The organism is Pseudomonas caspiana (assembly GCF_002158995.1).
Taxonomy (GTDB): Bacteria; Pseudomonadota; Gammaproteobacteria; order Pseudomonadales; family Pseudomonadaceae; genus Aquipseudomonas; species Aquipseudomonas caspiana.
The window spans coordinates 1-44,808 of record NZ_LOHF01000035.1; the positions used below are offsets into that span (position 1 = coordinate 1).

38 protein-coding genes and 1 pseudogene are annotated in these 44,808 nt (G+C 56.7%); 33 read left to right on the forward strand and 6 right to left on the reverse strand.

Translation table 11 applies throughout. The annotated features are described in order from the left end of the window. Positions 1–161 precede the first annotated feature (161 nt). From AUC60_RS25615 to AUC60_RS25630, 4 genes are all read left to right on the forward strand, one after another. Complete coding sequence (locus tag AUC60_RS25615) at positions 162–623, forward strand: acyl-CoA thioesterase (protein WP_087274120.1); 462 nt, start codon at positions 162–164, stop codon at positions 621–623. A gap of 29 nt (positions 624–652) precedes the next feature. Further along, a complete protein-coding gene (locus AUC60_RS25620) occupies positions 653–1,612 on the forward strand; it encodes a tRNA dihydrouridine synthase (protein WP_087274122.1) in 960 nt (319 codons plus the stop codon). Positions 1,613–1,724: 112 nt separating this feature from the next. Beyond that, a complete protein-coding gene (locus tag AUC60_RS25625; protein WP_087274124.1) occupies positions 1,725–2,168 on the forward strand; it encodes an Hsp20 family protein in 444 nt (147 codons plus the stop codon). A 349-nt stretch (positions 2,169–2,517) separates the two neighbouring features. Next, complete coding sequence (locus tag AUC60_RS25630) at positions 2,518–5,355, forward strand: hypothetical protein (protein ID WP_087274126.1); 2,838 nt, start codon at positions 2,518–2,520, stop codon at positions 5,353–5,355. Positions 5,356–5,459: 104 nt separating this feature from the next. Here the strand turns inward: AUC60_RS25630 and AUC60_RS25635 are convergent. Both AUC60_RS25635 and AUC60_RS25640 read right to left on the reverse strand, forming a co-directional pair. Then, positions 5,460–7,565 (reverse strand): annotated as a pseudogene (locus AUC60_RS25635) (putative bifunctional diguanylate cyclase/phosphodiesterase); the annotation flags it as partial. Positions 7,566–7,676: 111 nt separating this feature from the next. Next, a complete protein-coding gene (locus tag AUC60_RS25640; RefSeq protein WP_087274130.1) occupies positions 7,677–8,555 on the reverse strand; it encodes a LysR family transcriptional regulator in 879 nt (292 codons plus the stop codon). 149 nt (positions 8,556–8,704) lie between these two features. Between AUC60_RS25640 and leuC the strand changes: the two genes are divergently transcribed. The 10 genes from leuC to AUC60_RS25690 all read left to right on the forward strand — a co-directional run bounded on the left by leuC (position 8,705) and on the right by AUC60_RS25690 (position 19,455). Continuing rightward, the gene (gene leuC, locus AUC60_RS25645) at positions 8,705–10,129 is read left to right on the forward strand and encodes a 3-isopropylmalate dehydratase large subunit (protein WP_087274132.1); all 1,425 of its coding nucleotides are present in this window, start codon (positions 8,705–8,707) and stop codon (positions 10,127–10,129) included. Between the two features lie 10 nt (positions 10,130–10,139). Continuing rightward, the gene (leuD, locus tag AUC60_RS25650; RefSeq protein WP_087274135.1) at positions 10,140–10,781 is read left to right on the forward strand and encodes a 3-isopropylmalate dehydratase small subunit; all 642 of its coding nucleotides are present in this window, start codon (positions 10,140–10,142) and stop codon (positions 10,779–10,781) included. 107 nt (positions 10,782–10,888) lie between these two features. Then, the gene (locus tag AUC60_RS25655) at positions 10,889–11,653 is read left to right on the forward strand and encodes a class I SAM-dependent methyltransferase (RefSeq protein WP_087274185.1); all 765 of its coding nucleotides are present in this window, start codon (positions 10,889–10,891) and stop codon (positions 11,651–11,653) included. Positions 11,654–11,718: 65 nt separating this feature from the next. After that, positions 11,719–12,801, forward strand: coding sequence for a 3-isopropylmalate dehydrogenase (gene leuB / locus AUC60_RS25660; RefSeq protein ID WP_087274137.1), 1,083 nt, complete (start codon positions 11,719–11,721; stop codon positions 12,799–12,801). A 68-nt stretch (positions 12,802–12,869) separates the two neighbouring features. Next, positions 12,870–13,982, forward strand: coding sequence for an aspartate-semialdehyde dehydrogenase (asd, locus tag AUC60_RS25665; protein ID WP_027900872.1), 1,113 nt, complete (start codon positions 12,870–12,872; stop codon positions 13,980–13,982). A 304-nt stretch (positions 13,983–14,286) separates the two neighbouring features. Further along, complete coding sequence (locus tag AUC60_RS25670) at positions 14,287–15,279, forward strand: 2-dehydro-3-deoxygalactonokinase (protein ID WP_087274139.1); 993 nt, start codon at positions 14,287–14,289, stop codon at positions 15,277–15,279. A 1-nt stretch (position 15,280) separates the two neighbouring features. After that, the gene (locus AUC60_RS25675) at positions 15,281–15,910 is read left to right on the forward strand and encodes a 2-dehydro-3-deoxy-6-phosphogalactonate aldolase (RefSeq protein ID WP_087274141.1); all 630 of its coding nucleotides are present in this window, start codon (positions 15,281–15,283) and stop codon (positions 15,908–15,910) included. Between the two features lie 47 nt (positions 15,911–15,957). Then, positions 15,958–17,106 (forward strand): galactonate dehydratase, encoded by a 1,149-nt coding sequence (gene dgoD, locus AUC60_RS25680; RefSeq protein ID WP_087274143.1) that lies wholly within the window; start codon positions 15,958–15,960, stop codon positions 17,104–17,106. 151 nt (positions 17,107–17,257) lie between these two features. Further along, positions 17,258–18,568 (forward strand): MFS transporter, encoded by a 1,311-nt coding sequence (locus AUC60_RS25685; RefSeq protein WP_087274145.1) that lies wholly within the window; start codon positions 17,258–17,260, stop codon positions 18,566–18,568. A 77-nt stretch (positions 18,569–18,645) separates the two neighbouring features. Beyond that, complete coding sequence (locus AUC60_RS25690) at positions 18,646–19,455, forward strand: IclR family transcriptional regulator (RefSeq protein ID WP_087274147.1); 810 nt, start codon at positions 18,646–18,648, stop codon at positions 19,453–19,455. A gap of 117 nt (positions 19,456–19,572) precedes the next feature. Here the strand turns inward: AUC60_RS25690 and AUC60_RS25695 are convergent, their stop codons facing one another. Further along, positions 19,573–20,625, reverse strand: coding sequence for an NAD(P)-dependent alcohol dehydrogenase (locus AUC60_RS25695; protein ID WP_087274149.1), 1,053 nt, complete (start codon positions 20,623–20,625; stop codon positions 19,573–19,575). Positions 20,626–20,803: 178 nt separating this feature from the next. Here AUC60_RS25695 and AUC60_RS25700 point away from each other — a divergent pair, with 178 nt between their 5' ends. Then, positions 20,804–21,709: an AraC family transcriptional regulator gene (locus AUC60_RS25700; RefSeq protein ID WP_087274151.1), complete on the forward strand. Its 906-nt coding sequence runs from the start codon at positions 20,804–20,806 to the stop codon at positions 21,707–21,709. A 160-nt stretch (positions 21,710–21,869) separates the two neighbouring features. Here the strand turns inward: AUC60_RS25700 and AUC60_RS25705 are convergent, their stop codons facing one another. Continuing rightward, positions 21,870–23,525, reverse strand: coding sequence for an electron transfer flavoprotein-ubiquinone oxidoreductase (locus tag AUC60_RS25705; RefSeq protein WP_087274153.1), 1,656 nt, complete (start codon positions 23,523–23,525; stop codon positions 21,870–21,872). A 526-nt stretch (positions 23,526–24,051) separates the two neighbouring features. On the opposite strand from AUC60_RS25705, the gene AUC60_RS25710 reads away from it, so the two are divergent. The 9 genes from AUC60_RS25710 (at position 24,052) to AUC60_RS25750 (ending at position 31,316) form a co-directional block, all read left to right on the forward strand. Next, entirely contained in the window at positions 24,052–24,801 is a 750-nt protein-coding gene (locus tag AUC60_RS25710) for an electron transfer flavoprotein subunit beta/FixA family protein (RefSeq protein ID WP_087274155.1), read from the forward strand. 2 nt (positions 24,802–24,803) lie between these two features. After that, entirely contained in the window at positions 24,804–25,733 is a 930-nt protein-coding gene (locus tag AUC60_RS25715; RefSeq protein ID WP_087274157.1) for an electron transfer flavoprotein subunit alpha/FixB family protein, read from the forward strand. 159 nt (positions 25,734–25,892) lie between these two features. After that, positions 25,893–26,717, forward strand: coding sequence for a substrate-binding periplasmic protein (locus AUC60_RS25720; protein ID WP_087274159.1), 825 nt, complete (start codon positions 25,893–25,895; stop codon positions 26,715–26,717). A gap of 58 nt (positions 26,718–26,775) precedes the next feature. Then, on the forward strand, positions 26,776–27,126 hold the full coding sequence (locus tag AUC60_RS25725; RefSeq protein WP_087274186.1) for a DUF4398 domain-containing protein: 351 nt from the start codon (positions 26,776–26,778) through the stop codon (positions 27,124–27,126). Beyond that, the gene (locus tag AUC60_RS25730) at positions 27,123–27,938 is read left to right on the forward strand and encodes an OmpA family protein (protein ID WP_087274161.1); all 816 of its coding nucleotides are present in this window, start codon (positions 27,123–27,125) and stop codon (positions 27,936–27,938) included. The genes AUC60_RS25725 and AUC60_RS25730 overlap by 4 nt, the downstream gene beginning before the upstream one ends. A 215-nt stretch (positions 27,939–28,153) precedes the next feature. Further along, positions 28,154–29,593: an aminotransferase-like domain-containing protein gene (locus AUC60_RS25735; protein ID WP_087274163.1), complete on the forward strand. Its 1,440-nt coding sequence runs from the start codon at positions 28,154–28,156 to the stop codon at positions 29,591–29,593. 146 nt (positions 29,594–29,739) lie between these two features. Next, entirely contained in the window at positions 29,740–30,324 is a 585-nt protein-coding gene (locus tag AUC60_RS25740) for a translation initiation factor 2 (RefSeq protein ID WP_420800761.1), read from the forward strand. A 128-nt stretch (positions 30,325–30,452) separates the two neighbouring features. Continuing rightward, the gene (locus tag AUC60_RS25745; protein WP_238599644.1) at positions 30,453–30,653 is read left to right on the forward strand and encodes a proteinase inhibitor; all 201 of its coding nucleotides are present in this window, start codon (positions 30,453–30,455) and stop codon (positions 30,651–30,653) included. Between the two features lie 57 nt (positions 30,654–30,710). After that, on the forward strand, positions 30,711–31,316 hold the full coding sequence (locus AUC60_RS25750) for an START domain-containing protein (RefSeq protein ID WP_087274169.1): 606 nt from the start codon (positions 30,711–30,713) through the stop codon (positions 31,314–31,316). A 196-nt stretch (positions 31,317–31,512) separates the two neighbouring features. Here the strand turns inward: AUC60_RS25750 and gltA are convergent, their stop codons facing one another. Next, the gene (gene gltA, locus AUC60_RS25755) at positions 31,513–32,802 is read right to left on the reverse strand and encodes a citrate synthase (RefSeq protein ID WP_027900891.1); all 1,290 of its coding nucleotides are present in this window, start codon (positions 32,800–32,802) and stop codon (positions 31,513–31,515) included. Positions 32,803–33,163: 361 nt separating this feature from the next. On the opposite strand from gltA, the gene sdhC reads away from it, so the two are divergent. From sdhC to sucD, 9 genes are all read left to right on the forward strand, one after another. Beyond that, positions 33,164–33,538, forward strand: coding sequence for a succinate dehydrogenase, cytochrome b556 subunit (gene sdhC / locus AUC60_RS25760; protein ID WP_087274171.1), 375 nt, complete (start codon positions 33,164–33,166; stop codon positions 33,536–33,538). Next, entirely contained in the window at positions 33,532–33,900 is a 369-nt protein-coding gene (sdhD, locus tag AUC60_RS25765) for a succinate dehydrogenase, hydrophobic membrane anchor protein (RefSeq protein ID WP_087274173.1), read from the forward strand. The genes sdhC and sdhD overlap by 7 nt, the downstream gene beginning before the upstream one ends. A 3-nt stretch (positions 33,901–33,903) precedes the next feature. Next, positions 33,904–35,676: a succinate dehydrogenase flavoprotein subunit gene (gene sdhA, locus AUC60_RS25770; RefSeq protein WP_087274175.1), complete on the forward strand. Its 1,773-nt coding sequence runs from the start codon at positions 33,904–33,906 to the stop codon at positions 35,674–35,676. A gap of 11 nt (positions 35,677–35,687) precedes the next feature. Continuing rightward, the gene (locus AUC60_RS25775) at positions 35,688–36,392 is read left to right on the forward strand and encodes a succinate dehydrogenase iron-sulfur subunit (RefSeq protein ID WP_027900895.1); all 705 of its coding nucleotides are present in this window, start codon (positions 35,688–35,690) and stop codon (positions 36,390–36,392) included. A 260-nt stretch (positions 36,393–36,652) separates the two neighbouring features. After that, complete coding sequence (locus AUC60_RS25780; protein ID WP_087274177.1) at positions 36,653–39,484, forward strand: 2-oxoglutarate dehydrogenase E1 component; 2,832 nt, start codon at positions 36,653–36,655, stop codon at positions 39,482–39,484. 41 nt (positions 39,485–39,525) lie between these two features. Then, complete coding sequence (gene odhB, locus AUC60_RS25785; RefSeq protein ID WP_087274179.1) at positions 39,526–40,764, forward strand: 2-oxoglutarate dehydrogenase complex dihydrolipoyllysine-residue succinyltransferase; 1,239 nt, start codon at positions 39,526–39,528, stop codon at positions 40,762–40,764. Between the two features lie 173 nt (positions 40,765–40,937). Beyond that, the gene (lpdA, locus tag AUC60_RS25790) at positions 40,938–42,374 is read left to right on the forward strand and encodes a dihydrolipoyl dehydrogenase (protein ID WP_087274181.1); all 1,437 of its coding nucleotides are present in this window, start codon (positions 40,938–40,940) and stop codon (positions 42,372–42,374) included. A gap of 187 nt (positions 42,375–42,561) precedes the next feature. Next, entirely contained in the window at positions 42,562–43,728 is a 1,167-nt protein-coding gene (gene sucC, locus AUC60_RS25795) for an ADP-forming succinate--CoA ligase subunit beta (protein ID WP_032629164.1), read from the forward strand. Beyond that, entirely contained in the window at positions 43,728–44,612 is an 885-nt protein-coding gene (sucD, locus tag AUC60_RS25800; RefSeq protein ID WP_087274183.1) for a succinate--CoA ligase subunit alpha, read from the forward strand. Before sucC ends, sucD begins: the two co-directional genes overlap by 1 nt. On the opposite strand, the gene AUC60_RS28225 is transcribed toward sucD, so the two are convergent. Then, on the reverse strand, positions 44,602–44,808 hold a 207-nt coding region (locus AUC60_RS28225), incomplete at its 5' end, for a hypothetical protein (protein ID WP_238599643.1). The genes sucD and AUC60_RS28225 overlap by 11 nt on opposite strands.

Consider the following 44,808-nt stretch of genomic DNA (forward strand, 5'->3'; position numbering starts at 1 on the left):
TCGCGGCCTCGCGGTGCTCGTGCGCTCCTACAGATTCGGCGTTTACCGCGAGATGGTGGATGTCGAGGCGCGCCTATAGGTCACTAGCAGTTGACCCACCTCTCATTAGCCGCTTTGGTTACACTCATCAGCCAATACAAACCAGCAACGCAGGAGCAAGCATGGTCTGGGATCTGACAACGCCTTTTGTGATCGACCTCAATGTCGCGGCCGATGATATTGACGGGCTGGGGCATGCCAATAACGCAGTGTATGTGACGTGGCTGGAGCGTTGCGCCTGGCGCCATTCCCAGCAGTTGGGGCTGGATCTGAGTGAGTATCGTCGGCTGGATCGGGCGATGGCGGTGGTTCGGCATGAGATCGACTACCTGGCCAGCACCTATCAGGACGATGAGTTGCAGTTGGCCACCTGGATTGTCGACTGGGACAAACGCCTGAAAATGACTCGACGTTTTCAGCTCAGACGCCCGAGTGACGGGGTGACGTTGTTGCGTGCCCAGACCACTTTTGTCTGCATCGAGCTGTCCAGTGGCAAGCCTAAACGCATGCCCGCAGAGTTCATCGAGGGGTATGGCGTCGCCATGGCTCATCCTCTGGTTTCCAATCCCGCCAGCGCGCCGTAAACTGCCGGACTTTTTTCGAGTGTGACCCCATGCAAATTGCTCTGGCGCCCATGGAGGGGCTGGTTGACGACATCCTGCGCGATGCCCTGACAAAAGTCGGCGGGATCGACTGGTGCGTGACCGAATTCATTCGGGTGTCCGAGCGTTTAATGCCGGCTCATTACTTCTACAAGTACGCTTCCGAGTTTCACAAAGGTGCGAAAACTGATGCCGGAACGCCGTTGCGCCTGCAGTTGCTGGGCTCCGATCCGGTCTGTCTGGCGGAGAACGCCGCGTTTGCCTGTGAGCTGGGCGCGCCAGTGCTGGATCTGAACTTCGGTTGCCCGGCCAAAACCGTCAACCGTTCCCGCGGCGGCGCGATTCTGCTCAAAGAACCTGAGCTGCTGTACTCCATCGTCAATCAGGTGCGCAGCGCGGTGCCCAAACACATTCCAGTCACCGCCAAAATGCGCCTGGGGTACGAAAACACTGACGGCGCGCTGGATTGTGCGCGTGCGCTGGCTGACGGCGGGGCGGAGCAGATCGTCGTACATGCCCGCACCAAGGTCGACGGCTATAAGCCGCCTGCCCACTGGGAATGGATTGCGCGGATTCAGGAAGTGGTCAAGGTGCCGGTAGTTGCCAACGGAGAAATCTGGACCGTCGATGACTGGCGCCGCTGCCGGGAAATTTGTGGCGCTCGGGACATCATGATCGGACGCGGGCTGGTGGCACGTCCCGACCTGGCCCGGCAGATTGCCGCCGCGCAGAAAGGCGAAGAAGTTGTGCCGATGACCTGGGCCGAAATGCAGCCCATGTTGCGGACATTCTGGTTGCAGTGTCTGGACAAAATGACCCTGATTCAGGCACCTGGCCGTCTCAAACAATGGCTGGTGCTGCTGACCAAAAGCTACCCGGAGGCAACGCAGATGTTTGATGCGTTGCGCCGTGAAACCGACTGCCAGCGCATCAGTGTTTTGCTGGGTGTCGGTGCCGACGAACGGTCATAAAAAATTTGAAAATTAACTCTTGAAAAGCTTTTGGCCGACCCTAGCTTAGGGGTTACGCGATGCCGAATTCGGGTCGCGGATTAAACCACTCGCTGTTTACAGGAGATTTATCATGACTACTGCATTTTCTCTGGCCCCTCTGTTCCGTAGCTCTGTGGGCTTTGATCGTTTCAACGACCTGTTCGAGGCTGCTGCCCGCAATGAATCCGCTGGCGGCTACCCTCCTTACAACGTCGAGAAGCACGCGGATGACCAATACCGCATCGTGATCGCGGCCGCAGGCTTCGTTGAAGAAGACCTTGAGCTCCAGGTCGAAAAGGGCGTGCTGACTGTTTCGGGCGGCAAGCGTGAAAATACTGCTGAGGGCGTGACCTACCTGCATCAGGGTATTGCTCAGCGGGCTTTCAAATTGTCGTTCCGGTTGGCTGATCACATCGAAGTGCAGAACGCTGGCTTGTCCAACGGCTTGCTGAATATTGATCTGCTGCGTCTGGTGCCTGAAGAGGCCAAAGCCAAACGCATTCCGATCAATAGTCAGAAAGTTCTGAACAGCTGATTGTTCACCTGCCAGCAAAAGAAGGCGCCTTTATGGCGCCTTCTTTCATTTAGACCGCCACGATAAAAAAACGGGCCTTAAGTAATCGCCGTTACTGTAAAACGTTAATGTTTTTGGAGTAAGCCGCGCACGGGTTATTGCAAGCGTTCACAAGGCAGTATGGACATGTTTTCAGACTCTCTTTTTCTGAGGGTGTCTACTGTCATCTTTACCAGTCCCGCTGGTCCGCCGTTGTTTGACGTTGCGGCGGTGTGGTGCTGTTATCAATACACGCTGATGGTGGGTAATTAAACGATTGATAATGGTTGGTCGAGTGCCAGGGCGTGGCGTGCGACTCAGGGAGGATGTCATGATTTATGCTGCGGATGAAACAAGAACTCCAGAACTTCTGTTGAAAGACATGAGTATCACCGACGCAAACGGGGACCGTATTAATGAATACACGATAAAACTTAATACATTAGGTGACAGGGACATGTCCGTGTTGCTCCCCTCTACACGAATGGATGTTAACCAAGGGAGAGCTGCTGAATATTATAATTTTTTCGACGGCGATGAGATTGATGTGTTTTGGCGTGGGGTTAACGCCAGTGGCGAGGAGGTGAGTTGGTCCCAGGCGATCAAGGTTCTTAATCGCGATCCTTCCAATGCATATGAGTTTTATGTGCCGTCCGGCAAGGTGAAACCCCTCGTCGGCAGTACTGCCCAACTGTCCTACCGCGTTACCCAAGGGCCGAATTCGCCAGCGCCTGGCAAAACTTTTAATGCCCCCCTGTTAGAGATTGCTATTACAGGCTTGATTCTGCCTGCTCCTCAGGTGGAGGGGGTTGTGGGTGATACGCTTGACCCGGTCAAGTTCAAAGGGGTTGTCGGCAATCGGTATGCAACAGTACTCGTTGATTATCCGGGCATGGCGCGGGGGGATATTGTTGAGGTCTACCGTAATGGACTGGCCGTTGAGGATATTCCGATCAGCGACAGTAATGTGATGCGTCGGCCGTTGAAGTTTGAGTGGAAAGAATCAGAGCTCAGTGGTGCCAGTAGTGATGTCATTACTATTTACTACGTGGTTTATCGAGGGCAACCGGAAGAGGCCTATACCTCGAATGCAATCACGCTTCGTATTGGCGTCAGTCTTGCCGCATTACCTCCCTTTATTACAGAAGTGACCGCTGGACGACTTGAACCCGGTTCTTACATTGATAAAGTGTTCGTGCATATTCCCCCAGAGGCGACGTTGGTCAACGACATCGTTACACTTTACTGGGTCGGCGCGGGAGAGGCCGGGAGCCTTCGGGATCGCGCGTTAGTTACGACTCGTAATGACAGCGGCGATCTAAAGTTTGATATCTACGAAGATGTTATCGCCCCCAACAGACGACGCCTTGTCAAAGTCTATTACACCCTCAGTCGGTTGGTGAATGGCCGCACGGTTGTACTGCGGTCACCTGACCTGATGTTTTTTGTTGGAACTGAGCAAGAGCAAGCTGATTTCGCCACCTCTGGCGGGCTGGGGCCAATTGAGGTCACGGGGGCTTCAAATGGAGTGCTTGATACACCAGCAGGGACGGAAGCGAAAATCGTGGTGCCCTTTGCGGCCACGTACGTTAACGACGAAGTCAGTGTCTACTGGCGTGTCAAAGGCGAGCAGGATAGCCAACTGCTGGGCACTCAAGCCGTGACGGCGGAAAACGTCGACTCGGATCTGGTTTTCACGGCCCCGGCCAGCCTGGTGGGCGGCTCGCTCAACAAGAGCATCGAGTTGTTCTACGTCATCAAGCGTCTGGGAGATCCCGACCCGATCTACATTGAGTCTCCCTATAAAGTGATCAGGGTAGGGCCATTGACGGGCGATCAATTGTTGCCTCCAGCGGTCGATGGTGTCGCCGACGATGGCACGCTCGATCCTATGCATGTCCTGAATGGGGCCAAAGTAGTCGTCCCGGCTTATCCGGGCATGGCGATTGGCGACAAGATTGTGGTGACCTGGGACGGAGGTCCAGGGCCGGGTACGGCGAGGCTGGCCGTTGTCACCGTTTCCAGGTTAGGACCTTTGACGGTAGACGTCCCGGCTGTCGCGGTTGCTTACTCGGTGGATTACTCGGTACTGGTGTCTTATGAAGTCACACGCGTTGGGCAGACGGCGCCACTCTATTCGCCCAGTCGAGTGATAGAGGTGTTCGGTTTTTATGATGAAGAGCTGACAAGACCTCGGATCGTTCAAGCCCCAAACGGAGTGCTGGACCTGTCGACTGCAACCGATCCTGTGACCGTCATTATTGATAAGTGGCCGTTGATCGCTGCCGGGCAGCGTATGTGGTTAAGGCTGGAAGGGGTCGCCGCAGACAATAGCTCCCTGGTCATCACCGTTGCAATTGCGAAAAGTTTGAGTGATGCCGATGTGCAGAAAGCAGTCAGTTTCGCGATTGCGAAAAGTGAATTCGCCAACTTGAAAAACGGCGGCCGCTTGAAGGTCAATTTCAAGGTAGCGTGGGATGGCGACGTCGACGAAAGTGAAGCTCGGCTATTTCCATTCTTCGAAGTCGAAATCAGGCAGCCTGGTATCAAGCCTGGCGAGGCATTGAGTATCGACGCCCGGGATATGAACCTCGGCGGCTATTTTGTTGTTATCAATGCGGCATACCTTGCCAATCCCCCAAGCAAGTCCTCAGCGATACGGACGGCGACGGGCGGGCGCCCCCCTTATCACTATTCGTCGAGCAATCCGGCCGTTGCGCAAGTCGATAGCGCCACCGGTAAAGTGAATGCCCGTGGCAATGGTATCGCGGTGATTGTGGCAATGGATCAGAATGGCGCAACAGTGAGCTATCGAGTCCTTGTTACAGGCGTGTATGCGCTTGAGCAGGTGCCGATGATGTTTCATACCTATGGCGTATGCCGTAAGAGTGCGGAAACTAAAGGCTTGCGAATTCCGACCTTGCAAGAATGGCAGACCATGAAGCGAATGAGTGGCGGGCAGATGAATTTGCCGTATGTTGAGGAGCAAGGGCAGACGCGTTACAAAAGGGTGTGGACCCAGGATGTGGTGCTCTTTCATCGTATTTCGTTTTATCCCGACGAAGACAGAACCGTAAAGTTGATAGACACCAGCATTATAATTCCGGGCTCGGACGCCCCCATCCTTAACGCCGGAGAAACTGCGCACGGTTTCGGAATCAGGAGCTGAAGCTGCACGCGACCTCGCCGCGCATGCTTTTGATGCGCAAGATTCAAGGCTAGGCGCATCTCGCTCATCCGCGGACGAAAGAGGGCGCCTGTTGGCGCCTTCTTTCATTCCAACAGGTTGAGCTGGCTGCTGACGAAAAGGCTTTCTGGTTGCTTCAAGCGTCTCTCGAATGCACTCAGGGTCAAGGGCTCACTGAATAAGTAGCCTTGATAAAGACTGCACCCTAGTTGTTCAAGAAACTCCAATTGCAAAGGCTGCTCAACGCCCTCGGCAATCACCGTCAGGTTCAAACTCTGCGCCATGGCCACAATCGCACGAATAATTTCTGCGTCGTTAGGGTCGGTGGTCGCATCGCGGATAAAGGACTGGTCGATTTTCAAAGCGTCGACTGGCAGCCGTTTCAAGTAGGTCAGGGATGAATAACCGGTGCCGAAGTCATCCATGGCAAAGCTCACGCCGAGTTTTTTCAGCTCATGCATTTTGGCGATGGTTTCGTCCAGATTCTGAATAACGATGCCTTCGGTGATTTCCAGCTTGAGCAGGTTGCTCGGCAGGCTATTCATGCGCAGGCAGCGTTTGACCCGATCAACGAAGTCGTTTTGTCTGAACTGACGGGGGCTGATGTTGACGCACAGACTGAAGTGCTGCAGGTCGACCAGCTTGTCACGCAGCAGTTTGCTCGCCGCCCGACAGGCTTCCTCAAGAATCCAGGCGCCGACCTCGAGGATCATTCCGCTTTCTTCCAGAATCTGAATGAACTGGTTGGGGGGCAGGTTTCCGGTTTCCGGGTGCTCCCAGCGCAATAACGCTTCTGCACCAATGATCCGGTTGAGGCGCGTGTCCACTTGCGGTTGATAACACAGGCTGAACTCACCTCGGGGCAATGCCAGGCGCAGGTCATTCTCCATGCGCAGACGTTCGATGGCTGCTTTTTGCATGGAGTCATGGAAAAGCTGGGTGGCGTTGCGGCCAGAGTCTTTTGCCCGGTACAGCGCGATGTCGGCGCGTTTAAGCAAATCAGCACTGGTCAGACCGTGATCGGGTATCAGTGCGATACCGATGCTCGGTGTAATTTGCAGGCGTTGGTTGTCCAGAAACATCGGCTGGGTGAGCAGGGCGCGGAGCATGTCGGCCAGCTCCAGTACCTGATCAGTGACGTCGTCGCGGCTACCTTCCAGGCCGCTGATGAGCACTACAAACTCGTCGCCCCCCAAGCGGGCGACGGTGTCTTCCATTCGTACGCTGGCTTCAAGCCGCGCGGTGACGATTTTCAGCACGCTATCGCCCACCGGGTGGCCGAGTGAATCGTTGATGTGCTTGAAGTGATCCAGGTCCATAAACAGCAGGGCGCCACGCAAGCTATGGCGTTGTAGCAGGATTATTTGCTGGCTCAGGCGATCCATGAGCAATGCCCGGTTGGGCAGGTTGGTCAGAGAGTCGTGATAGGCCAGATGCTGGACCTGCTCTTGCGCGCTTTTCAATTCGCTGATGTCCCGAGCGTTCATCAGCAGGCATTCAGTGTCGTTGAGGGTAATGGTTTCGATCGACACTTCGGCGGTGACATGTGTCCCGTCCTTGTGGCAGCCGGTCATTTCCCGGTGATGCACCCGGCCATTTTCTTCCAGGTCGCGAAGGAGCTGCTGGCGTTGGTTGATGTCCGACCAGATCCCGAGTTCGGCGACCGTATGTCCGATGACTTCCTCGGGAGTAAACCCCAGCAAACGGCAAAAACCGCCATTTACCTCCAGATAACGGCCGCTTGCGCGCTCTGTGATGGTAATTGCGTCAGGACTTGCGTGGAACGCCTTGGCGAACTTCTCTTCGCTGGTTTTGAGGGCGCGCTCAGCCCGCAAGTGTGCGCTGTTGTCCATGAACGTACTAAGTAAATAGAGCTGCTGCTCCAGTTCGACTTTCAACGCGCTGAAGGTGCCTTCGACCATTCGGCCATCGCGGGCCCGCAACTTTACATCCAGCCTGACAGGCTCAGCTTGTGTCACAACCCGCCTGACCAGGCTGTTGCGTTGTTCGGAGTCGTCCCATAGCGCCAGGTCGACTCCCGTCCGGCCAATGGCTTCGGCAGCGGGCCAGCCCAGAAGTGTTTCAAACTGACGATTGACCTCGCAGATGATCCCGCTATCGATGTGGGACAAAATCACGACGTTAGGGCTGAGGTTGTAGAGCGTTGCAAAACGCTTTTCCGATTCGCTCAGCGGCGCCGCGGTGCCGGACGACTCAAGGGTGATGCTGTCTGCGGGTATTGGCATGGGATCACGCGCCTGTAGTGATAAAGGCAGTAATACGATCTTCAGCGGTTTCAACTTTCAAGATTGACTGGCCTGTGCATCAAGTAACGCCATGAACGCTCGGGCCGCATTAGACAACGTACGCTCCGTATGAAGTATGTAGCCTAGCTGACGACTGAGCTGTATGCCCGGCAATGGAATGCGCGCCACCTGTTCATCCAGCATAGTGCGTGGCAGCACGCTCCACGCGAGGCCGATGGAAACCATCATTTTGATGGTTTCCAGATAGTTGGTACTCATGGCGATATCGGGCTTGAGTCCCTGCGCTTCACACAATCCGCTGACGATGTGGTGGGTGAACGTGTTGTTGCCGGGGAACACTGCCGGGTAGCCGACGATGTCCTGCAGACTCACCGGGCCGCTGTTGGCGAGCGGATGTTCCGGCGCTGCGACGAAGTCCAGCGGGTCGTCCCAGACCGGTACGGCCTTGACCAGCGAGTGAGGATCAGGGGCCAGGGTGATAACGGCCAGCTCGGCACGGCCATGAAGAATTTCTTCGTAGGCAACTTCCGAATCCAGAAACTGGATGTCCAGCGCCACTTCAGGAAAACGACGGGTGAACTCCCGTAGCAGGGGCGGCAGACGGTGCAGGCCGATGTGATGGCTGGTGGCTAACGTCAGACGGCCGGTCACTTCACCGGTCAGATTGGTCAGTGCCCGGCGGGTGTCATCCAGCACATTTAGAATCTGGTAGGCCCTTGGCAGCAAGGCTCTGCCAGCTTCGGTCAGGCTCACTTCCCGGCCTAGTCGATCAAACAGCCGCACATTCAACTGCTGCTCCAGGCCAGCGATACGCTTGCTGATCGCAGGTTGGGTCAGATGCAAGCGCTCCCCGGCCCCGGAAAAGCTGCCGGTTTCGGCAATGGCGATAAAAGCATTGAGGTTAGCCAGGTCCATTTCAGATTCCAGTTGGTTATCCAAAGCATAAAAATTATGAATTTGAGTTATTTAAGCATATTCCATAGCATTGCCTCACAAGCCAAAGGGTCATCGGTCGATCACCCAGGGCATAGAAAGATAGAAACACGCTGATGAGGAACCATCCGATGGCCGGCAAAACGTTGTACGACAAGCTCTGGGATTCCCACGAAGTAAAGAAGCGTGACGACGGTTCGTCGCTGATTTACATCGACCGCCACATCATCCATGAAGTGACTTCGCCGCAGGCGTTTGAAGGATTGCGTCTGGCTGGTCGTAAACCGTGGCGCATCGACGCCAACATTGCGACCCCGGACCACAACGTGCCGACTACTCCGGAACGTAAAGGTGGTATCGAGGCTATCGCTGACCAGGTATCGCGTCTGCAAGTGCAGACCCTCGACGACAACTGCGACGAGTACGGCATTACCGAATTCAAAATGAACGACGTGCGTCAGGGCATCGTTCACGTCATCAGCCCGGAGCAGGGTGCAACCTTGCCGGGCATGACCGTGGTGTGTGGTGATTCGCATACCTCCACTCATGGCGCATTTGGTGCGCTGGCTCATGGCATCGGCACCTCGGAGGTTGAGCACGTGCTCGCCACCCAGTGCCTGGTGGCCAAGAAAATGAAGAACATGCTGGTCTCCGTCGAAGGCAAATTGCCGGTTGGCGTGACGGCTAAAGACATCGTGTTAGCGGTAATCGGCAAAATCGGCACCGCTGGCGGTAATGGCCATGCGATGGAATTTGCGGGCAGCGCGATCCGCGATCTGTCGGTTGAAGGTCGTATGACCATTTGCAACATGTCCATTGAGGCAGGCGCTCGCGTCGGTCTGGTGGCTACGGATGAAAAGACTATTGCCTACGTGAAGGGACGTCCTTTCGCACCTAAAGGCGAGCAGTGGGATTTGGCAGTAGAGGCTTGGAAAGATCTGGTTTCCGATGCTGATGCGCACTTCGACACCGTGGTCAAACTCGATGCCGCGCAAATCAAGCCGCAAGTCAGTTGGGGCACTTCTCCGGAAATGGTCCTGGCCGTTGATCAGAACGTGCCTGATCCGGCTCAGGAAGCTGATCTGGTCAAGCGCGGCTCTATCGAGCGTGCCTTGAAGTACATGGGCCTCAAAGCCAATCAGGCGATCACCGATATCCAGCTGGATCGCGTGTTTATTGGTTCTTGCACCAACTCGCGGATCGAAGATTTGCGCGCTGCGGCTGAAATCGCCAAAGGCCGCAAAGTCGCTTCCACCATCAAGCAGGCGATCGTTGTGCCGGGCTCGGGGCTGGTCAAGGCGCAGGCTGAAAGCGAAGGTCTGGACAAGATCTTTCTCGAGGCCGGTTTCGAATGGCGTGAGCCAGGTTGCTCGATGTGTCTGGCGATGAACCCGGACCGCCTGGAAAGTGGCGAGCATTGCGCCTCCACTTCCAACCGTAACTTCGAAGGTCGCCAGGGTGCGGGTGGTCGTACTCACCTGGTCAGCCCGGCAATGGCCGCAGCAGCGGCGGTCAACGGTCGTTTCATTGATGTTCGCGAACTGATTCAGCACTAAGGAGCCCAGCATGAAAGCCTTTACTCAGCACACCGGCCTTGTCGCTCCTCTGGATCGTGCCAACGTCGATACCGACCAGATCATTCCCAAGCAGTTTCTCAAGTCGATCAAACGCACGGGCTTTGGCCCGAACCTGTTCGATGAGTGGCGTTATCTGGACGTTGGCCAGCCGTATCAGGACAACTCCAAGCGCCCGTTGAATCCGGATTTCGTCCTCAACGACGCACGTTATCAAGGCGCCAGCGTGTTGCTGGCCCGGGAAAACTTCGGCTGCGGCTCAAGCCGTGAGCACGCGCCGTGGGCACTGGATGAATACGGTTTCTGCGCGATTATCGCGCCCAGCTATGCCGACATCTTTTTCAACAACAGCTTCAAGAACGGCTTGCTGCCGATCATTCTTGACGAGGCTGAGGTTGACGAGCTGTTCAAGCAGGTTGAAGCCTGCGAAGGCTACCAGTTGACCATCGACCTGGCTGCTCAGACAGTGACCCGTCCTGACGGCAAGGTGCTGAGCTTTGAAGTCGACGACTTCCGCAAGCATTGCCTGCTTGAAGGTCTGGACGACATCGGCCTGACGCTGGTGGATAGCGAGGCAATTGCCGGTTTTGAAGCCAAACACAGAGCCAGCCAGCCGTGGTTGTTTCGCGGTTGAGATGAGATTTTTGCTGGTGTGATGACTGTGGGAGCTGGGCTTGGTCTGGGCGGCTCCCACAAGGTTCAGCGCAACAGGATTATTTGCGATTTACCAAAAAGGACACCCTGATGAGCTCAGCCCACACTCAAGTCGTACAACGTCAATTCGGTGAACAGGCCGCGGCCTATCTGAGCAGTGCCGTGCACGCCCAGGGTACCGAGTTTGCGCTGCTACAGGCCGAAGTGGCGGGGCGCAGTGATGCTCGGGTTCTGGACCTGGGATGCGGCGCGGGACATGTGAGTTTCAATGTCGCGTCGTCGGTGGGCGAAGTGGTAGCGTACGACCTTTCGCAGCAGATGCTCGATGTGGTGGCGGCTGCAGCGCAGGAGCGAGGGCTGACCAACGTCAGCACCGTGTGCGGCGCGGCGGAAAGTCTGCCGTTTGAGGATGGCGAGTTCGACTTTGTATTCAGTCGCTATTCGGCCCACCACTGGAGCGATCTGGCGCCGGCCTTGCGTGAAGTGCGCAGAGTCCTGAAGCCGGGAGGCGTCGCCGCCTTTATTGACGTAATGTCGCCGGGCAGTCCGTTGCTGGATACCTACCTGCAAAGCGTTGAAGTGCTACGTGACACCAGTCATGTGCGCGACTATTCCGCGGCCGAGTGGTTGCGTCAGGTCAGTGAAGCTGGCCTGTTCACCCGTAGTCACAGCCGTCAGCGTCTGCACCTGGAGTACACCTCCTGGGTAGAACGCATGCGTACCCCGCAAGCCTTTCGGGTCGCGATTCGGGAGTTGCAGCAGGCGATGGGCGCAGAAGTGCGCGAGTATTTCGAGATTTCCGCTGACGGTTCGTTCAGCACCGATGTTCTGGTGCTGTGGGCCGAACGCTAGTTCTTTCCGTTCAGTAGACGAAGAGGCGCTGACCGACAGTGCCGTTACAAAAAATTGAGGATGTTATGAGCAAGCAGATTCTGATTCTCCCAGGTGACGGTATTGGTCCGGAAATCATGACCGAAGCGGTCAAGGTGCTGGAACTGGCCAACGAGAAGTATCAACTGGGCTTTGAACTCAGCCACGACGTGATCGGCGGCGCAGCCATCGACAAGCATGGCGTGCCACTGGCCGACGAAACCCTGGATCGTGCCCGCGCTGCTGATGCGGTATTGCTGGGCGCAGTGGGCGGCCCGAAATGGGACACCATCGAGCGCGATATCCGCCCTGAGCGCGGTCTGCTGAAAATCCGTGCGCAACTGGGCCTGTTCGGCAACCTGCGTCCGGCGATCCTGTATCCGCAACTGGCCGATGCCTCTAGCCTCAAGCCTGAAATCGTTGCCGGTCTGGACATCCTCATCGTTCGTGAACTGACCGGCGGCATCTACTTCGGTGCCCCGCGTGGCAGCCAGACGCTGGAAAACGGCGAGCGTCAGGCTTACGACACGCTGCCGTACAGCGAAAGCGAAATCCGCCGCATCGCTCGAGTCGGTTTCGACATGGCGCGCGTGCGTGGCAAGAAACTGTGCTCGGTGGACAAGGCCAACGTTCTGGCTTCCAGCCAGTTGTGGCGTGAAGTGGTCGAGGAAGTGGCCAAGGATTACCCGGACGTCGAACTGAGCCACATGTACGTCGACAACGCCGCCATGCAACTGGTGCGTGCGCCGAAGCAGTTTGACGTGATCGTGACCGACAATATGTTTGGCGACATCCTTTCCGACGAAGCGTCGATGCTCACAGGCTCCATCGGCATGCTGCCTTCGGCCTCGCTGGATGCCAATAACAAGGGCATGTACGAGCCTTGTCATGGTTCGGCACCTGATATCGCGGGCAAAGGCATTGCCAACCCATTGGCGACTATCCTTTCGGTCTCGATGATGCTGCGTTACAGCTTCAATCTGACCGACGCGGCAGACGCCATTGAAAAGGCTGTCAGCCTGGTTCTTGATCAGGGCTTGCGCACGGGCGACATCTGGTCGGCCGGTAACGCGAAAGTCGGTACGCAGGAAATGGGCGACGCTGTAGTCGCCGCGCTGCGCAATCTGTAATATCTGCGGCCCGTTGCAAATTCGAACCCGAATGCAACGGCCCACTTTTTGTAAAAGGTGTAGTTGCGATGAAACGTGTAGGTCTGATCGGTTGGCGTGGAATGGTCGGTTCCGTGCTCATGCAGCGGATGCTGGAAGAGCAGGATTTTGACCTGATCGAGCCGGTGTTTTTTACCACCTCCAACGTGGGCGGCCAAGGCCCCTCCGTGGGCAAGGACGTGGCTCCGCTCAAGGATGCCTATAGCATCGATGAGTTGAAAACCCTCGACGTGATTCTGACCTGCCAGGGCGGCGACTACACCAATGAGGTGTTCCCGAAGCTGCGCGAAGCCGGTTGGCAGGGTTACTGGATCGACGCCGCTTCCAGCCTGCGTATGCAGGATGACGCGGTCATCGTTCTGGATCCGGTTAACCGCAAGGTCATTGACCAGCAACTGGATGCGGGCACCAAGAACTACATTGGTGGTAACTGCACCGTCAGCCTGATGCTAATGGGTCTGGGCGGTCTGTTCGAAGCCGGTCTGGTGGAGTGGATGAATGCCATGACCTATCAGGCCGCCTCTGGTGCGGGCGCGCAGAACATGCGCGAACTGATCAAGCAAATGGGCGCGACCCACGCGGCTGTTGCCGACGATCTGGCCAACCCTGCCAGCGCGATTCTGGACATCGACCGCAAAGTCGCTGAAGCCATGCGCAGCGATGCCTACCCAACGGAAAACTTCGGTGTGCCGTTGGCTGGTAGCCTGATTCCGTGGATCGACAAAGAACTGCCGAACGGCCAGAGCCGTGAAGAGTGGAAAGGCCAGGCCGAGACCAACAAGATTCTGGGTCGCTTCAAGAGCCCGATTCCGGTCGACGGTATCTGCGTACGGATCGGTTCGATGCGTTGCCACAGCCAGGCACTGACCATCAAGCTTAATAAGGACGTGCCAATCGCCGACATCGAAGGTTTGATCAGCCAGCACAACCCTTGGGTGAAACTGGTGCCAAACCATCGCGAAGCGAGCATTCAGGAGCTGAGCCCGACGTCTGTGACCGGCACCATGAGCATTCCGGTGGGCCGTCTGCGCAAGTTGAACATGGGCTCGCAGTATCTGGGCGCCTTCACCGTTGGTGACCAACTGCTTTGGGGCGCGGCTGAACCGCTGCGTCGCATGCTGCGGATTCTGCTGGAGCGTTGATCGCCCGGTTGTAGCGCCGACATGAAAAACCGCCTTTTGGGGCGGTTTTTTTATGGGTGAAGATTTTTGATTGTCATGCATTCCCTTGTGGGAGCTGAACTTGCTCGCGATAAGGGCACCGCGCATCGCAGGTCGAGCTCGTCCAGGCTTATCGCGAGCAAGCTCGGCTCCCGCATAAGGTCTGAATAGTCTGGAGCATCGTTTATCCCAAAATATGGGATGCAAATTTACATATTGAGATATTTCCCCTTTAAGGTTTATAGTCCCCCTCGCACTCACTGCTCAAAAAATAATAGGTGAAGCGATGCAAGCGCATTTGATCGCGCTCGATTGGGGGACAACCTCACTTCGTGCTTATCGACTCGGCGACCACGGCCGGGTTCTGGAACAGCGCTCGCTGAGCGCAGGCATCATGCAGTTGCCGAGTACGCCGCGAATGATTGCCGGTGAACTCTGCAGCGACGGTTTCGAACTGGCCTTCGACGAGGCGTGCGGCGACTGGCTCGATGCAGAACCCAAATTGCCCGTCATTGCCTGCGGCATGGTAGGCAGCGCCCAAGGCTGGCGCGAAGCGGTCTATCGGGAAACCCCGGCCAGCGTGTCCGGCCTCAGCTCTGCCTTGCAAACCGTACGCAGCCTGCGCGGTGTCGATGTCCACATTATTCCCGGCGTACTTCAGCGTTCGGTCCTGCCCAATGTCATGCGCGGTGAAGAAACCCAAGTGCTGGGCGTTCTGGCAGGGCTGTCTGCCACCGAAGCCCTCAAACCCCTGCTGATTGGTTTACCCGGCAGTCACTCGAAATGGGTTCAGGCCGCCGATGGCTGCATCCTGCATTTCGATACGTTCATGACCGGCGAAGTCTTCGCTGCGTTGAGCAACCACACGATTCTCGGCCGCACCATGCAGCGCAGCGATGTCTTCGATCAGTCGGCATTCGATCTGGGTGTTGCGGTCGCCTTGTCAGCCGACGGCGCAGCGGGACCGCTGTCGACGATTTTCAGTTGCCGCACGCTGGGCCTGACCGGTCAGCTCAGTGCCGATGCACAGCCCGACTACCTGTCAGGTCTGTTGATTGGTCATGAATTAGCGACCCTGGCTGCCATGCAGCGTGACCTCCATTCCGAATTGCCCGCCGTCATTCTTCTGGGCGGCGAGCAACTGTGTCTGCGTTACGGGCGAGCTCTGCACGCCTGCGGTTTTCTCCATGTGACGGTGGCAGAACAGGCCACCGAGCGCGGTCTATGGCAAGTGGCACTCAAAGCCGGCTTGCTCGCCAACATTCCATTAGAGGTCTGACATGCTCAAGCAAGCACTGCTCGAAAACGGCTTGATCGCCATTCTGCGCGGCCTGCGCCCGGCGGAAGCGCCTGCCATCGGTGATGTGTTGTACCAGGCGGGTTTCCGGGTCATCGAAGTGCCACTCAACTCGCCGCAGCCCTACGACAGCATTCGTCTGTTGCGCCAAAGCCTGCCTGCCGATTGCCTGATCGGTGCAGGCACCGTGATGACCCCCGAACAGGTCAATCTGGTCAAGGAGGCGGGCGGACAGGTCATCGTCATGCCGCACAGCGATGCCAAGGTGCTGCGTGCTGCGAAAGAGGCGGGATTGTTCCTGTCACCTGGCGTGGCGACGCCCAACGAGGCCTTCGCTGCCTTGGCTGAAGGCGCCGACGTGCTCAAGCTGTTTCCCGCTGAGCAAATGAGCCCGGCGGTCGTTAAAGCATGGCTGGCAGTGTTGCCGATTGGCACCGCGCTGGTTCCGGTCGGTGGCATTACGCCGGACAACATGAAGGCCTTTCTGGACGCAGGCGTCAAAGGTTTCGGCCTCGGCTCCGGCTTGTTCAAACCGGGCATGAGCGTGGCCGATGTCGACGAGCGGGCCCATGCCTATGTTGCCGCCTGGAAACAGTTGACCGAACGTTTCTGAGTAACCAGAGCGCTTCAGGCGCCACTTCAAATAAGAGAATCGCACACATGAAAATCACCAAACTCACAACTTTTATCGTCCCGCCGCGCTGGTGCTTCCTCAAGGTCGAAACCGACCAGGGCATTACCGGTTGGGGCGAGCCAGTAGTTGAAGGCCGCGCCCACACGGTGGCAGCTGCTGTCGAAGAGCTGTCTGATTACTTGATCGGTAAAGACCCGCGCAACATCGAAGACATCTGGACCGTGCTCTACCGTGGCGGCTTTTATCGTGGCGGCGCGGTGCACATGAGTGCGTTAGCCGGTATCGATCAGGCATTGTGGGATATCAAGGGCAAGCATCTGGGTGTGTCGGTCAGTGATCTGCTCGGCGGCCAGGTGCGTGACAAGATCCGTGTCTATTCGTGGATCGGCGGTGACCGTCCGGCTGACACGGCGCGTGCTGCAAAAGAAGCGGTGGAGCGAGGTTTCACTGCAGTGAAGATGAACGGCACTGAGGAGCTGCAGTTCCTCGACACTTTCGACAAGGTCGATCTGGCGCTGGCCAACGTTGCCGCGGTGCGTGACGCAGTTGGGCCGAACGTTGGCATCGGCGTCGACTTCCATGGCCGGGTGCACAAGCCCATGGCCAAAGTGCTGATGAAAGAACTGGACCCGTACAAGCTGATGTTCATCGAAGAACCAGTGCTCAGCGAGAACTACGAGGCGTTGAAAGAGTTGGCTCCGCTGACCAGTACGCCAATTGCCCTGGGCGAACGGCTCTTCTCGCGCTGGGATTTCAAGCGGGTACTGAGTGAAGGCTACGTCGATATCATCCAGCCGGATGCGTCGCATGCCGGTGGTATCACTGAAACCCGCAAGATCGCCAACATGGCTGAGGCCTACGATGTGGCACTGGCGCTGCATTGCCCGTTGGGGCCGATTGCACTTGCCGCGTGCCTGCAACTGGATGCTGTCTGCTACAACGCATTCATTCAGGAGCAGAGCCTGGGCATTCACTACAACGAGAGCAATGACCTGCTGGATTACATCAAGAATCCCGAGGTATTCGATTACGAAAAAGGCATGGTGAAAATCCCCAACGGGCCAGGCCTGGGCATCGAAATCAACGAAGAGTACGTCAAGGAGCGCGCGGCTATTGGTCATCGCTGGCGCAACCCGATCTGGCGTCATGCCGATGGCAGCTTTGCGGAGTGGTGATTTTTCGGGCTGATGCCTGAGCCTCGTAGGAGCTGCCAAAGGTTGCGAAAGCGATGGGCCTGAACCACCTCAATTCGCAGCCTTCGGCAGCTCCTACAAAATTTCACCCTGTTCGTAGCGACCTCAATAAAGACAAAAAGAGGCACCTCACATGCAAACCCGCACTCTCGAAGGGGCGGCGTCTTTAGCGACGCCTACCCGCAAGCGTTATTTCATCATGGTCCTGTTGTTCATCACCGTCGTGATCAACTATCTGGACCGCAGCAACCTGTCCATCGCTGCGCCAGCACTGACCAGCGAACTGGGGATCGACCCGGTCCATGTCGGGTTGATTTTCTCGGCATTCGGCTGGACTTATGCCGCCATGCAACTGCCCGGTGGCTGGCTGGTGGATCGCGTACCGCCGCGGATTCTGTACACCGCCGCGCTGGCGCTGTGGTCCATCGCGACCATCATGCTCGGCTTCGCTGCCAGTTTCATCGCGCTGTTTGTTTTGCGCATGGCCGTGGGCGCGCTCGAAGCTCCTGCGTATCCGATCAACAGTCGTGTGGTTACCACATGGTTCCCTGAGCGTGAGCGGGCCACGGCCATCGGTTTCTACACGTCCGGACAGTTTGTCGGCCTGGCATTTCTGACGCCGGTGCTGGCCTGGCTGCAAGCGCACTACGGCTGGCATATGGTGTTCGTCAGCACCGGCGCGGTGGGCGTGCTCTGGGCAGTGATCTGGTACATGGTCTATCGCGAGCCTCGTGATTTCAAAGGCGTTAACGAGGCAGAAATCGAGTTGATTCGCGAGGGCGGCGGGCTGGTGGATATCCAGGCTGACACGGCCAAGGAAAAACGTCCGTTCAGTTGGGCGGATCTGGGCATCGTGCTCACCAAGCGCAAGCTCTGGGGGATTTACCTGGGGCAGTTCTGCCTGAACTCGACGCTGTGGTTCTTCCTGACCTGGTTCCCGACCTATCTGGTTAAATACCGCGGCATGGATTTCATCAAGTCCGGCCTTTTGGCGTCGCTGCCATTTCTTGCGGCGTTCGTCGGTGTGCTGTGCTCGGGGTTCTTCTCCGACTGGCTGATCCGTCGTGGTTACACCGTTGGTTTTGCGCGCAAATTGCCGATCATCGCGGGGCTGCTGATTTCCACTTCGATCATTGGCGCGAACTTCGTAGATTCGACCCCGCTGGTTATCGCATTTCTGGCGTTGGCGTTTTTCGGTAATGGTCTGGCGTCCATCACCTGGTCGCTGGTGTCGACCCTGGCTCCGGCGCGTCTGCTGGGCCTGACGGGCGGGACCTTCAACTTCATCGGCAACCTGTCGGCGATTGCTACGCCTATCGTGATTGGCTTTCTGGTCTCGGGAGATTCGTTTGCGCCTGCTATCACTTACATTGCCGCGCTGGCACTGATTGGTGCGCTTTCCTACATCCTGTTGGTGGGCAAGGTCGAGCGTATCGAGCTGTAATCGCAGGTCTCGCCGGTAGCATGGAGATGGGCTGGCGGCGATAATGCCGCCAGTTTTTTGATGGGGTAAAGCCTGATATGTCGCAAGCGCTCGACGACACAGCAAGCAGCACTGCCAAGGATCCTGCTCCGACGGGTACGCAAACCCTGTTGCGCGGACTCGGCGTGGTTCAGGCCGTTGCCGACGGTGCGCGGGACCTGAAAGAGATTGCCCGCCGAATTGGTACGACGCGCAGCACCACGCACCGGCTGGTCAGTTGCCTGGTGGAGGAGCGTTACTTGCGGGTAGTGCCGCAGGTCGGCTATCTGCTGGGGCCAAAGCTGATCGAACTGGGCTTTCAGGCGCGGGAAGAAGTGCCCTTGGCGATGCTCGCCCGGCCGTATCTGGATGAGCTTTCACAGTTGACCGGTGACACCGTCCACCTCGCAATTCGTGATGGCGATGAAGTGCTTTATCTGCACAAGAATCCTGGGCGTAACGGTCCGGAAATGCGCTCGCGAGTCGGCCATCGTATGCCGCTGGCGCGTACCGGGATTGGCAAGGCGTTGCTGCTGGACAGTCCGGAAAGCGAGTGGCAGCGTTTGTATCAGATCAGTCTGCCGGAAGTGGCGCGCAACCCTTTATGGCCCGCCCACGAGGAGCAATCCTGGGAGCAGGTGCGTCAACGGATGCATGAATACGTGCAAGGCGGTTACGCCTTTGATCTGGAGGATAACGAGCCATCGATCCGCTGCGTGGCAGCGCCGATTCGTGATGCGGGCAAGCACATTGTTGCCGGTATCAGCATTGCCAGTACCGTGCCTTACATGCCGCTGGAGAAAATGGCCGAACTGGTGCCGTTGATCAAGCAGGTGGCGGGCAGGTTGTCGGCGGAATTGGGTGGGTAAAGCGGTACCCCTGTAGGAGCTCACCGAGGTTACGAGGCCAGCGATGGCGGTACGTCTGACACACCGCCATCGCTGGCCTTGTAACCTCGGTGAGCTCCTACAGTGACAGTGCAGCGCTTAAGCTTTCAGAGTCGCCATATCAATCACAAAGCGATACTTCACGTCGCCTTTTACAACACGCTCGAACGCTTCGTTGATATTGCGAATGTCGAGCATTTCGATGTCGCAGGTGATGTCGTGTTCAGCGCAGAAGTCCAGTACTTCCTGAGTTTCTGCCATGCCGCCAATCATCGAGCCGGCCAGTACCTTACGGGACATGACCAGATTTACTGCATTCACCGGCGGATCTACTGGCTCGATCAGCCCAACCAGAATGTGCACACCGTCGAAACGCAGGGTCTGCAGGTAGGGATTTAGATCGTGCTGCACCGGGATGGTGTCCAGCAGGAAGTTGAAGGTTCCGGCAACAGCTTGCATCTGCGCTTCGTCGGTAGAGATGACCACGTGATCAGCGCCCTGGCGACGACCTTCCTCTGCCTTGCTGGCGGAGCGGGTGAAGAGGGTGACTTCAGCGCCCATGGCCTTGGCGAACTTGATGCCCATGTGGCCCAGGCCACCCATGCCCAGTACACCAACCTTGTCACCGGCCTTCACACCGTAGTGCTTGAGCGGCGAGTAGGTGGTGATACCGGCGCAAAGAATCGGTGCGGCGCTGGCCAGGTTCAGTTTTTCAGGGATGCTCACGACGAAGCGTTCGCTGACCACGATGCTGTCGGAATAGCCGCCCATGGTCAGGCTGCCGTCGATGCGGTCCTGCCCGGCATAGGTTGGGGTCATGCCGTTCTGGCAGTAGTTTTCCAGATCCGCTTTACAGGCGTCGCAAGTGCGGCACGAGTCAACCATGCAACCAACGCCTACCAGATCACCGACTTTATACTTACTGACATCAGCGCCGACGGCGGTAACTTTGCCGACGATTTCGTGGCCGGGCATCAACGGATAAGAGGCAAAGCCCCACTCGTCACGGGCCTGGTGAATGTCTGAGTGGCAGACGCCACAGAACATGATTTCAATGGCCACGTCATCCGGACGCGGGCTGCGACGTTCGAAGGACAGGGGGGCGAGGGGCGCGGTCGATGATTGGGCGGCATAACCGATAGCTTTGTACATGGTGAACCTCGCAAGGCAATGAATAATTGAGGCTGACCATTTTGCGGGAAGGTAGGGTTCACGACCATGGTCATTCCTCCGCGACTCATGCCTGATCCTCCGGAAGTTTTGGGTTTGATATTGCTACATGTGGCATTTCTGCGATCATGCAGCTGTCTAATCCTCCGCCCGGTGCCTCATGTTGTTGCCCCATCAATCCGATGCCAATGCCACCCTTGTTTCCCTGATCAAGCCATTGGCGACTCGTCCGGGGTTTGTGCCGACGTTGTTGCCTGAGGTCAACGTGGTGTCGTTCGCCAGCTATGTGGCGAGTAGCCCGCAGATCTATGAACCGAGCCTGATGATCATTGCTCAAGGTGGCAAGCTGGCCAGCCTTGGTACACGGACCCTCGATTACGGTGCCGGGCATTATCTGGTTCAGGCGCTTTCTGTGCCGTTCATGTGTGAAACCTTCGCCTCGCCCGAGGCGCCGCTGTTTGGCGTTTCTGTGGCAATTGACCGGGTGATGCTCGGCGAGCTGGTACAGGCCATGGGGCCGATGCCGGATCAGATCGTTGAAGCGCAGACTCCGGAATCAATGACCTCGGCTTTGCTTGATGCGCCGATGCGGGAAAGTGTCGAGCGTTTGTTGCGTTGCCTGCACGATCCGCTCGATTGTCAGGTGTTGGGGCCGTCGCGGTTGCGCGAAGTGCTTTACGCCGCATTGCGCGGTCCTCAGGCCGGGGTGTTACGTGCGTTGGTCGCCCAGCAGAGCCATTTTTCGCGTGTCGCAGCATCGTTGGCGTATCTGCACAGCCATTACGCCGAGCCGTTGAACGTCGATACCCTGGCGCGTCAGGCCAACATGAGTGCTTCGACCTTTCATGAGCATTTCAAACGCAGCACCTTGCTGTCACCCGTGCAGTATCTGAAGCGTCTGCGTCTGCTCAAGGCTCAGCAGATGTTGATTACCGAGGGTATGGGGGTGGCGCAGGTCGCGCACTGTGTGGGGTATCAAAGCACGTCGCAATTCAGCCGCGAATATAAACGCTACTTCAACCGGAATCCGGGGGAAGAGGGTGTGCAGCTGCGAATTCCGGCTTGAATGTTGCTGAACCTGTAGGAGCTCACGAGCAGCGCGAGGCAGCGATAGCGATTTGTCTAACACGCCGCTATCGCTGCCTCGCGCTGCTCGTGAGCTCCTGCAGGTCTTCTGTTTGAAGCAAGACGGCGCGGTGTCAGAGGCAACGCGCCGTCGCAGGTTGCTACATATTTGGGTAGGTAGGGCCGCCGCTGCCTTCCGGTGTCACCCAGGTGATGTTCTGCGAAGGATCCTTGATGTCACAGGTCTTGCAGTGCACGCAGTTCTGGGCGTTGATCTGGAAGCGTTTCTCACCGTCCTCCTGCGTCACCACCTCGTAGACGCCCGCCGGGCAGTAGCGTTGAGCGGGTTCGTCATACAACGGCAGGTTGGTACCGATCGGGATGCTCGGGTCGGTCAGCTTCAGGTGGCAAGGCTGTTCTTCTTCGTGGTTGGTACCGGAGATGAACACCGAGCTGAGCTTGTCGAAGCTGAGCTTGCCGTCGGGTTTCGGGTAGTCGATCTTCGCCGAGTCTGCTGCCAGTTTCAGGCAGGCATAGTCTGGCTTGGTGTCGTGCAGCGTGAACGGTAGCTTGCCACCGAAGATGTTCTGATCAACAAAGTTAAACGCGCCGCCCATGATGGCGCCGTACTTATGGAGTGCAGGACCGAAGTTGCGGCTGGCGAACAGCTCTTCGTGCAGCCAGCTGTTTTTGAATGCAGAAACGTAAGTGTTCAGCTCATCGCCGCCTTCCTTGCCCGCTAGCAAGGCCTCTGCCACTGACTCGGCGGCCAGCATGCCGGACTTCATGGCGGTGTGGCTGCCCTTGATCTTGGCAAAGTTCAGCGTGCCCAGATCGCAACCGATCAGTGCGCCGCCCGGAAATACCATCTTCGGCAGCGAATTCAGGCCGCCCTTGCAGATCGCTCGTGCGCCATAGCTGATGCGCTTGCCACCTTCCAGATACTGCGAAACTACCGGGTGATGCTTGTAGCGCTGAAATTCATCGAACGGCGACAGGTAAGGGTTGCTGTAGGACAGGTCGACGATGAGGCCCACGACCACCTGATTATTTTCCAGGTGATAAAGGAAGGAGCCACCCATGTTCTCGTCGTCCAGCGGCCAGCCAGCGGTATGCACCACCAGACCTTGCTCGTGTTTGGCAGGGTCGACTTCCCAGATTTCTTTCAGGCCAATGCCGTAGTGCTGGGCGTCAGCTTCGGTATCAAGGTTGAAACGTTTGATCAGTTGCTTGCCGATGTGGCCGCGGCAACCTTCGGCAAACAGGGTGTACTTGCCGCGCAATTCCATGCCGGGGGTGTACAGGCCGTCTTTTGGCTGACCCTCGCGGTCAACACCCAGATCACCGGTGACGATACCGCGTACCACACCGTTTTCATCGATCAGCGCTTCCTGAGCGGCGAAGCCCGGGTAAATTTCTACACCGAGGTTCTCGGCCTGCTGGGCGAGCCAGCGGCACAGATTGCCCAGCGAGATAATGTAGTTGCCCTCGTTGTGCATGGTCTTGGGCACAAACAGATCAGGGACTTTTACCGATTTTTCAGCGCTGCGCAGGACATAGATGTCGTCACGCTTGACGGGCGTGTTCAGCGGCGCGCCGAGGTCTTTCCAGTCCGGGAACAACTCGTTCAGTGCGCGGGGTTCGAACACCGCGCCCGATAGGATGTGTGCGCCAACTTCGGAGCCTTTTTCTACTACGCAGACGCTGATTTCCTGACCGGCTTCAGCAGCCTTTTGTTTTAGACGGCACGCGGCAGAAAGCCCGGCGGGGCCGGCACCGACGATGACGACGTCGAATTCCATAAATTCGCGTTCCACAGGCTATCTCCTACTCAAGGCTCACAGTATTTTTTTATATGCAGCGTACTAACCAGCGTGCGGTGCATCAGTAACCCGCATCTTCGAATGCTGCGCAGTATATCTACACCACCCGGCAGGGCCAATACAAACGTTTGTTTGAAATGGCCGCAGGCCAGATAAAACATAGACGCGCGGCTCATGACTGGCGGTTTTGTCGTATTGACCGCATAACGGCTTGCGGTCAAGATACGGACGGTTTTGCGCTCGCCGTAGGCTGAACATCGCCTGAACTGCACCTCTGAGGCGTCGCGAGCGCGTTACAGGCAAATCCACGTCACGAATTTGCGGGTGCAAAGTTTACACGCCTGCATAGCCCAGATGTGCGGCATCTGGTGTTTATCCGTGTTCAGGTGGCTTGTTTATTGAGGTCACCGTTCGTTCTGTACGAATACGTCTGCTTCCAGAGGCTGTTTCACGGGTACATATGCATCGCCGGGTCTTGCACCGGGCGACTTTCTTTTCACCGGAGAGAAACGAGGAATCCATGAAGGTTCTAGTAGCTGTCAAACGAGTGGTCGACTACAACGTCAAGGTTCGCGTCAAGGCGGACAACTCCGGCGTCGATCTCGCTAACGTCAAAATGTCGATGAACCCCTTCTGCGAAATCGCTGTGGAAGAAGCCGTACGCCTGAAAGAGAAAGGCGTTGCGACCGAGATCGTCGTCGTTTCCATTGGTCCGACCAATGCTCAGGAGCAGCTGCGTACCGCGCTGGCGCTGGGCGCTGATCGTGCCATCCTCGTTGAGTCCGCTGATGAGCTGAACTCCCTGGCCGTTGCCAAGTTGCTCAATGCCGTCGTGGCCAAGGAGCAGCCACAACTGGTTATCCTCGGTAAGCAGGCGATCGACAGCGACAATAATCAGACTGGCCAGATGCTGGCAGCGTTGAGCGGCTTCGCTCAGGGCACCTTTGCTTCTAAGGTAGAAGTCAGCGGCGACAAGGTTGCCGTAACTCGCGAAATCGACGGCGGTCTGCAGACTGTTTCGTTGAGCCTGCCTGCTGTGGTCACTACTGACCTGCGTCTGAACGAGCCGCGCTATGCGTCACTGCCAAACATCATGAAGGCCAAGAAGAAGCCGCTTGAAGTGCTGACGCCCGATGCTTTGGGTGTTTCAACCGCTTCCACGACCAAGACCATCAAGGTCGAAGCACCGGCTGCACGTAGCGCGGGCATCAAGGTCAAGTCGGTGGCTGAACTGGTCGAGAAACTGAAAAACGAAGCGAAGGTAATCTAACTATGACTATCTTGGTAATCGCTGAACATGACAATGCAACGTTGGCTCCAGCCACGCTGAATACCGTGGCGGCTGCAGTCAAAATTGGCGGCGACATTCATGTGCTCGTTGCCGGTGCAGGCGCTTCGGCTGTCGCCGATGCTGCTGGCAAGGTCGCTGGCGTCGCGAAAGTGCTGGTGGCCGAAAACGCTGCTTATGCCCATCAACTGCCAGAGAACATCGCTCCTCTGGTCGTCGAGCTGGCCGGTGGCTACAGCCACATCCTGGCCGCCGCTACTTCCAACGGCAAAAACATTCTGCCGCGCGTTGCTGCGCTGCTGGACGTTGACCAGATCTCCGAGATTATCTCGGTCGAATCGGCTGACACCTTCAAGCGTCCGATCTACGCCGGTAACGCTATCGCTACTGTTCAGTCGTCGGCATCGGTCAAAGTGATCACCGTGCGGGCTACCGGTTTCGATCCAGTTGCTGCTGAAGGCGGTTCTGCTGCGGTTGAAGCTGTTGCTGCAGCTCATGACGCAGGCAAATCGAGCTTTGTGGGCGAAGAGCTGGCCCAGTCTGATCGTCCCGAACTGACCGCTGCCAAGATCGTCGTATCTGGCGGTCGTGGCATGCAGAATGGCGACAACTTCAAGCACCTGTACACGCTGGCTGACAAGCTGGGCGCTGCTGTTGGCGCTTCCCGTGCAGCAGTGGACGCAGGCTTCGTACCGAACGACATGCAGGTCGGTCAGACCGGTAAGATCGTTGCACCACAGCTGTACATCGCGGTCGGTATTTCCGGCGCGATCCAGCATCTGGCGGGCATGAAAGACTCGAAAGTCATCGTCGCTATCAACAAGGACGAAGAAGCTCCGATCTTTCAGGTAGCTGATTACGGTCTGGTTGCCGACCTGTTCGAAGCAATCCCTGAGCTGGAGAAGCTGGTTTAATCCAGATGCTTCGCTTATAAGTGCTTCTCTAAAGCCCCGTTCGTTTCGGCCTGTGAGCATCGCGGTTAGTGCGAGTTCACGTGGTCCGGGCGAACGGGTTTTTTATTGGCTGTTTTAAAGCTTCATAGAAAAATCTGAACGCAAAAAAAAGGATTCTCCATGGGTCAGTCAAACAGGCTGCTTTCTGCGCTTTTCATAGGTGTGCTTGCTGCGCCCGGTCTGGCAATGGCGGGGGGCAAGTGTGAGCGCCTGATTGTGACCGGCAGTCCAGATGCCCCTCCTTATCTGTGGCGTGATCCTCAGGACCCCAAGCACTTGATGGGCGCCAGTGCCGATCTGTTCAAGCAGGCGGCGCAAGAGCTAGGGATAAAAGTTGAAGTATTGTTCGCCGGCAAACGCAGTCAGGCGCTTGAAGAAGTGCGTAGCGGCCGCATGGACATGTTGGTGGATGCGCCACTGAATCAGGCTGAGCTAGAGGCGCTGGACTACATCCATCCGCCACTGATTCAGAATGAAGTCATGGTCTGGACGCGTCATGATCAAGCGTTGCCGATGGATACATTGGCTGATCTTCAGGGACACAAGGGGGCGGCGTCCGAACGCATTCGCCTGACGCAGGCATTCGATGCAGCCGTCAAGGCACGCCTGACCCTTGAGCGTCTGCCCAATCTGACCGAGGCCTTTCAGAAACTGATGCTGGGGCAGGTCAATTACGTTCTCGCCAGTCGCTACCCGGGTACGGCGATGGTGCAGACACTCGGCCTTGTCAAGGATCTGGTTGCACGACCGCAACCGGTGGACCAGCCGGGTCTATATCTCGCACTGTCTTTCAATTCGGCTTGCAACGATCCCTGGTTGCGCGGACAGCTGGCCAAAAAGATGACAGAATCGGCCGCTTCTGACCTGTCGGGTGAAGCAGTCAAACGCAATCTGGAAATCTGGAAGGCTCAATTACTGCATCCGGCCAGCGCCTCAAACAAGTAGGAATGTTTTTGTGACTTCTTTTGTGACTTCTTTTGTGACTTCTTTTGTGACAGCTTTTGTGAAAAGCCGCCCTTTATTCGCGACCATTGCATTTGCCGCATTGGTGGGCTGTGCCAACGATCCGGCACCGATTGAACAAATGAAACTGACCGAGAAAGCCGTCGCCCAGGCCAAGGCTGTGGGGGCCGTCGATGAGCCGGAAATGCAGATGGCGGAATCGAAACTGGGGCAGGCTCGCTCTGAGATGATCAATGAATCGTTCAAGGCTGCGCGTATGCAAGCTGAGCAGGCCGAACTGGATGCGCGCCTGGCAGAGGCTCGGGTTCTGACTGAGAAGAGTCAGGAGCAAATAACTCAGCTGGACACTCGCCTCAACCGTCTGCGCAAGCAGTTGGGGGAGGGGCAATGAAGCGTATGTCTCGAGTATTAAAGGCTTGTCTGCTGTCGGGTTTCGCCGGTCTTTATGGTTGTGCAGGTCATCAGGTGGGTGAGCAGGCGTTGCAGCAGGCAAATGCTGACTTTCAGAAAGTGAAAGAGGACGGCGATGTGCTGCGCAGTGCTCCGAAAGACGTAGTGCGCGCAGGTGAGTTGCTGGGCAAGGCTGAGCGCCTGTCGACTTACCTGGGCAGCGGCAGTGATGTGGCTCATTACGCGTATCTCAGCAGCCGCTACAGCGCGATCGCCCGTGAGCACAGCAATTTGCTGCTCAACACCGAGCGGCTTGAAAAGCAGGAAATGGAGCGCCAGCGGCTTCAGTTGGCGCTGCGTGAAGCGAAGCTGGCCAGTGCCCAGCAACACGGCCAGTGGCTGGAAGACCAGATTGTCAGCCTGGCTACTACGCAGACCGAGCGCGGGTTGGTCATGACGTTGGGTGATGTGTTATTCGATACCGGTCACGCTGAGCTCAAAAGCTCGGCCAACCGCACAGTGCTCAAGGTTGTGCAGTTTTTGCAGCTTAACCCCAAACGCGTTGTCCGTATCGAGGGCTATACCGACAACACGGGTGAAAAGCAGGAAAATCTGCGGTTGTCCCAAGAGCGTGCGCAATCGGTGGCCGACGTGTTGACGGATCTCGGCGTCGATGAAAAACGCATTCATGTGCAGGGCTATGGTGATGAATACCCTGTGGAGGCCAATGCTTCCGAGCGGGGTCGTGCGAAAAACCGTCGTGTTGAGATCGTCTTTTCTGATTCCAAAGGGCATCTCGGCCCCAATCGCTGAAAAAACTTTAAAAAAATCGATGCCTGTTTTCAGGTGTCGATTTTTTTTGGCCTAAAAAGCCGACGGCTTGGCGCTTTTGCCTGATAAATTTTTTAATCAAAGTGTTCAAGGGCTAGCCGTTCAGGAAACTGTCCCAGTACACTTCGCAACTGTTCTGGTGACAAATCGACTATCTTCCTACAAAAGCAAGTCCCCAGCGGTATCGAGGCTGCGTCATGACCAACCTTCTGCTCTATCAAAAAATCGCTCAGCAGCTGGCTGAAGATATTCGTCGCGGTGTTTATCAGCCGGGCGAGCGTGTGCCCTCGGTGCGCAAGATGAGTTCGCAGCTCAATGTCAGCCATGCGACCGTCTTGCAGGCGTATGCGAATCTGGAAGATCAGGGGTTGATTCGGGCTCGGCCGCAGTCGGGTTATTACGTGCACCAGACCCCCGCGCTCACGGCGCCTACACCCGACATTGCTCGTGTGGAAAGACCGGGGCTGGTGACGCGCAGCAGCATTATTCAGCAGGTTTTGATGGAGTCGCGCCGTGAAGGGGTTTTCCCTTTAGGCGCTGCGGTGCCGCATGTCGATTACCTGCCTGTGCGTGCCTTGCACCAGCAGATAGCAAAAGTGACCCGTTTTCAGAGCCCTCGGGCGTTCAGTTACATGTTCAGTCCGGGTTTCGAACCCTTGCGTCGTCAGGTTGCCATTCGCATGCGAGACGCTGGCGTAGTGGTTGATCCGGCTGACGTAGTGATTACTCACGGTTGCGTCGACGCCCTGCAGATGGCATTGCGGGTTGTCACCAGGCCTGGTGATCTGATCGCCGCAGAGTCGCCGACCTACTACGGGTTGCTGCAACTGGCTGACTTGTTAGGGCTCAAGGTCATTGAAATACCCAGCGACCCGCAGACAGGCATCAGCCTGGAAGCGTTGCAACTGGCAGCGAATCAGTGGTCGATCAAGGCCCTGGTGTTGACCTCGCGCCTGAGTAATCCGCTGGGCAGTAGCATGCCTGAAGAGCGCCAGAAGCATTTGCTGCGGCTTGTTTCGGATTTCGATATTCAAGTGGTTGAAGATGATATTTATGGCGAGCTGATGTTTGAGCAAGGGCGAGCCAAGGCTTTGAAGGCCTTTGATCGTCTGGGTCGTGTTATCTATTGCTCCAGCTTCTCGAAAACCTTGTCGCCCGGCGTGCGTATCGGCTGGATGATTGCGGGAAAATACCAGTCGGAAATTCAGCGCCTTCAGATATTCAGCACTCATTCAGCGTGCAGCGTCACGCAAATGGGCGTTGCCGCTTATCTGGAAAATGGTGGTTATGACCGTCATCTGCGGTTTATTCGCGCCGAGTATCGGAAAAACCTCAGCGCTTTTCAGCTCGCGGTGCAACAGTACTTTCCCGAAGGTACGCAGATGAGCCGACCGCTGGGTGGCTTTATCTTGTGGGTCAGCCTGCCAGGGCGAGTCAATACACAGGAGTTGCACATCCGGGCACTGGAGCAGGGGATCAGCATTGCGCCGGGACTGATCTTCAGCAATACAGAACAGTTCAATCACTGCATTCGTCTGAACTGTGGCATCCCGTGGAATCGCGAGGCGGAGAGGGCGCTTATGACGCTCGGAATGCTGGCCAAACAGTTATGTCAGGAAACGGTTGAGCTCTATTGAGGTCAGCTATTTAGGTCCTGCAGAAATAGCGCATCGCTCTGCAGGTTGATCTCTGTCTTGTTATTGGACGTGCAACAGGCCAGCATGTTGTTTTCTGCCTTTGCCATTTCTGCCCTATGAATGTTTTTCGCTGTGTAGCGTTGTCGTTGGTCGTTCTTCTGGGTGCCTGTGATGCTCAGGACGGGGCCGCGCCCAAGCCCAAGGTTTCAGCTGAAACCCAGGTGCCGAAGAAGACTGATGCCAGCCCTTCTGTGGCTGAGTCGACACCCTCTGCGCCTGAGCCTGCAAAGGCGCCGACGCATGAGTTGGCGCCTAATATATCGGTGGTTCCGGTGACGGCCAAAGATGGCGCAAGTGCGTCAGGCAAGCCGAAGGCTGAAGCGACAAAAACGCCTGCAACCAAAACAGTGACCGAGAAAAAGCGCGATGCGGTGGCCCGCAAGTCGGTGGCCGAGAGTAAAAAAGCGCTCAAAGACACTAGCCTGAACAATGCCAAGCTCGATTTGAGCCTGCCTCCTGAGCTGGCCGAAGAGCTGCAGCCTGCCGGAACGACCAAGGCCAAACCTCGCAAGCCAATTTTGCCGCCAATGTTTGGCGATAAGCGCGCTTCTGGTAATGACCCTTTTGAGCTCAATGGGCGCATTCTGAGCAACGAGATGGATTTGCAGATGCGTAACGACAGTCGGCGTGAGGTGGAAGGTGCTGCGCTGGACTTCAAGTTCAGGCAGTAGCGCCAGGGATTTCAAACGCGCGTTTCAGCGGGTACTATCACGCTTCGAATTTCTCTTTCAGGGTGCTGGTCATGGACTGCCGCTCAGGGTGTGGTGCTTGTTGCATCGCGCCTTCTATCACTTCTCCCATACCCGGTATGCCTGATGGCAAGCCTGCAGGCGAGCGTTGTCTGCATTTATCACTCGATATGCTGTGCACAATTTTTGGTCAGCCCGAACGTCCCGCAGTGTGCAGTCAGTTCAAGGCTGCGCACGATGTCTGTGGAGTGGATCAAGCTGATGCGATTCGTCTGATTACCTGGTGGGAGGACGCTACAGCAGTTGCGTGAGGGTTGCTGTGCGACAGAATTGATTGGCTGGAACTTCAAACAATAAGGAATACAACAATGAGTTCGCTGCATCGAATAGCTGTTGTCTGCGGTATCACTGTGCTCATCTCTGCTGTTGCTCAGGCTGAGGACTGGAAAGTTGCAAAAGATGAGGCGGGGATCAAGGTTTCGCTGAGCGAGGTGTCGGGTTCTCAGTACAAGGCTTATCGTGGCGAGACCGTTATCAACGCGAGTGTCGCTAAGTTGCGCAGTCTTCAAGAGGACGTAGCGGGTGCCTGTGCCTGGATTCATGAGTGCAAGTCGCAGAAGATGCTGAAACATGAGGGCAATCAAGCCTGGACGTACACTCAGATCAATACGCCGTGGCCGGTAACGCCTCGGGATTCGGTATTGCTGGTGACGACGGAAGAGGGCGCTGACGGCAGCCTGACCCGCAAACTTCAGGAGGTACCCAAGTACATACCTGAGGAAAAAGGGTTTGTGCGGGTGTCGCAAGTCGACGGCTTCTGGAAGTTTGTGCCGCAAGGGCCGAACAAGACTCTAGTGACTTATCAAGTACATACCGAACCAGGCGGTAGCGTGCCTTCATGGCTGGCTAACAAGTTCGTGGTAGATGCGCCGTTTAATACGTTGAAGGCGTTGAAGGAAAGGGCTGAGAAGTAGTCTCGCTTATTGCGCATCCCATCAATCATGGATTTGAAGCACATTACTTATAGGGGCTGCCGAAGGCTGCGACGCGTTTGTCCTGCTACACAGCCTTCGGCAGCTCCTGCAAGGTTCTGTATCTGCTGAGCGTTCCAGGTAAGCAGGCATAAAAAAGGGCTGCCATTGGCAGCCCTTTTCAGTTGTAGCGTGAAGCTTACTTGCGGTCTTCCAGTGGCACGATATCGCGGGACACGTAGCCTGTGTATAGCTGGCGTGGACGGCCAATCTTGTACGGGCTGGAAAGCATTTCCTTCCAGTGGGAGATCCAGCCGACAGTCCGCGCCAAGGCGAAGATTACGGTGAACATGCTGGTTGGGATGCCGATTGCCTTGAGGATGATGCCCGAATAGAAGTCGACGTTCGGGTACAGCGAGCGCTCGATGAAGTAAGGATCGGTCAGGGCGATCTCTTCCAGGCGCATGGCCAGCTCAAGTTGCGGGTCATTGGTGATGCCCAGCTCCTTGAGGACTTCGTCGCAGGTCTGCTTCATCACGGTGGCGCGCGGGTCGCGGTTCTTGTAAACCCGGTGACCGAAGCCCATCAGTTTGAACGGATCGTTCTTGTCCTTGGCTTTGGCGATGAACTTGTCGATGTTCGACACATCGCCGATCTCATCCAGCATGGACAGTACTGCTTCGTTCGCGCCGCCGTGTGCCGGGCCCCAGAGCGCGGCAATACCGGCTGCGATGCAGGCGAACGGGTTAGCCCCCGAAGAGCCCGCCATACGTACGGTGGACGTCGAGGCGTTCTGTTCGTGGTCGGCGTGCAGGATGAAGATCTTGTCCATGGCCTTGGCCAGTACCGGGCTGATCGGTTTGATCTCGCACGGTGTGTTGAACATCATGTGCAGGAAGTTCTCGGCGTAGCTCAGGTCATTACGCGGGTACATCATGGGTTGACCCATGGAGTACTTGTACACCATTGCTGCCAGGGTCGGCATCTTGGCGACCAGACGGATGGCCGAGATTTCACGGTGCTGTGGATTATTGATATCCAGAGAGTCGTGATAGAACGCGGAGAGAGCGCCCACCACGCCGCACATCACTGCCATCGGGTGAGCGTCGCGGCGGAAGCCGTTGAAAAATGTTTTGAGTTGCTCGTGAACCATGGTGTGGTTTTTCACGACAACAACGAACTGGGCTTTCTGTTCGGCGGTTGGCAGTTCGCCGTTCAGCAACAGGTAGCAGGTTTCCAGGTAGTCCGACTGTTCAGCCAGTTGTTCGATCGGATAGCCGCGGTGCAGCAGGATCCCGTTGTCACCATCAATGTAGGTGATCTTCGACTCGCAAGAGGCGGTCGACATGAAGCCTGGGTCGAATGTGAAGCGGCCGGTGGCTGTCAGACCACGTACGTCGATAACGTCGGGGCCTACGGTGCCGGTCAGAATGGGCAGCTCGACGGGGGCTGCGCCCTCGATGATCAACTGCGCTTTATTATCAGCCATGTGGCCTCCTGTTTATGCTTCAAATCATCAGACGGCCCCCCACGCAGGGCCCGCACCACTATAGTTAGATAAAATCTAAAGTCAATTTGCCTAAAGTCGTGTTCCAGAAGGCTTTCAGGCTTGATTTGCCCTGCGACATTGTGTCACTTACGCTTTTTATCCGGCCAGCGCAATCACCTATTTGAAGGGCTTCTCTGCGTTGTCATTAGTGACCTAACTGTCTATACTCGGCGTCCGACCGCCAGGGGCTTTAGGGCCTGTATACCGGTGGTCGTCACTCCCTGGGTGGTGGGTACCTGACCAGTGCACTTCCCAATAATTTGCCCTGATTGTTAGGGGCTCTTCAGTGTGAAATAAAGCCGTGAAAAGCCAACGACCTGTAAACCTAGACCTAAGGACCATCAAACTCCCAGTCACTGCTTACACGTCCATTCTTCACCGCATCTCCGGAGTTATTCTGTTTGTCGGCCTCGTCATCATGCTTTACGCATTGGACAAGTCGCTGAGCTCCGAGGAAGGCTTCGGTGAGGTGAAAGCGTGTCTGACCAGCCCGCTGGCCAAGCTTGTGATTTGGGCTCTGCTGTCCGCCTTGCTTTATCACCTGGTAGCGGGCATCCGCCACCTGATCATGGATGCGGGCATTGGCGAGACGCTGGAAGGCGGCAAGCTGGGCTCCAAAATCGTTATCGCCGTATCCGTGGTGGTAATCGTTCTGGCGGGAGTATGGATATGGTAACCAACGTCACTAACCTGTCGCGTTCGGGCCTCTATGACTGGATGGCGCAGCGCGTATCTGCGGTCGTGCTCGCGGCTTATTTCATTTTCCTGATCGGATACCTCGTTGCCCACCCGGGCATCGACTATGCCCAGTGGCATGGTCTGTTCTCTCATACGGGAATGCGCATTTTCAGCCTCTTGGCCCTCGTTGCTCTGGGCGCTCACGCCTGGGTCGGCATGTGGACCATCGCCACTGACTACCTGACGCCAATGGCGCTGGGCAAGTCGGCGACCGCTGTGCGTTTCCTTTTCCAGGCAGTCTGCGGCGTTGCGATGTTCGCGTACTTTGTCTGGGGTGTGCAGATTCTTTGGGGTATCTGATTCATGGCTAACATAAATACACTTACATTCGACGCCATCATTATTGGTGGCGGCGGTGCAGGCATGCGTGCAGCCTTGCAGCTGGCTCAGGGCGGCCACAAGACCGCCGTAGTCACCAAGGTTTTCCCGACTCGCTCGCACACCGTTTCTGCTCAGGGTGGCATCACCTGTGCAATTGCATCTGCCGACCCGAACGATGACTGGCGCTGGCACATGTACGATACCGTCAAGGGCTCCGACTATATCGGTGACCAGGACGCTATCGAATACATGTGTCAGGAAGGCCCGGCTGCGGTCTTTGAGCTGGATCACATGGGTCTGCCATTCTCCCGCACCGAAACCGGTCGTATCTACCAGCGTCCGTTTGGTGGTCAGTCCAAGGATTTCGGCAAGGGCGGTCAGGCTGCGCGTACGTGTGCGGCCTCTGACCGTACCGGCCACGCGCTGTTGCACACCCTGTATCAGGGCAACCTGAAAGCAGGTACCACTTTTCTGAACGAGTATTACGCTGTTGATCTGGTGAAAAACCAGGACGGCGCGTTCGTGGGGGTGATTGCGATCTGCATCGAAACCGGCGAAACCATGTACATCCGCGCCAAGGCGACTGTACTGGCTACCGGCGGCGCTGGCCGTATCTATTCCTCTACCACCAATGCCCTGATCAATACCGGTGACGGCGTTGGTATGGCACTGCGTGCCGGTGTTCCTGTTCAGGACATCGAAATGTGGCAGTTCCACCCGACTGGCATCGCTGGTGCAGGTGTACTGGTTACTGAAGGTTGCCGTGGTGAAGGCGGATACCTGATCAACAAGCATGGTGAGCGTTTCATGGAGCGCTATGCGCCGAACGCGAAAGACCTTGCTGGTCGTGACGTTGTTGCGCGCTCGATGGTTAAAGAGATCATTGCCGGTAACGGTTGTGGTCCTGATGGCGATCACGTGATGCTGAAGCTCGATCACTTGGGCGAAGAAGTGCTGCACAGCCGCTTGCCAGGTATCTGTGAGCTGTCGAAGACCTTTGCGCACGTGGATCCGGTTGTTGCTCCAGTACCTGTCGTGCCTACCTGCCACTACATGATGGGTGGTGTTGCCACCAATATTCATGGTCAGGCCATGACTCAGGATGCTGACGGCAATGATCAGATCCTCCCTGGGTTGTTCGCGGTAGGTGAAGTGGCGTGCGTATCTGTGCACGGTGCCAACCGTCTGGGTGGTAACTCGCTGCTCGACCTCGTGGTATTTGGTCGTGCTGCAGGCCTGCACCTGGAGAAAGTGCTGACCGAAGGCATTGAATATGCTGACGCGAGCGAAACCGATATCGATGCCGCGCTGAGCCGTCTCAATGGCCTCAACGAGCGTACCGAAGGTGAGGACGTTGCCACTCTGCGTCGCGAGCTGCAAAGCTGCATGCAGAACTACTTTGGTGTGTTCCGCACCGGCGAATACATGCAGAAAGGTATCGCCCAGCTGGCAGACCTGCGTGTTCGTATCGCCAACGTCAAGATCAACGACAAGTCCCAGGGCTTCAACACTGCGCGTATCGAAGCGCTTGAGTTGCAGAACCTGCTGGAAGTCGCCGAAGCCACGGCGGTTGCTGCGGAAGTGCGTAAAGAGTCCCGCGGTGCTCACGCTCGCGAAGACTATGAAGATCGTGACGATGAAAACTGGCTGTGCCACACCCTGTACTTCCCGGGCGAGAAGCGGGTTGCCAAACGTGCAGTCAACTTTGCGCCGAAGACAGTACCGGCGTTTGAACCGAAAATTCGGACTTACTAAAGGTGGCCGCTATGTTGAAAGTTGAAGTTTATCGCTACAACCCCGACAGCGACTCTGCGCCTAAGACCCAGGTGTTCGACGTTGATACCGGTGGCAAAGACTTGATGGTGCTGGATGTATTGGCCCTGATCAAGGAACAGGATGAAGGTTTCTCCTACCGTCGTTCGTGCCGCGAAGGTGTTTGCGGTTCCGACGGTATGAATATCAACGGCAAAAACGGCCTGGCGTGTATCACGCCGCTGTCGGCCGTGGTCAAGGGCAACAAGCTGGTGGTGCGTCCGCTGCCTGGTTTGCCTGTGATACGTGACCTGGTTGTTGATATGAGCATCTTCTACAAGCAGTACGAGAAGGTTAAGCCATATCTGTTGAACGACACCCCGGCTCCGGCCATCGAACGTCTTCAGACTCCTGAAGAGCGTGAGAAGCTGGATGGTCTGTACGAGTGCATTCTGTGCGCTTGCTGCTCGACCTCCTGCCCGTCGTTCTGGTGGAACCCGGACAAGTTCCTCGGTCCAGCTGCACTGCTGCAAGCCTATCGTTTCCTGGCTGACAGCCGTGACAACAAGACCGCCGAACGTCTGGCTTCGCTTGATGACCCGTTCAGCGTATTCCGCTGCCGCGGGATCATGAACTGCGTAAACGTTTGTCCGAAGGGCCTTAACCCAACCAAGGCTATCGGTCACGTGCGCAACATGCTCCTGCAAAACGGCGTCTGATTTGACTGTTACACCGTAATGCCGTAATACCCGTAACCGCTGCGGCGCAGGCTTCAACCGGCGCCGTAGTTTTAACCTGAGCAGCAACAAGTAATGTTGCGGCTCTTATTTTGAAGAAATAAGACCAGCAGGGGCATCCGGGCTGGTACCCGGACTATCTGCGTGATCCTAAGTGACTTGATACAGTCGCTGCACATGACTATCTCAGGTTTGCTGTGGTGTCTTCGCCGGTGGTGTCCCCTTACCGAGGGTGACCAAGCATGCAAGAAAGCGTGATGCAGCGCATGTGGAACAGTGCCCACCTTTCCGGTGGTAACGCTGCCTATGTGGAAGAGCTCTATGAGCTCTACCTGCACGACCCTAACGCTGTGCCAGAGGAATGGCGCACCTACTTTCAGAAGTTGCCCGCTGACGGCAACTCTGCCACCGATGTATCGCACTCGACGATTCGCGATCATTTCGTGTTGCTGGCCAAAAACCAGCGCCGCGCCCAGCCGGTATCCGCCGGGAGCGTGAGCAGCGAGCATGAAAAGAAGCAGGTCGAAGTGTTGCGGCTCATCCAGGCTTACCGTATGCGCGGCCATCAGGCGGCCCAGCTCGACCCGCTGGGGCTGTGGCAACGTACGGCGCCAGCTGACCTGTCGATCAATCACTACGGATTGACCAACGCTGACCTGGATACCACTTTCCGTGCCGGAGACTTGTTCATCGGCAAAGAGGAAGCGAGCCTACGCGAAATCCAGGACGCCCTACATAAGACATATTGCCGCACCATCGGCGCTGAGTTCACCCACATCGTGGATTCCGAGCAGCGCAACTGGTTCATGCAGCGTCTTGAAAGCGTCCGTGGCCGTCCTGCGTTCTCTGCCGAAATTCAGAGCCACTTGCTCGAGCGCGTTACCGCGGCAGAGGGTCTTGAAAAGTACCTGGGCACCAAATACCCAGGCACCAAGCGCTTCGGTCTGGAAGGTGGCGAAAGCCTGATTCCGATGCTGGACGAATTGATCCAGCGTTCCGGTTCGTACGGCACCAAGGAAATCGTTATCGGCATGGCCCACCGTGGTCGCCTTAACGTGCTGGTCAACACCTTCGGCAAGAACCCCCGCGAGCTTTTCGACGAGTTCGAAGGCAAGAAAAAAGTCGAGCTGGGTTCCGGTGACGTTAAGTATCACCAGGGCTTTTCTTCGAACGTAATGACCCCGGGCGGCGAAGTTCACCTCGCCATGGCGTTCAACCCGTCTCACCTGGAGATCGTTTCTCCGGTGGTCGAAGGTTCTGTTCGTGCTCGTCAGGATCGTCGTAACGATCCGAACGGTGACAAGGTTCTGCCAATTTCCCTCCACGGTGATGCTGCTTTTGCAGGGCAGGGCGTGGTCATGGAAACCTTCCAGATGTCGCAGACTCGCGGCTTCAAGACGGGCGGCACGATCCATATCGTCATCAACAACCAGGTTGGTTTCACCATCAGCAACCCGCTGGACTCGCGTTCCACCGAGTACGCCACCGACGTTGCCAAGATGATTCAGGCGCCGATTCTCCATGTGAATGGCGATGACCCTGAAGCCGTTGTATTCGTAACCCAGCTGGCTATCGACTACCGCATGCAGTTCAAGCGTGACGTGGTAATCGATCTGGTCTGCTACCGTCGTCGCGGCCACAACGAAGCGGATGAACCAAGCGGCACTCAGCCTTTGATGTACCAGCAAATCACCAAACAGCGCACCACGCGTGAGCTGTATGCCGAAAGCCTGATCAAGGCCGGCGTTCTGGATGATGCTCGCGTACAGGCCAAGATCGACGACTACCGCAACGCGCTGGACAACGGTCTGCATGTTGTGAAAAGTCTGGTCAAAGAGCCAAACAAAGAGCTTTTCGTGGACTGGCGTCCGTATCTGGGCCACGCCTGGACTGCACGTCACGACACCCGCTTTGACCTCAAGACCCTGCAGGAGCTGTCGGCCAAGCTGATGGAGCTGCCAGAAGGTTTCGTGGTTCAGCGTCAGGTTCAGAAAATCTACGAAGACCGTCAGAAGATGCAAGCCGGCGGCCTGCCGATCAACTGGGGTTACGCCGAAACCATGGCGTACGCAACCCTGGCATTCGAAGGTCACCCGATTCGCATGACGGGTCAGGACATCGGCCGCGGTACGTTCTCGCACCGTCATGCGGTGCTGCACAACCAGAAAGACGCCGGTACCTACATTCCGTTGCAGAATCTGTATGCCGGTCAGCCACGTTTCGATCTGTATGACTCCTTCCTTTCGGAAGAAGCCGTACTGGCCTTCGAATACGGCTACTCGACCACCCAGCCAGATGCCCTGGTTATCTGGGAAGCCCAGTTCGGCGACTTCGCCAACGGTGCGCAAGTGGTTATCGACCAGTTCATCACCAGCGGCGAGCACAAGTGGGGCCGTCTGTGCGGTCTGACCATGTTGCTGCCTCATGGTTATGAAGGGCAGGGGCCAGAACACTCGTCGGCACGTCTTGAGCGTTACTTGCAGGGTTGTGCAGAGCACAACATTCAGGTGTGCGTACCGACTACGCCAGCGCAGATCTACCACTTGCTGCGTCGTCAGGTTATCCGTCCGCTGCGCAAGCCGCTGATTGTGCTGACACCGAAGTCGTTGCTGCGTCACAAGCTGGCCGTTTCGACCCTGGAAGATCTCGCCGAAGGTTCGTTCCAGACTGTCATCCCGGAAATCGATACGCTCGATGCCGCCAAAGTGACGCGTCTGGTGCTGTGCGGCGGCAAGGTTTACTACGACCTGCTGGAAAAACGCCGTGCCGAAGGCCGCGAAGATATCGCCATCGTGCGTATCGAGCAGCTGTACCCGTTCCCGGAAGACGACCTGATGGAGGCGATTGCGCCTTACACCAACCTGCAGAAGGTTGTGTGGTGTCAGGAAGAACCGATGAACCAGGGTGCCTGGTACAGCAGCCAGCACCACCTGCGTCGCAGCGTTGGTAATCACAACCGCAACCTCGTTCTCGAGTATGCCGGTCGTGACGCCTCTGCAGCGCCTGCATGTGGTTACGCTTCGATGCACGCCGAGCAGCAGGAAAAACTGCTGCAAGATGCCTTCACTGTTTAACGCCTTCGCGCATTAGAAACCGAATTAAGGAATTACAGATAATGGCTATCGAGATCAAAGCCCCCTCTTTCCCGGAATCAGTTGCCGACGGCACCATTTCCAAGTGGCACAAACAGCCGGGCGAAGCGGTAAAACGTGACGAGCTGCTGGTTGACATCGAGACTGACAAGGTTGTCCTCGAAGTACTGGCCGAAGCTGACGGCGTACTGGCATCGATCGTGAAAGGCGAGGGCGAAATCGTCCTCTCCAACGAACTGATCGCAACTCTGGACGGTGGCGCTACCGCATCTGCTGCTCCGGCCGCCGCGGCCGCACCTGCTGCTGCCCCGGCTCAAGCAGCTGCTCCGGCCGCTGCTCCAGCTGCCGCTGGCGACGAAGATTCGGTTGCTGCTCCTGCTGCTCGCAAACTGGCTGAAGAAAACGGCATCAACCTGGCCAGCGTCAAAGGCACTGGTAAAGATGGCCGCGTCACCAAGGAAGACGTGGTTGCTGCTGTTGAAGCCAAGAAATCTGCACCTGCCGCTGCTCCTGCTGCCCAGCCAACTACCGCCGCTGCGCCTGTGGTTGCTACTGGCGACCGTACCGAGAAGCGTGTTCCGATGACTCGTGTACGTGCCACCGTTGCCAAGCGTCTGGTTGAAGCTCAATCGAACATGGCGATGCTGACCACGTTCAACGAAGTCGACATGACTGAAGTCATGGCGCTGCGTTCGAAGTACAAGGACCTGTTCGAGAAGTCCAACAATGGCGTACGCCTGGGCTTCATGTCGTTCTTCGTCAAGGCAACCACCGAGGCGCTGAAACGCTTCCCGGCTGTCAACGCTTCGATCGATGGTTCCGATATCGTTTACCACGGCTACGCTGACGTCGGTGTTGCGGTATCCAGCGATCGTGGTCTGGTGGTTCCGGTTCTGCGTAATGCAGAGCAGATGAGCCTGGCTGAAATCGAAGGTGGCATCGCTACCTTCGGCAAGAAAGCCCGTGACGGTAAGCTGTCAATCGACGAAATGACTGGCGGTACCTTCACCATCACCAACGGTGGTACTTTCGGTTCGATGATGTCGACTCCGATCGTTAACCCGCCGCAAGCGGCCATCCTGGGTATGCACAACATTATCCAGCGCCCGATGGCGGTCAATGGTCAGGTTGTGATTCGTCCGATGATGTACCTGGCTCTGTCTTACGATCACCGTTTGATCGATGGTAAAGAAGCTGTGACGTTCCTGGTGACCATCAAGAACCTGCTGGAAGATCCAGCTCGTCTGCTGCTGGATATCTGATGAGGCAGCCCCGGGCTGCAAGCCGCAAGCTGCGAGAGAAAAGCAGCGTGGGGTGGAGCTCGGGTTTTGCAAATGACATCTAATGAACAAGTTGCAACGCTCGTCTGTAATACATCACAGGCCAGCTTGCAGCTTGTAGCTTAAAGCTCGCAGCTAAAGAGGAACTCTTTGTTATGTCCCAGAAATTCGACGTGGTAGTGATTGGCGCAGGCCCTGGCGGTTATGTTGCCGCCATCAAGGCTGCGCAACTTGGTCTCAAGACTGCCTGCATCGAGAAGTATCAGGACAAGGAGGGCAAGCTGGCCCTCGGCGGTACTTGCCTGAACGTGGGTTGCATTCCGTCCAAGGCGCTGCTGGACAGCTCCTGGAAGTTCTACGAAGCCAAAAATGGTTTCTCGATCCATGGTATTTCGACTTCTGAAGTCAGCATGGACGTACCGGCCATGGTCGGTCGCAAGGCTAACATCGTCAAAGGCCTGACCGGCGGCGTTGCCAGCCTGTTCAAAGCCAATGGCGTGACCACTCTGCAAGGCCACGGCAAGCTGCTGGCCGGCAAGAAAGTCGAGCTGACCGCTGCTGATGGCACCGTTGAAGTCATCGAAGCTGATCACGTGATTCTGGCCTCCGGTTCGCGTCCGATCGACATTCCACCGGCTCCGGTTGATCAGAAAGTCATCGTTGACTCGACTGGTGCCCTGGAATTCCAACAGGTTCCGAAGCGTCTGGGTGTGATCGGCGCTGGCGTTATCGGCCTGGAGCTGGGTTCGGTATGGGCTCGTCTGGGTGCACAGGTTACTGTTCTGGAAGCCCTGGATAAATTTATCCCGGCTGCTGACGAAGCTGTTTCCAAAGAAGCGCTGAAAACTTTCACCAAGCAAGGCCTGGACATCAAACTGGGCGCTCGCGTTACCGGTTCGAAAGTTGAAGGCGAAGAAGTTGTGGTCAGCTACACCGACGCAGCAGGCGAGCAGTCGATCACCTTCGACCGTTTGATCGTAGCCGTTGGTCGTCGTCCGGTGACAACTGATCTGCTGGCAGCTGACAGCGGTGTGGACTTGGATGAGCGTGGTTTCATCTACGTCGATGACTACTGCACCACCAGCGTTCCGGGCGTTTACGCGATCGGCGACGTGGTTCGTGGTCTGATGCTGGCCCACAAGGCTTCTGAAGAAGGCATCATGGTTGTTGAGCGCATCAAGGGTCACAAGGCTCAGATGAACTACAATCTGATCCCTTCGGTTATCTACACCCACCCGGAAATCGCATGGGTGGGTAAAACCGAACAGACCTTGAAGACTGAAGGCGTTGAAGTTAACGTCGGCACTTTCCCGTTCGCAGCCAGTGGCCGTGCCATGGCGGCGAACGACACGGGCGGCTTCGTCAAGATCATTGCCGACGCCAAGACTGACCGTGTTCTGGGTGTTCACGTTATTGGTCCAAGCGCTGCCGAGCTGGTACAGCAAGGCGCGATCGCGATGGAATTCGGCAGCAGTGCCGAAGATATCGGCATGATGGTCTTCTCCCATCCGACGCTGTCCGAAGCATTGCATGAAGCTGCTCTGGCCGTGAATGGCGGTGCCATTCACATCCAGAACCGCAAAAAGCGTTAAGACAACAAGAGAAACCACGACGGACTGCCCGTCGTGAGCCTTGCGAGCAAGACTCACCGCGGAATGTCCGCCGGACTCGACCTCCGACTCTTCCTGACGGGATTGCCCGGAGTAGCGGTCACAGGTGGTGCGGCACGCCAGACGTGCAGCACCGAATGCGCAGTACCTAACGAAGACGGTAATAAGCATGAATCTTCACGAGTATCAGGGTAAGCAGCTGTTCGCTGAGTACGGCCTGCCAGTATCCAAAGGCTACGCAGTAGACACCCCGGAAGCAGCAGCAGAAGCTTGCGACAAGATTGGCGGGACTGAATGGGTTGTCAAAGCCCAGGTTCACGCTGGTGGCCGCGGTAAAGCGGGCGGCGTAAAGCTGGTTCGCAGCAAAGAAGACGCTGCAGCGTTCGCCCAGCAATGGTTGGGCAAGCGTCTGGTAACTTACCAGACTGACGCCAATGGTCAGCCAGTGACCAAGATCCTGGTTGAGTCCTGCACCGACATCGCTAAAGAGCTGTATCTCGGCGCTGTAGTGGACCGCTCGAGCCGTCGCATCGTGTTCATGGCTTCCACCGAAGGTGGCGTGGACATCGAGAAGATCGCTCACGACACTCCTGAGAAAATCCTCAAGGCCACGATCGATCCACTGGTTGGCGCTCAGCCATTCCAGGGTCGCGATCTGGCATTCCAGCTGGGTCTGGAAGGCAAGCAGGTTTCCCAGTTCGCCAAGATCTTCACCGGTCTGGCCAAGCTGTTCCAGGACCACGATCTGGCCCTGCTGGAAGTGAACCCGCTGGTAATCAAGGCTGACGGCGATCTGCATTGCCTCGACGCCAAGATCAACATCGATGCCAACGCCATGTACCGTCAGCCTAAGCTGAAGGCTTTCCACGATCCGTCGCAAGACGATCCGCGCGAAGCTCACGCTGCCAAGTTCGAACTGAACTACGTGGCGCTGGAAGGTAACATCGGCTGCATGGTCAACGGTGCTGGCCTGGCCATGGGTACCATGGACATCGTCAACCTGCATGGCGGCAAGCCAGCCAACTTCCTCGACGTAGGTGGTGGTGCAACCAAGGAACGCGTTACCGAAGCGTTCAAGATCATTCTGTCCGACACCAACGTCGCAGCAGTACTGGTCAACATCTTCGGCGGCATCGTTCGTTGCGACATGATTGCCGAAGGCATCATCGGTGCAGTGAAAGAAGTCGGCGTGAAAATCCCGGTTGTTGTTCGCCTTGAAGGTAACAACGCTGAACTGGGCGCTAAAGTACTGGCAGAAAGCGGTTTGAACATCATCGCTGCTACCAGCCTGACCGACGCTGCTCAACAAGTTGTCAAAGCTGCGGAGGGCAAGTAATGAGCGTCCTGATCAATAAAGACACCAAAGTAATCTGCCAGGGCTTCACCGGTTCGCAGGGTACTTTCCACTCCGAACAAGCCATTGCCTACGGCACCAAAATGGTCGGCGGCGTGACTCCGGGCAAAGGTGGCACCACTCACCTGAACCTGCCAGTGTTCAACACTGTGCAAGAAGCTGTAGATAAAACCGGCGCAACTGCTTCGGTCATCTACGTTCCGGCACCGTTCTGCAAGGACTCCATCCTTGAAGCAGCGTTCGGCGGCATCAAGCTGATCGTCTGCATCACCGAAGGCATCCCGACCATCGACATGCTGGAAGCCAAGGTCAAGTGCGACGAGCTGGGTGTGGTCCTGATCGGTCCTAACTGCCCAGGCGTTATCACTCCGGGCGAGTGCAAGATCGGCATCATGCCAGGTCACATTCACTTGCCAGGTAAAGTAGGCATCGTGTCGCGTTCCGGCACCCTGACTTACGAAGCTGTCAAGCAGACTACTGACGCCGGTTTCGGTCAGTCGACTTGCGTTGGTATCGGTGGTGACCCGATCCCTGGCTCCAACTTCATCGACATCCTGAAGCTGTTCCAGGAAGACCCGAAGACCGAAGCGATCGTCATGATCGGTGAGATCGGCGGTTCGGCTGAAGAAGAAGCGGCTGCCTACATCAAGGCAAACGTAACCAAGCCGGTTGTTTCCTACATCGCTGGTGTGACTGCTCCTCCGGGCAAGCGCATGGGCCATGCTGGCGCAATCATCTCTGGCGGCAAAGGCACTGCAGACGAGAAATTCGCTGCGCTGCAAGACGCAGGCGTTAAAACCGTGCGTTCGCTGGCAGACATCGGCAAGGCTTTGGCTGAGCTGACAGGTTGGGAAGTCAAAAAATAAGCGAATGCTTATTTGATTGACCGACTACACAAAGGCCACCTTCGGGTGGCCTTTGTACGTTGTGGAGGGGGCGAACATCATTCCGGGCGGTTGCGTACATATCCGTTGCTGCGTTATGGCTGATATTGGTTGCGCTTTTACAGCGCGTCACTTTTGATGGATCCGGAAGCCGGCCCAGACAAAAGTAACCAAAACG

Excerpts from the sequence above, each read along its gene's own strand:
- AUC60_RS25615 (WP_087274120.1), top strand. The coding sequence starts at position 162 with ATGGTCTGGGATCTGACAACGCCTTTTGTGATCGACCTCAATGTCGCG.
- AUC60_RS25620 (WP_087274122.1), top strand. The coding sequence starts at position 653 with ATGCAAATTGCTCTGGCGCCCATGGAGGGGCTGGTTGACGACATCCTG.
- AUC60_RS25625 (WP_087274124.1), top strand. The coding sequence starts at position 1,725 with ATGACTACTGCATTTTCTCTGGCCCCTCTGTTCCGTAGCTCTGTGGGC.
- AUC60_RS25630 (WP_087274126.1), top strand. The coding sequence starts at position 2,518 with ATGATTTATGCTGCGGATGAAACAAGAACTCCAGAACTTCTGTTGAAA.
- AUC60_RS25640 (WP_087274130.1), bottom strand. The coding sequence starts at position 8,555 with ATGGACCTGGCTAACCTCAATGCTTTTATCGCCATTGCCGAAACCGGC.
- leuC (WP_087274132.1), top strand. The coding sequence starts at position 8,705 with ATGGCCGGCAAAACGTTGTACGACAAGCTCTGGGATTCCCACGAAGTA.
- leuD (WP_087274135.1), top strand. The coding sequence starts at position 10,140 with ATGAAAGCCTTTACTCAGCACACCGGCCTTGTCGCTCCTCTGGATCGT.
- leuB (WP_087274137.1), top strand. The coding sequence starts at position 11,719 with ATGAGCAAGCAGATTCTGATTCTCCCAGGTGACGGTATTGGTCCGGAA.
- asd (WP_027900872.1), top strand. The coding sequence starts at position 12,870 with ATGAAACGTGTAGGTCTGATCGGTTGGCGTGGAATGGTCGGTTCCGTG.
- AUC60_RS25670 (WP_087274139.1), top strand. The coding sequence starts at position 14,287 with ATGCAAGCGCATTTGATCGCGCTCGATTGGGGGACAACCTCACTTCGT.
- AUC60_RS25675 (WP_087274141.1), top strand. The coding sequence starts at position 15,281 with ATGCTCAAGCAAGCACTGCTCGAAAACGGCTTGATCGCCATTCTGCGC.
- dgoD (WP_087274143.1), top strand. The coding sequence starts at position 15,958 with ATGAAAATCACCAAACTCACAACTTTTATCGTCCCGCCGCGCTGGTGC.
- AUC60_RS25685 (WP_087274145.1), top strand. The coding sequence starts at position 17,258 with ATGCAAACCCGCACTCTCGAAGGGGCGGCGTCTTTAGCGACGCCTACC.
- AUC60_RS25690 (WP_087274147.1), top strand. The coding sequence starts at position 18,646 with ATGTCGCAAGCGCTCGACGACACAGCAAGCAGCACTGCCAAGGATCCT.
- AUC60_RS25695 (WP_087274149.1), bottom strand. The coding sequence starts at position 20,625 with ATGTACAAAGCTATCGGTTATGCCGCCCAATCATCGACCGCGCCCCTC.
- AUC60_RS25700 (WP_087274151.1), top strand. The coding sequence starts at position 20,804 with ATGTTGTTGCCCCATCAATCCGATGCCAATGCCACCCTTGTTTCCCTG.
- AUC60_RS25710 (WP_087274155.1), top strand. The coding sequence starts at position 24,052 with ATGAAGGTTCTAGTAGCTGTCAAACGAGTGGTCGACTACAACGTCAAG.
- AUC60_RS25715 (WP_087274157.1), top strand. The coding sequence starts at position 24,804 with ATGACTATCTTGGTAATCGCTGAACATGACAATGCAACGTTGGCTCCA.
- AUC60_RS25720 (WP_087274159.1), top strand. The coding sequence starts at position 25,893 with ATGGGTCAGTCAAACAGGCTGCTTTCTGCGCTTTTCATAGGTGTGCTT.
- AUC60_RS25730 (WP_087274161.1), top strand. The coding sequence starts at position 27,123 with ATGAAGCGTATGTCTCGAGTATTAAAGGCTTGTCTGCTGTCGGGTTTC.
- AUC60_RS25735 (WP_087274163.1), top strand. The coding sequence starts at position 28,154 with ATGACCAACCTTCTGCTCTATCAAAAAATCGCTCAGCAGCTGGCTGAA.
- AUC60_RS25750 (WP_087274169.1), top strand. The coding sequence starts at position 30,711 with ATGAGTTCGCTGCATCGAATAGCTGTTGTCTGCGGTATCACTGTGCTC.
- gltA (WP_027900891.1), bottom strand. The coding sequence starts at position 32,802 with ATGGCTGATAATAAAGCGCAGTTGATCATCGAGGGCGCAGCCCCCGTC.
- sdhD (WP_087274173.1), top strand. The coding sequence starts at position 33,532 with ATGGTAACCAACGTCACTAACCTGTCGCGTTCGGGCCTCTATGACTGG.
- sdhA (WP_087274175.1), top strand. The coding sequence starts at position 33,904 with ATGGCTAACATAAATACACTTACATTCGACGCCATCATTATTGGTGGC.
- AUC60_RS25775 (WP_027900895.1), top strand. The coding sequence starts at position 35,688 with ATGTTGAAAGTTGAAGTTTATCGCTACAACCCCGACAGCGACTCTGCG.
- AUC60_RS25780 (WP_087274177.1), top strand. The coding sequence starts at position 36,653 with ATGCAAGAAAGCGTGATGCAGCGCATGTGGAACAGTGCCCACCTTTCC.
- odhB (WP_087274179.1), top strand. The coding sequence starts at position 39,526 with ATGGCTATCGAGATCAAAGCCCCCTCTTTCCCGGAATCAGTTGCCGAC.
- lpdA (WP_087274181.1), top strand. The coding sequence starts at position 40,938 with ATGTCCCAGAAATTCGACGTGGTAGTGATTGGCGCAGGCCCTGGCGGT.
- sucC (WP_032629164.1), top strand. The coding sequence starts at position 42,562 with ATGAATCTTCACGAGTATCAGGGTAAGCAGCTGTTCGCTGAGTACGGC.
- sucD (WP_087274183.1), top strand. The coding sequence starts at position 43,728 with ATGAGCGTCCTGATCAATAAAGACACCAAAGTAATCTGCCAGGGCTTC.